The sequence below is a fragment of the Vibrio navarrensis genome, from assembly GCF_015767675.1.
GTDB lineage: Bacteria > Pseudomonadota > Gammaproteobacteria > Enterobacterales > Vibrionaceae > Vibrio.
Map to the genome: position 1 here is coordinate 2592179 of NZ_CP065217.1, position 57671 is coordinate 2649849.

The 57671-nt window shown below is 47.6% G+C and carries 53 protein-coding genes and 1 pseudogene (2 of these 54 running past the window's edge); 15 read left to right on the forward strand and 39 right to left on the reverse strand.

Translation table 11 applies throughout. The features are described 5' to 3' along the window. The 16 genes from dnaE to rpsB all read right to left on the reverse strand — a co-directional run. Window positions 1-1649, reverse strand: the beginning of a protein-coding gene (gene dnaE / locus I3X05_RS12360; protein ID WP_337970750.1) for a DNA polymerase III subunit alpha. It extends 1831 nt beyond the left edge of the window; the window shows 1649 of its 3480 coding nt (coding positions 1-1649); its start codon is at window positions 1647-1649; the stop codon falls past the left edge of the window. A 75-nt stretch (window positions 1650-1724) separates the two neighbouring features. Then, entirely contained in the window at window positions 1725-2363 is a 639-nt protein-coding gene (gene rnhB, locus I3X05_RS12365) for a ribonuclease HII (RefSeq protein ID WP_193157832.1), read from the reverse strand. Between the two features lie 2 nt (window positions 2364-2365). Then, the gene (lpxB, locus tag I3X05_RS12370; RefSeq protein WP_193167497.1) at window positions 2366-3514 is read right to left on the reverse strand and encodes a lipid-A-disaccharide synthase; all 1149 of its coding nucleotides are present in this window, start codon (window positions 3512-3514) and stop codon (window positions 2366-2368) included. Window positions 3515-3607: 93 nt separating this feature from the next. Next, window positions 3608-4396, reverse strand: a complete 789-nt coding sequence (lpxA, locus tag I3X05_RS12375) for an acyl-ACP--UDP-N-acetylglucosamine O-acyltransferase (RefSeq protein WP_045570221.1) — start codon at window positions 4394-4396, stop codon at window positions 3608-3610. Between the two features lies 1 nt (window position 4397). Continuing rightward, the gene (fabZ, locus tag I3X05_RS12380; protein ID WP_082069656.1) at window positions 4398-4850 is read right to left on the reverse strand and encodes a 3-hydroxyacyl-ACP dehydratase FabZ; all 453 of its coding nucleotides are present in this window, start codon (window positions 4848-4850) and stop codon (window positions 4398-4400) included. A gap of 93 nt (window positions 4851-4943) precedes the next feature. Continuing rightward, window positions 4944-5978, reverse strand: coding sequence for a UDP-3-O-(3-hydroxymyristoyl)glucosamine N-acyltransferase (gene lpxD / locus I3X05_RS12385; protein ID WP_045570223.1), 1035 nt, complete (start codon window positions 5976-5978; stop codon window positions 4944-4946). An 8-nt stretch (window positions 5979-5986) separates the two neighbouring features. Continuing rightward, window positions 5987-6496, reverse strand: coding sequence for an OmpH family outer membrane protein (locus tag I3X05_RS12390; protein WP_045570224.1), 510 nt, complete (start codon window positions 6494-6496; stop codon window positions 5987-5989). A 15-nt stretch (window positions 6497-6511) separates the two neighbouring features. Beyond that, entirely contained in the window at window positions 6512-8926 is a 2415-nt protein-coding gene (bamA, locus tag I3X05_RS12395) for an outer membrane protein assembly factor BamA (protein WP_193167496.1), read from the reverse strand. A gap of 45 nt (window positions 8927-8971) precedes the next feature. Next, window positions 8972-10330, reverse strand: coding sequence for a sigma E protease regulator RseP (gene rseP / locus I3X05_RS12400; RefSeq protein WP_337970751.1), 1359 nt, complete (start codon window positions 10328-10330; stop codon window positions 8972-8974). Next, a complete protein-coding gene (gene ispC, locus I3X05_RS12405) occupies window positions 10327-11535 on the reverse strand; it encodes a 1-deoxy-D-xylulose-5-phosphate reductoisomerase (protein WP_045570227.1) in 1209 nt (402 codons plus the stop codon). The genes rseP and ispC overlap by 4 nt, the downstream gene beginning before the upstream one ends. A gap of 55 nt (window positions 11536-11590) precedes the next feature. Further along, window positions 11591-12433, reverse strand: coding sequence for a phosphatidate cytidylyltransferase (locus I3X05_RS12410; protein WP_045570228.1), 843 nt, complete (start codon window positions 12431-12433; stop codon window positions 11591-11593). A 12-nt stretch (window positions 12434-12445) separates the two neighbouring features. Further along, window positions 12446-13201 (reverse strand): isoprenyl transferase, encoded by a 756-nt coding sequence (locus tag I3X05_RS12415; RefSeq protein ID WP_045570229.1) that lies wholly within the window; start codon window positions 13199-13201, stop codon window positions 12446-12448. A 96-nt stretch (window positions 13202-13297) separates the two neighbouring features. Beyond that, window positions 13298-13855, reverse strand: coding sequence for a ribosome recycling factor (gene frr / locus I3X05_RS12420; protein WP_039430291.1), 558 nt, complete (start codon window positions 13853-13855; stop codon window positions 13298-13300). Between the two features lie 101 nt (window positions 13856-13956). Next, the gene (gene pyrH / locus I3X05_RS12425; protein WP_039430292.1) at window positions 13957-14679 is read right to left on the reverse strand and encodes a UMP kinase; all 723 of its coding nucleotides are present in this window, start codon (window positions 14677-14679) and stop codon (window positions 13957-13959) included. A gap of 212 nt (window positions 14680-14891) precedes the next feature. Beyond that, a complete protein-coding gene (gene tsf / locus I3X05_RS12430) occupies window positions 14892-15734 on the reverse strand; it encodes a translation elongation factor Ts (protein ID WP_039433451.1) in 843 nt (280 codons plus the stop codon). Window positions 15735-15864: 130 nt separating this feature from the next. Then, window positions 15865-16593: a 30S ribosomal protein S2 gene (rpsB, locus tag I3X05_RS12435; protein ID WP_045570230.1), complete on the reverse strand. Its 729-nt coding sequence runs from the start codon at window positions 16591-16593 to the stop codon at window positions 15865-15867. 374 nt (window positions 16594-16967) lie between these two features. Here rpsB and map point away from each other — a divergent pair, with 374 nt between their 5' ends. The 3 genes from map to I3X05_RS12450 all read left to right on the forward strand — a co-directional run bounded on the left by map (window position 16968) and on the right by I3X05_RS12450 (window position 21112). Then, the gene (gene map, locus I3X05_RS12440; RefSeq protein ID WP_039430297.1) at window positions 16968-17846 is read left to right on the forward strand and encodes a type I methionyl aminopeptidase; all 879 of its coding nucleotides are present in this window, start codon (window positions 16968-16970) and stop codon (window positions 17844-17846) included. Between the two features lie 92 nt (window positions 17847-17938). Then, window positions 17939-20560, forward strand: coding sequence for a bifunctional uridylyltransferase/uridylyl-removing protein GlnD (gene glnD, locus I3X05_RS12445; RefSeq protein ID WP_337970752.1), 2622 nt, complete (start codon window positions 17939-17941; stop codon window positions 20558-20560). 168 nt (window positions 20561-20728) lie between these two features. Then, window positions 20729-21112: a DUF3461 family protein gene (locus tag I3X05_RS12450; RefSeq protein ID WP_337970753.1), complete on the forward strand. Its 384-nt coding sequence runs from the start codon at window positions 20729-20731 to the stop codon at window positions 21110-21112. 50 nt (window positions 21113-21162) lie between these two features. Here the strand turns inward: I3X05_RS12450 and truC are convergent, their stop codons facing one another. Beyond that, window positions 21163-21891 (reverse strand): tRNA pseudouridine(65) synthase TruC, encoded by a 729-nt coding sequence (truC, locus tag I3X05_RS12455; RefSeq protein WP_337970754.1) that lies wholly within the window; start codon window positions 21889-21891, stop codon window positions 21163-21165. Beyond that, the gene (locus tag I3X05_RS12460; protein WP_045570234.1) at window positions 21891-22205 is read right to left on the reverse strand and encodes a YqcC family protein; all 315 of its coding nucleotides are present in this window, start codon (window positions 22203-22205) and stop codon (window positions 21891-21893) included. Before I3X05_RS12460 ends, truC begins: the two co-directional genes overlap by 1 nt. A 78-nt stretch (window positions 22206-22283) precedes the next feature. On the opposite strand from I3X05_RS12460, the gene I3X05_RS12465 reads away from it, so the two are divergent. Next, window positions 22284-23321: a DUF3549 family protein gene (locus I3X05_RS12465; RefSeq protein WP_045570235.1), complete on the forward strand. Its 1038-nt coding sequence runs from the start codon at window positions 22284-22286 to the stop codon at window positions 23319-23321. 6 nt (window positions 23322-23327) lie between these two features. Further along, window positions 23328-23627, forward strand: coding sequence for a DUF3301 domain-containing protein (locus tag I3X05_RS12470; protein WP_045570236.1), 300 nt, complete (start codon window positions 23328-23330; stop codon window positions 23625-23627). Here the strand turns inward: I3X05_RS12470 and I3X05_RS12475 are convergent. Further along, the gene (locus tag I3X05_RS12475; RefSeq protein WP_045570237.1) at window positions 23587-24090 is read right to left on the reverse strand and encodes a GNAT family N-acetyltransferase; all 504 of its coding nucleotides are present in this window, start codon (window positions 24088-24090) and stop codon (window positions 23587-23589) included. The genes I3X05_RS12470 and I3X05_RS12475 overlap by 41 nt on opposite strands. An 836-nt stretch (window positions 24091-24926) precedes the next feature. Here I3X05_RS12475 and I3X05_RS12480 point away from each other — a divergent pair. Together I3X05_RS12480 and I3X05_RS12485 are read left to right on the forward strand one after the other, a co-directional pair. Further along, a complete protein-coding gene (locus I3X05_RS12480; protein WP_045570238.1) occupies window positions 24927-25229 on the forward strand; it encodes a hypothetical protein in 303 nt (100 codons plus the stop codon). Then, window positions 25226-25669 carry a YaiI/YqxD family protein gene (locus I3X05_RS12485; protein WP_045570239.1) on the forward strand — a complete coding sequence of 148 codons (444 nt, stop codon included), beginning with the start codon at window positions 25226-25228 and terminating at the stop codon, window positions 25667-25669. The genes I3X05_RS12480 and I3X05_RS12485 overlap by 4 nt, the downstream gene beginning before the upstream one ends. A gap of 75 nt (window positions 25670-25744) precedes the next feature. On the opposite strand, the gene I3X05_RS12490 is transcribed toward I3X05_RS12485, so the two are convergent. The 3 genes from I3X05_RS12490 to I3X05_RS12500 form a co-directional block, all read right to left on the reverse strand. Further along, entirely contained in the window at window positions 25745-27331 is a 1587-nt protein-coding gene (locus I3X05_RS12490; RefSeq protein WP_045570240.1) for an AbgT family transporter, read from the reverse strand. 252 nt (window positions 27332-27583) lie between these two features. Next, a complete protein-coding gene (gene ykgO, locus I3X05_RS12495; protein WP_039430308.1) occupies window positions 27584-27709 on the reverse strand; it encodes a type B 50S ribosomal protein L36 in 126 nt (41 codons plus the stop codon). 1 nt (window position 27710) lies between these two features. Continuing rightward, a complete protein-coding gene (locus tag I3X05_RS12500) occupies window positions 27711-27974 on the reverse strand; it encodes a type B 50S ribosomal protein L31 (RefSeq protein WP_039439800.1) in 264 nt (87 codons plus the stop codon). 124 nt (window positions 27975-28098) lie between these two features. Here I3X05_RS12500 and tsaA point away from each other — a divergent pair, with 124 nt between their 5' ends. From tsaA to I3X05_RS12515, 3 genes are all read left to right on the forward strand, one after another. Continuing rightward, a complete protein-coding gene (gene tsaA, locus I3X05_RS12505; protein WP_045570241.1) occupies window positions 28099-28794 on the forward strand; it encodes a tRNA (N6-threonylcarbamoyladenosine(37)-N6)-methyltransferase TrmO in 696 nt (231 codons plus the stop codon). A gap of 89 nt (window positions 28795-28883) precedes the next feature. Then, the gene (locus tag I3X05_RS12510; RefSeq protein ID WP_045570242.1) at window positions 28884-30599 is read left to right on the forward strand and encodes a proline--tRNA ligase; all 1716 of its coding nucleotides are present in this window, start codon (window positions 28884-28886) and stop codon (window positions 30597-30599) included. 234 nt (window positions 30600-30833) lie between these two features. After that, entirely contained in the window at window positions 30834-31040 is a 207-nt protein-coding gene (locus tag I3X05_RS12515; RefSeq protein ID WP_045570243.1) for a YaeP family protein, read from the forward strand. A gap of 73 nt (window positions 31041-31113) precedes the next feature. Here I3X05_RS12515 and I3X05_RS12520 read toward each other — a convergent pair whose 3' ends face one another. The 3 genes from I3X05_RS12520 to I3X05_RS12530 are packed head-to-tail and all read right to left on the reverse strand — an operon-like array spanning window position 31114 to window position 38578. Further along, a complete protein-coding gene (locus I3X05_RS12520) occupies window positions 31114-31584 on the reverse strand; it encodes a hypothetical protein (protein ID WP_193157829.1) in 471 nt (156 codons plus the stop codon). Window positions 31585-31643: 59 nt separating this feature from the next. Continuing rightward, a complete protein-coding gene (locus tag I3X05_RS12525; RefSeq protein WP_193157828.1) occupies window positions 31644-33002 on the reverse strand; it encodes a DUF1552 domain-containing protein in 1359 nt (452 codons plus the stop codon). Further along, window positions 33002-38578 carry an Ig-like domain-containing protein gene (locus tag I3X05_RS12530; protein WP_337970755.1) on the reverse strand — a complete coding sequence of 1859 codons (5577 nt, stop codon included), beginning with the start codon at window positions 38576-38578 and terminating at the stop codon, window positions 33002-33004. Before I3X05_RS12530 ends, I3X05_RS12525 begins: the two co-directional genes overlap by 1 nt. A 558-nt stretch (window positions 38579-39136) precedes the next feature. Here I3X05_RS12530 and I3X05_RS12535 point away from each other — a divergent pair. The 3 genes from I3X05_RS12535 (at window position 39137) to I3X05_RS12545 (ending at window position 41776) form a co-directional block, all read left to right on the forward strand. Continuing rightward, window positions 39137-41038: an immunoglobulin-like domain-containing protein gene (locus I3X05_RS12535; protein ID WP_045570247.1), complete on the forward strand. Its 1902-nt coding sequence runs from the start codon at window positions 39137-39139 to the stop codon at window positions 41036-41038. A gap of 313 nt (window positions 41039-41351) precedes the next feature. Continuing rightward, window positions 41352-41570, forward strand: a complete 219-nt coding sequence (locus I3X05_RS12540) for a hypothetical protein (RefSeq protein WP_193157825.1) — start codon at window positions 41352-41354, stop codon at window positions 41568-41570. Then, complete coding sequence (locus I3X05_RS12545; RefSeq protein WP_193167486.1) at window positions 41546-41776, forward strand: hypothetical protein; 231 nt, start codon at window positions 41546-41548, stop codon at window positions 41774-41776. The genes I3X05_RS12540 and I3X05_RS12545 overlap by 25 nt, the downstream gene beginning before the upstream one ends. A 169-nt stretch (window positions 41777-41945) precedes the next feature. Here the strand turns inward: I3X05_RS12545 and I3X05_RS12550 are convergent, their stop codons facing one another. The 3 genes from I3X05_RS12550 to I3X05_RS12560 form a co-directional block, all read right to left on the reverse strand. Then, on the reverse strand, window positions 41946-43073 hold the full coding sequence (locus I3X05_RS12550) for an ISAs1 family transposase (protein ID WP_337970756.1): 1128 nt from the start codon (window positions 43071-43073) through the stop codon (window positions 41946-41948). Between the two features lie 132 nt (window positions 43074-43205). Continuing rightward, window positions 43206-43742 carry a Dabb family protein gene (locus I3X05_RS12555; protein WP_193158289.1) on the reverse strand — a complete coding sequence of 179 codons (537 nt, stop codon included), beginning with the start codon at window positions 43740-43742 and terminating at the stop codon, window positions 43206-43208. 306 nt (window positions 43743-44048) lie between these two features. Then, window positions 44049-44186: a carbohydrate-binding protein gene (locus tag I3X05_RS12560; protein ID WP_319024136.1), complete on the reverse strand. Its 138-nt coding sequence runs from the start codon at window positions 44184-44186 to the stop codon at window positions 44049-44051. A 124-nt stretch (window positions 44187-44310) separates the two neighbouring features. On the opposite strand from I3X05_RS12560, the gene I3X05_RS12565 reads away from it, so the two are divergent. Next, window positions 44311-45438, forward strand: a complete 1128-nt coding sequence (locus tag I3X05_RS12565; RefSeq protein ID WP_337970757.1) for an ISAs1 family transposase — start codon at window positions 44311-44313, stop codon at window positions 45436-45438. Window positions 45439-45718: 280 nt separating this feature from the next. On the opposite strand, the gene I3X05_RS12570 is transcribed toward I3X05_RS12565, so the two are convergent. From I3X05_RS12570 to I3X05_RS12585, 4 genes are all read right to left on the reverse strand, one after another. Beyond that, complete coding sequence (locus I3X05_RS12570) at window positions 45719-46849, reverse strand: RHS repeat-associated core domain-containing protein (RefSeq protein ID WP_193158120.1); 1131 nt, start codon at window positions 46847-46849, stop codon at window positions 45719-45721. After that, the gene (locus I3X05_RS12575; RefSeq protein ID WP_337970758.1) at window positions 46839-50531 is read right to left on the reverse strand and encodes an RHS repeat domain-containing protein; all 3693 of its coding nucleotides are present in this window, start codon (window positions 50529-50531) and stop codon (window positions 46839-46841) included. Before I3X05_RS12575 ends, I3X05_RS12570 begins: the two co-directional genes overlap by 11 nt. Before the next feature lie 70 nt (window positions 50532-50601). Beyond that, window positions 50602-51717 carry a hypothetical protein gene (locus tag I3X05_RS12580; protein ID WP_045570253.1) on the reverse strand — a complete coding sequence of 372 codons (1116 nt, stop codon included), beginning with the start codon at window positions 51715-51717 and terminating at the stop codon, window positions 50602-50604. A gap of 369 nt (window positions 51718-52086) precedes the next feature. Further along, on the reverse strand, window positions 52087-52500 hold the full coding sequence (locus tag I3X05_RS12585) for an FHA domain-containing protein (RefSeq protein WP_337971193.1): 414 nt from the start codon (window positions 52498-52500) through the stop codon (window positions 52087-52089). A gap of 552 nt (window positions 52501-53052) precedes the next feature. On the opposite strand from I3X05_RS12585, the pseudogene I3X05_RS23800 reads away from it, so the two are divergent. Beyond that, window positions 53053-53196 (forward strand): annotated as a pseudogene (locus I3X05_RS23800) (DUF4277 domain-containing protein); the annotation flags it as partial. 10 nt (window positions 53197-53206) lie between these two features. Here the strand turns inward: I3X05_RS23800 and I3X05_RS23805 are convergent. The 7 genes from I3X05_RS23805 to I3X05_RS12610 form a co-directional block, all read right to left on the reverse strand. After that, window positions 53207-53875, reverse strand: a complete 669-nt coding sequence (locus tag I3X05_RS23805; protein ID WP_082069658.1) for an IS4 family transposase — start codon at window positions 53873-53875, stop codon at window positions 53207-53209. A 15-nt stretch (window positions 53876-53890) separates the two neighbouring features. After that, the gene (locus tag I3X05_RS23810) at window positions 53891-54151 is read right to left on the reverse strand and encodes a hypothetical protein (RefSeq protein WP_082069659.1); all 261 of its coding nucleotides are present in this window, start codon (window positions 54149-54151) and stop codon (window positions 53891-53893) included. A gap of 30 nt (window positions 54152-54181) precedes the next feature. Continuing rightward, window positions 54182-54421, reverse strand: a complete 240-nt coding sequence (locus I3X05_RS23815) for a hypothetical protein (RefSeq protein ID WP_193158118.1) — start codon at window positions 54419-54421, stop codon at window positions 54182-54184. Between the two features lie 188 nt (window positions 54422-54609). Further along, the gene (locus I3X05_RS12595; protein WP_193158117.1) at window positions 54610-55371 is read right to left on the reverse strand and encodes an IS5 family transposase; all 762 of its coding nucleotides are present in this window, start codon (window positions 55369-55371) and stop codon (window positions 54610-54612) included. A gap of 127 nt (window positions 55372-55498) precedes the next feature. Continuing rightward, window positions 55499-56467 (reverse strand): LysR family transcriptional regulator, encoded by a 969-nt coding sequence (locus tag I3X05_RS12600; RefSeq protein ID WP_045570256.1) that lies wholly within the window; start codon window positions 56465-56467, stop codon window positions 55499-55501. A 390-nt stretch (window positions 56468-56857) separates the two neighbouring features. Further along, on the reverse strand, window positions 56858-57430 hold the full coding sequence (locus tag I3X05_RS12605) for an ankyrin repeat domain-containing protein (protein WP_193158116.1): 573 nt from the start codon (window positions 57428-57430) through the stop codon (window positions 56858-56860). Between the two features lie 118 nt (window positions 57431-57548). After that, window positions 57549-57671 carry the end of a catalase gene (locus I3X05_RS12610; protein WP_193158121.1) on the reverse strand. It continues 1407 nt past the right edge of the window, so 123 of the gene's 1530 nt are visible here — the last part of the coding sequence; its start codon lies beyond the right edge, outside the window — the gene reads right to left on this strand; its stop codon occupies window positions 57549-57551.

Here is a 57671-nt window from a genome sequence, read left to right on the forward strand (position 1 = left end):
CCCGCTGTTTCAACGTCGTTCTTATCAAACTGCGTGACGGGGAAATGCCCTTCCGCATCTGCATAAATTGGCGCAAAGTCGGTAATTGTGGTCGGTGAAATAACCACACCACCGGCGTGTTTACCGGCGTTACGCGTACAACCTTCCAAAATGCGACACATGTCGATGAGTTCTTTCACTTCCTCATCGGCTTCATACAGTTCAGGCAGCGCAGGTTCGGCTTTAAACGCTTTTTCTAGCGTCATGCCCGGATCGGGCGGCACCAGTTTTGAAATACGGTCAACGAAACCAAATGGATGACCAAGAACACGACCAACGTCACGGATAACCGCTTTTGCCGCCATAGTACCGAAGGTGATGATTTGTGACACCGCATCACGGCCATACATTTCAGCAACATGATCAATGACTTGGTCCCGCTTATCCATACAAAAGTCGACGTCGAAATCGGGCATGGATACGCGCTCTGGGTTGAGGAAACGTTCAAACAGCAGATCGTATTCAAGCGGGTCCAGATCGGTGATTTTCAGCGCATACGCGACCAGCGAACCGGCACCCGAGCCTCGTCCTGGCCCTACGGGAATCGCATTGTCTTTTGACCATTGGATGAACTCCATTACGATCAAGAAGTAGCCGGGAAAGCCCATTTGGTTGATCACGTCTAGCTCGATTTGCAGACGTTCGTCGTACTCAGGTCGGCGCTGGGCACGCACTTCGGGATCGGGGAAAAGGAACGCTAAACGCTCTTCTAATCCTTCGCGGGATTTCATCACTAAGTAGTCGGTTTCCGCCATGCCATCGGTTGGGAAAGCCGGGAGAAAATATTCACCGAGGCGAACGGTCACGTTGCAGCGTTTCGCGATTTCGACGCTGTTCTCCAACGCTTCTGGAATATCAGCAAACAGCTCGCACATCTCTTGTTCGCTGCGCAAGTATTGCTGCGGACTATAATTTTTCGGACGACGCGGATCCTCTAACGTGTAGCCGTCGTGAATGGCCACACGAATTTCGTGCGCATCAAACAGATCTTCGCTGATAAACACCACTTCGTTGGTCGCTACCACGGGCAGATCGGTTTGCTCTGCCAATTCAACCGCAAAATGCAGATACGTTTCTTCGTCGCTACGCCCAGTACGAACAAGTTCTAGATAAAAGCGATCTGGAAAATGCTGCTGATAAAACGCCACGCAACTATCAACTAAGGCACTGTTGCCTTTCAGCAGCGCTTTACCAATTTCGCCATTACGCGCACCAGAGAGCACAATCAATCCAGTTGAGAGCTCCGCTAGCCAAGCTTTGTCAATCACGGGTTGGTGCTGCACATGACCGCGCAAATAGGCCTTTGAGATCAATAAGGTAAGATTGTTGTAGCCTATGTTATCGGCGGCTAACACGGTGAGACTGGTCAACTCTTCGCCAAATTCTTCGGACTGCATTTTGAAATCTGCGCCGACGATCGGTTTGACGCCATTACCATGTGCGGATCCATAGAATTTCACCAAACCGCAGAGGTTGGTAAAGTCGGTGAGCGCCATGGCTGGCATGCCAAATTCCGCAACTTTCTTTACCAAAGGCGAGACTTTGTTAATACCGTCCACCATCGAAAAATCACTGTGAATGCGAAGATGGATAAATTTGGGATCTGACATCAATCGATACCGTTTGTGCTAATTTTCGGGTTAATTCTACTATCGGAGCGCGAGTTTACCACCCACCAACTCTCTTCACTGCTTCTTTTCGAGCGCTTTTCTCACTGGGGAAAAACTTTTTCGATGCTGCGCAATCACACCGTGCTGCTCGATGGCCGCAAAATGGGCAGCCGTTGGATAGCCCTTGTGCTGGGCGAAACCAAATTCAGGATGCAGCTTGTCGAGCGCTTCCATCTCTTGGTCGCGCACCACTTTAGCGATGATCGATGCAGCACTGATTTCAGCAACACGCAAATCGCCTTTGACGACGGCCTGACTATCCATAGAAAGGGAAGGACAACGGTTGCCGTCAATCAGCACCAAATCGGGCGTCACGGCTAAACCGGCAACCGCACGCTGCATCGCCACCATGGTGGCTTGCAAGATGTTGAGCTGGTCAATTTCTTCTGGCGTACAGCGGCCAACCGCCCAAGCGAGTGCTTTCTCCTTGATCTCAGGAAACAAGGCTAAGCGTTTTTTTTCACTCAGTTTTTTTGAATCGTTGAGCCCTGCAATCGGATTGTTCGGGTCTAAAATGACCGCCGCGGTGACGACATCTCCCACTAATGGACCGCGGCCCACTTCGTCCACCCCCGCCACATACTGATAGCCTGCTGGGTATTCGAACGGTGGAAATTCTACTTTTGCCTTGGTGGCTTTCGCTTTAACCGCCATGTTTAATCTCTATTCTCAATCAGGTTCAACACCGCGTTGGCGGCTTGCTGATCCGCGTCTTTGCGAATCCAATGGTGCATTTCGGTAAACTTGTTCAGCATCGATTGATTGTTGCCTTCAAGTAAGCGCGAGACTTCCGCAAAGAGATTTTGCGGCGTACAGTCATCTTGCAAATATTCTTTGACTAGCGATTCACCAGCTAAAATATTCGGCAGTGAGACATACTTCGTTTTAAGCAGACGTTTGGCTAAAAAGGCCGTCAATGCATTCACGCGGTAACCCACCACCATTGGCCGTTTGAGTAACATGCATTCGAGTGCAACGGTCCCCGAAGCCAACAGCACGGCATCCGCGGCGGTGATGACGTTGCGCGCGGTATCATCGACTAGCTTGAACTCCAGTTCCGGCGCATATTGCTGCCATGCTTGCTCAAACTGCTGGCGGCGTTTTTGGTTGACGAGCGCTACCACAAAACCGAGTTCAGGATATTGTTGATGCAGCAATTTACAGGTTTCGATAAAGGTCGGCGCCAACATTTTCAGCTCGCTGCCACGGCTGCCGGGAAGTACCGCCAACCATTTTTTCTCTTGCTCAAGACCAAGCAGTGCTCTGGCAGGCACTGGCTCAGACTCAAGGGGGATCGCATCCGCCAGCGTGTGGCCGATAAACTCACAAGGCACATCGAATTTGTCGTAAAACGCTTTTTCAAATGGTAGAAAAGCCAGCACCAGATGAGTGGCGGCGGCAATTTTGGAGATGCGTTTTTGCCGCCATGCCCAGACGGATGGGCTGACATAGTGCACGGTTTTGATGCCTGCATTCTTGAGATCAAGCTCTAGGCGCAGATTAAAATCAGGCGCGTCAATGCCAACAAACACATCCGGTGGATTTTGCGTGAAGTGGCGAACCAGTTCAGCTTTCACTTTGAGCAGACGTGGCAATCGACCCAGTACCTCGACCAACCCCATGACCGCCAGCTCTTCCATGTCGAACAGCGACTGACAGCCTTGCGCGATCATTTTTGGTCCACCGATGCCGACAAACTCGGCATTCGGGTAGCGCGCTTTCACTGCTTGAATAAAGCCTTCACCCAAGGTATCTCCGGACAGTTCGCCCGCAACGATACCAATTCGAAGTGGCTTGTTTAGCATGTTTGCTCACCTTCTTTTTATCGAACGCTAAAAACGCAAAAAGACCGCCATCTCAGACGGCGATCTTTTAATCATTATTGCAACAAGGCGTAATTAGCGAATAATGCCACGCTGCGACTTTTCCAAGAAATCAAGGAACAGAGCCACCGCTGGAAATTCCTCTACATCTTTGGCAATCTCTTCTTTGGCCGCTTCGAGCGTTAAACCACTGCGGTAAAGCGCTTTGTATGCACGACGAATCGCCAAGATCTCTTTCTTCTCGAAACCACGGCGCTTTAACCCTTCAACGTTAATGCCAAAAGGTGCACAGTGGTTGCCCTGCGCCATCACATAAGGCGGTACATCCTGTACGACGATAGAGCCACCGCCCAGCATACAGTGATCGCCAATATGGCAGAACTGGTGAATCGCTGACATACCGCCGATGATGGCTTGGTTGCCGATGTTCACGTGACCTGCCAGCGTCGCGTTGTTGGCGAAGATACAACGGTCGCCAATCACACAATCGTGCGCCACGTGGGCGTTAATCATAAACAGGTTGTCACTGCCGACAATGGTAATGCCTTTGTCCTGAACCGTTCCACGATGCATGGTCACACTTTCACGGATGGTGTTGCGATCGCCGATAATCAGTTGGGTGTCTTCACCAGCGTATTTCAGATCTTGGCAAGCTTCACCAATAGAAGCAAACTGGAAAATACGGTTGTCTTTACCAATCTTGGTTGGGCCTTTCACTACCACATGAGAAAGTAGTTCCGTGCCCTCACCAATTTCCACTTTACTGTCTACGTAGCAAAATGGACCAATTTTAACATTCGCGCCAATAACAGCGCCTGCTTCAATCACTGCGGTTGGGTGGATTTGTGCCGTTGCATCAATCATATTAAAACTCTCTACGCGCACACTTCAGTTCTGCGGAACAAACCACGTCTCCGTCGACTTTTGCAACACCCGTAAAGGCAGCAATGCCACGGCGCTCTTTTAAGAACTCCACTTCAATGATGAGTTGATCACCTGGAAGAACGGGTTTGCGGAACTTGGCGCCATCGACGCTGGCAAAGTAGTACAACTCATTTTCAGACGGAGCACCAAATGATTTAAAGGCCAGCAGGCCAGTTGCCTGAGCCATGGCCTCCAGAATCAACACGCCTGGAAAAACCGGAAGTTGAGGAAAATGACCTGTAAACTGAGGTTCGTTTACCGAAACGTTCTTGATAGCGTGAAGATATTTTTCTTCCTGGAAGTCGATAACACGGTCAATCATCAAGAATGGGTAGCGATGAGGTAAAAGCGCCTGAATTTCAGTGATATTCATCGTTCTCTTTTCAGTAGTCAAAGTCTTATTCCTATATCAATACTGTATATATAGCGCGCCATTATAGAAGAAAAAGACTCGCAGTTCGCGAGTCTTTACAGAGAAATCACTTAATTATTCTGCTTTCTCTTGCTCGCCAAGGCGCTTTTCAACCACTTTCAAACGCTTGTTCATCTCATCAATGCGATGAACACGAGCGGCGGTTTTTCGCCACTCTTTGTTGGTTTGAAGCGGGATGCCAGACGAGTACATGCCTTTTTCATCAATACTGCGCATCACCATGCCCATGCCAGTAATTGTGACACCATCGGCGATGGAAATATGTCCATTGATAACGGAAGCGCCACCAATAGCGCAGTACTTACCAATCTGAGTACTGCCAGCGACGACTGTACCACCCGGCATGACGGTACCATATCCGATGTGCACGTTGTGCGCGATTTGCAACTGGTTATCTAAGATGACGTTATCTTCAATCACCGTATCGTCGAGCGCGCCACGATCTATGGTAGTACAAGCGCCGATCTCTACCCGGTTACCAATGCGAACGGTGCCAAGCTGAGGAATTTTGATCCACTCACCCTTATCATTGGCATAGCCAAAACCATCCGATCCAATCACCGACCCCGATTGAATCAGGCAGTCTGTACCGATTTGCACTTGATGATAAATAGTGACATTAGCCCAAAGCTTAGTATTGTTGCCTAACTTGGCGTTTTTGCCAATAAAACAGCCAGCACCAATAATGACGTTGTCGCCAAGTTCAACGCCGCTTTCGATCACAGCGTTGGCCCCCACGGCAACGTTTTGCCCGAGTTTAGCATCAGCCGCTATCACCGCTGATGGCGCGATACCCTCCGCGGGTTTTGGTGTGGTATCTAATGCTTGTGCCACTTTAGCAAAAGCGACATAAGGATCATTCACCACCAGCGCATTGCCACTGCAATGCATAAGTTGATCGGCTTTAACCATGACCAGCGTGGCACGGCAGTCAGCTAAGTGTTTGGCGTATTTCGGATTCGACAGAAAGGTCACATCCCCTTCTTGCGCCTTATCCATTGGAGTTACCTGCGATACGGTTGCCGTTGCATCGCCGTGTAACTCTCCCCCGGTTATTGTTGCTAATTCAGCTAATGTCAGTGTCTTCATAACGATTATTATTTGATTGCTTTAATCACTTTCTCTGAGATGTTGTACTCAGGGTTACCATATTGAAGCGCTGTGGTATCAATCACTAAATCATAGCCTTCTTTTTCAGACACGGCTTTCACCGCATCCTGAATCACTTTAAATAGCTTCTGCTTCTCTTCCGCTTCACGGCGAGCGCTTGCTTGCTCTAAAGCCTGCGCTTTAATTTTATATTTGCTGTCGAGCTGGCCAATTTCAATGCGCAGTTTTTCCACTTCGTCTTGGCCAAGCAGTTCACCGTCACGTTTCAATTTTTCAATTTTAATTTTTGCTTCCGCTTGGATCGCTTGTAGCTCTGCCGCTTTATCTTTGAACTCTTCCTGCAATTTCTGTAGCACCACTTCACGCTGCGGCAAAGCTTGGAATACCTGAGCGGTATTGATGTAAGCGATCTTTTGCGCTGCTTCTGCCGCATTGGCAAACATAGAAGAACTCAGAAGTAGAAGGCTAACTCCAGCCGCTTTGATCATGTTTTTCAAAATTATATCCTCTGTTTAGAAGGTTCTGCCGATTGTGAAAGTGAAGAATTCTTCGTCGTCACCTTCGTAAATTTTAACAGGTTTAGCCAAGGAGAAGACCAGTGGTCCCATCGGTGACATCCACTGCAACGCGACACCATAAGATGAACGGTACTGAGTCGGATCTGAGTAGTCGTAGTAATACTGGTTACCGTAATCCGCACCTGAACTGCGGTAATCAAACTCGGTATCCCATACGCTCGCCATATCAAAGAACAGACTAGTACGAACTTGGCTGCGTGCTTCGTCCGAGGCAAATGGCGTGGGTACAATCAACTCGACACTTGCCAGTGCAATGGCGTTGCCGCCGACCGAATCATTAGTCGCGGTATCAGAGCCGTTGTTTGAACCGCTGTAATCACGATAAACCGCCTTCGGACCGGCTGAGTTGGAACCAAAACCCCGCAACGTGGTAAAACCGCCGGCGTAGTAGTTCTCATAAAACGGGAACAGGTTGTCGTTGCCATTGGTTGTCCCATAGCCGTTACCATAACCTAAACGTCCGCGCAGCAGCAGGCTGAACTCGTGTTTTTTGGTCAATGGAATGTACTGTCTCACGTCGTACTGCATCTTAAAGTACTGCACGTCAGAGCCCGGAACGGTCATTTTGTAAAACGCGCGCTGATGGTTCCCCGCCGTTGGGAAGTAGGTACGGTTGAGGTTATTGCGCGTCCACGACAGTGTAATGTCAAAATCGTTGGTATTGAGTGCCCCACTTGAATCTATGTTCGACTCTTGCGCTTGCAGGAACTGCTCCACTTGCAAGTAAGGCGACAAGTTACCGATCTTGTTGTGGGTATAGCCCACACCAAGTTCGAAGCGGTTGAGTTCATCAAACGGGAAGCCCCAAGTTAAGTTGGCCCCGTAACTTTGGTTGGTGTAGTCAACGATACCCGCTTCAGACGCTTCAAATTCGTTGTAAAAAACTTTCCCCCCTAAGCTGACACCATCTAGGTTCCAGTAAGGGTCGCGATAATCCAAGCTGATGTTCTTCTGGTACTTGTTGGTCATCGCGCTGATGCCAACGCGGTTGCCGGAACCAAGGAAGTTGTCTTGCTGTAGACCAACTTGGAAACTGACGCCGGATTCCGTACCAAAGCCCACACCAAAGTTGACGCTTCCTGAGTTGGCCTCTTTGACGTTGTAAACCAAATCCACCTGATCGTCACTGCCAGGAACACGCACAGTTTGCACGTCCACGGTTTCAAAGAAACCAAGACGATTCAATCGGCTCTTACCCGTTTCAATCGCTTTGGAGTTGAGCCAACTGCCTTCCATCTGGCGCATCTCACGACGCAGCACTTCGTCACGTGTGGAGTTGTTACCCGTAAAACGAATGTCACGCACATAGATTCGATTACCCGCTTCAACATGGATGACCAGAGAGACTTGCTTGTTTTCGTCGTCAAACTCAGGGATGGTGCTGACTTTCGGGTAGGCGTAGCCCGCTTCACCCAACACACGTTTGATGTTTTCTTCCAACGTAGTGACCATAGAACCGTTGTAGGTTTCACCCGATTCAAATGGCACTAGCGCTTTGAACTCCTCTTCTTTACCAATCAGTTCACCACGAAAGTTCACCTCTTTCACTGAGTAAGGCTCACCCTCTTTAAGGCCCAACGTGATGTACACGCCTTTTTTATCGGGAGAGATAGAAACTTGGGTGGAATCGATGGCAAACTTGAGATAACCGCGATCCAAGTAATAAGTTCTCAGCGCTTCAATATCGCCTGCAAGCACCTGCTTTTGGTACTTCTCGTCAGCGAGGAAATTCCACCAAGGCACATCCACGTTCAAGTTAAAACGCGACAACAGGGTTTCATCAGAAAACACTTCGTTGCCGATAAAATTGATCTGCTGAATTTTGGCAGACACGCCTTCACTGAAGACAAACTTCAGGTCTGCGCGATTTCGAGGCAGGGGCGTGACGACCGCTTTAACCGAAGCGTTGTATTTACCGACGCTGTAGTAAAAATCTTCCAGCCCTTTTTCAATGTTACTTAACGTGGTGCGGTCAAGCGCTTCACCAGCACGAATGCCAGACGCATCAAGGTTTTGCTTAAGTTGCTCTTCTTTGATCGCTTTGTTGCCAGAAAAAGAGATGCTGGCAATGGTTGGGCGTTCTTTCACTTGCACAACCAGTACATTGCCATCACGCAGCACTTTCACATCTTCAAAGTTGCCGGAAGCGTAAAGCGCACGGATGATGCCGGCGACATCTTGCTGTTCTAGCGTGTCACCCACACGGACTGGCATTTTCAGTAGTGCCGCACCCAGTGCAACACGTTGTAAACCTTCAATTTTAATGTCTTGTACAACAAAGTTTTGGGCGCCGTTCGCGGATACGCTGGTGGCCAATAATGTTGCGAACAGAATTTGCTTGATCGCCATAATTGTTCTAATTGTTCCTTGCTACTGCTCTTTGTCTCTGAACCATCACAGACGCGTAAAATCGTTAAATAAGGCTAACGCCATGAGCGAAAAAATCACCGCCGCACCGATACGGTATCCTATTTCCTGCACTTTTTCAGGAACAGGGCGACGGATGATGGCTTCAATGGCGAAAAACAGCAGGTGCCCACCGTCCAACATCGGCAGAGGCACCAAGTTAATAATGCCCAAGTTGACACTGATCAGCGCCAAAAATCCGAGGAAATAGACCAAACCGTAATCGGCGGTCGCCCCAGCGCCTTTAGCGATGGAAATCGGCCCGCTCAGATTATTCAGCCCCACATCACCCGTGATCAGCTTTTTCAACATACTGACCGTCAAGTCAAGCACCTGGCCCGTTTTCTCTACGGCTTTGCCGAAAGACTCGAATACACCAAATTGCAAATCGAAGCGATAACTTTCTGGCCATTGTGCGACTTCAGGAGCAATCCCTGCAAAGCCGATCGATTCACCACTTTTGCTCTCTCGGCTATCCGGCGTCATGGTGAGACGTTGCGTGCCGCCATTGCGCTCCACGTCAACCTCAATGGCTTGGCCTGGATTACTACGCACCCAGTTCACCACTTGTTCCCAAGATGTGATCGCTTGACCATTTATCGCAATAAACTTATCACCAATTTGTAGCCCAGCTCGCTCACCCGCACTCCCCTGAGATACATTCGCCAGACGGGTCATTATCTCTGGGGTGTAAGGTTTAAAGCCAAGAGATTGCATCGCCGATTCGTTCTCTGGATCAAATTCCCAGTTTCGGATATCGACAACAAGGGTACGCTCAAAGCCAACTTCGTCGGCTGGCGATACCGTCAATGTCATACTGGAATCGCCAATATGAGAAATTAACTGCATGTTAACTGATTCCCAATCGGGTGTTTTGATACCGGAAACCGCTTTAAGTTCCATGCCTGACTCAATTCCTGCCTGAGCGACAATAGAACTGGCGGTTACCTGACCAACCACCGGCTTAACCGCAGGTACGCCAATCAAAAAAACCAGCCAATAGGCAAAAATAGCGAACAGAAAATTAAAGATTGGACCAGCAGAGACAATCGCCGTGCGTTTCCACAACGGCTTGCGATCAAAGGCAAACTGTTTCTCTGCATCCTCAATCTCATCAACTCGGCCATCAAGCATTTTGACATAACCACCAAGCGGAATAATAGCAATGCTATACTCGGTGCCATCTTGACCGGTTTTACTCCAAATTGACTTGCCAAAGCCAATGGAGAACTTCTCCACCTTCACGCCACAGCGACGTGCCACCCAAAAATGGCCAAATTCATGCACTGCCACCAAAATGCCCAGGGCAACAATAAAAGAGGCTAAATTCCATACAATATCCGTCATCGTATACACTCTCTAATGGCTTCAACGGCAAAGGTTCTGGCTATTTTATCCAGCTCAAGCAAGCTTTCCAAGTTATCCACATGATGCGCCGAACTCTGTTGGCAAATGCGGTTGAGTACTCGCTCGTTAATACGAGCAATGTCTGTAAACTTAAGCTGATGTTCTAAGAAGGCTTGCACGGTGACTTCGTTGGCGGCATTGAGCGCCGTGGTCGCCTGCTGGCCGAGATAGCACGCATCCATCGCCAATTCAAGACAAGGATAACGGGCAAAGTCGGGCTGAATGAACGTTAGCTCACCGACTTGACTAAAATCCAATGGTTTAACGTTAGTTGGAATACGCTCAGGATAGGATAGCGTCAACGCGATTGGGGTCACCATATCAGGTTCTCCCATCTGCGCCAGTACCGAACCATCGATGTACTGCACCATGGAGTGAATCACTGATTGGGGGTGAATGATCACTTTAAGCTGCTCTTTGCTGGCATTAAACAGCCACTTGGCCTCAATGTATTCCAACCCTTTGTTCATCATGGTGGCGGAATCGACCGAGATTTTTCGCCCCATAGACCAATTAGGGTGAGCAATCGCCTGCTCTGGGGTCACGTTTTCTAAGGCGGCTACATCGGTATAACGAAATGGACCACCGGAACCCGTGAGTAGAATGTGGCGAATGCCGTGCATAGCGAGATCGCAGCGGCCCAAATTAGTTTGTACTGCCTGTGGCAAACACTGAAAAATCGCATTGTGTTCACTGTCGACTGGTAGCAATTGTGCGCCCGATTTGGCGACTTCATCGATAAAGAGTTGCCCGGACATCACCAGCGCTTCTTTGTTCGCCAGCAGAATGCGCTTACCCGCTTGAACGGCAGCCATCGTTGGCAACAAACCGGCAGCTCCGACAATCGCAGCCATCACGCAGTCGACTTCATCAAGCGATGCCACGTAACACATCGCTTCTTCCCCAACTAAAACCCGGGTCTGCGGCGACGAACTGACCAGTAAGCGCTGTAAACGCTGCGCCGCTTCCGCCGAAGCCATTACTGCATACTGCGGTTGCCATTTTTCGCAAAGCTGCTGCATTTTTTCCACATTGGAACCCGCAGCTAGAGCGACCACAGTAAAGTGTTCTGGGTTTTGTTCCACCACTTTTAGTGTGCTGGCTCCAATTGAGCCTGTTGCACCAAGAATCGTTAGCTTTTGCATAACTGTTGACCGAATAAAGAAGCAAAGGGGAAATGCCTCATCTCCCCCTTAAAAATCAGAACAAGAGATAAAGAAGGGCGAAGATAGGAAACGCTGCCGTTAAGCTGTCAATGCGATCCAAAATTCCACCATGACCTGGGATCATATTGCTGCTGTCTTTGATTCCAGACTCACGCTTAAACATACTTTCCACTAAATCACCCAATACGGAAATCACCACTGTGGCAAAGGTAATTAAAATCATGTGCATCGGGCTGGCAAAGTGGATGTCAAACAGTTTGGAAAATACCCAGCCGACCACGATCGCGGTCACAATGCCACCAATTAAACCCTCAATCGTTTTGTTGGGGCTCACATTGGGCGCCATTTTACGCTTACCCATACTTTTACCAGCAAAGTAGGCACCACTATCTGCTGCCCAGACCAACAAGCAGACGAACATCACTAGCTTCGCACCATGGTACGGAGAAGTATCTATCTCACTCGCGCGCAAAATAATCACACTCCATAAAAAGGGGATCAGAGTGAGAAAGCCAAATAAATGGCGCAGTGGCTTACTGCCTTGCCAAGTTTGTGTCGACTTGGGGTAAGTAATCGCAAGCACACTGGCATAGAGCCACCATGTTGTGCCCGCACTCAGTATCAGCAGATGCGGCCAACCAATATGGTTAAGACTGACCGATTCGGGAGAGATGAGAAAAAAACTTGCCACGGTGGCAATGACTGCTGGGATCATCGCTTTCACACGAGAGCCAGTATCGACAAATTGTGTCCACTCCCAAAAACCAGCGAGTAGCACTAAGGTTAGCGCGACGATAAATAACGGCAGAGATAACTGAAAAATCCCTAAAATGACCAAAGGTGCAAGAATGAGTGCGGTTATTATTCTTTGTTTCAAACTGAATGATCCTTATTGTGTACTCATCAGGGCTTTGATTTGTTCTCCCGTGCAACCGAAACGTCGCTCACGATTAACAAACCAAGTGATCGCCTCCACGAGGCTATCTTCACCGAAGTCCGGCCAATAGACCGGCGTAAAGTACATTTCTGCGTAGGCCATTTGCCAAAGCATAAAGTTGCTGATGCGGCATTCACCGCTCGTGCGAATCAGAAGATCGACATCCGGTAAATCAGCCATCGTCAGATGCTGAGCAATTTTATCCTCATCAATATCGCTGGCTCCTAGCTTTCCTTGCTCGACCTGTTGCGCGAGTTTTTGCACCGCCTGAACGATATCCCACTTACCGCCATAATTCGCGGCAACATTAATCATCATCCCAGTGTTGCTTGCGGTGAGTGTCTCCGCCTCGGCAATTTTCTTTTGTAGTCGTTCACTAAAACGACTGGTATCGCCGATGATGCGTAAACGTAGGTTATTCTTATGTAACTTCTTTACTTCACTGGAGAGCACAGTGATAAAAAGCTCCATCAGTAAGCCGACTTCGTCTTCGGGACGACGCCAGTTCTCACTACTGAAAGCAAAAAGTGTAATAGCTTGAATATTGAGCTTAGAGGCCGCCGCGATGGTTTTGCGTACAGCACTGACGCCTTTTTTATGACCAAAAACGCGTGGTTGACCTTTGGACTTGGCCCAGCGACCATTACCGTCCATGATGATGGCAATATGCTTTGGAAGAGATTCCACGAAGAGTTGAGAATTTTGCATAGAGAATTAGTCGAGTTCCATCAGTTGGACAGGGTAACACAAAAAAACGCTGTGCTGCGAGCACAGCGTTTTCCAACAGTGATGTAAACGGAAGTATTAAACTTCCATTAACTCTTTTTCTTTGGCAGCAAGAACATCATCGATCTTCTTCACTGCGGCATCGGTCAGCTTTTGAATCTCGTCTTGTGCTTTACGCTCTTCATCTTCAGAGATTTCTTTATCTTTTAGTAGCGCTTTAAGATCGCCGTTCGCATCGCGACGAATATTACGTACCGCAACACGACCACCTTCCGCTTCACCGCGAACGATCTTAACCAAGTCACGACGGCGCTCTTCCGTTAGCGGTGGCAGTGGAACACGGATGATGGTGCCGGCTGACATTGGGTTTAGACCCAGATCAGACATCATGATCGCTTTTTCGACTTTCTGCGTCAGTTCTCTATCAAAAACCGTGATCGCCAGAGTACGAGCATCTTCAGCAACTACGTTAGCCACTTGGTTAAGTGGTGTCGGAGCACCGTAATAATCGACAGAGATGCCAGAAAGTAGGCTTGGATGCGCACGACCCGTACGAACTTTAGACAGAGTATTTTTCAGCGCTTCAACACTTTTTTCCATGCGCTCTTGCGCGTCTTTTTTGATTTCGTTAATCACGGTTTCACCTTAAAAAAATGTCATCTTTCCTGAAGAAAGCTTACAAGGGTTCAGTAAAGCGAAACGCCATCCGACACACGAATGACGCCAACTCAGGTTTACTAGCTAATCAGCGTACCTTCTGCTTCACCCATCACCACGCGACGTAGAGCGCCTGGCTTATTCATATTAAATACACGGATAGGCATTTTGTGATCGCGAGCCAGAGTAAATGCGGCTAAATCCATCACTTTTAGTTCTTTATCAAGAACATCAGCGTAAGCCAGTTTATCATACAGCTCTGCGTCTGGATTGGCTACCGGGTCTGCACTGAAGACGCCATCCACTTTCGTCGCTTTAAGCACCACATCAGCTTCAATTTCGATACCACGCAAACATGCTGCAGAATCGGTAGTAAAGAATGGGTTGCCCGTACCGGCAGAGAAAATCACCACGCGACCTTGACGCAGTTCGCGAATCGCGTCTGCCCAATTATAGTCATCACACACTCCTTTGAGTGGGATGGCAGACATCACGCGAGCGTTTACATAGGCGCGGTGCAGTGCATCACGCATCGCTAGACCATTCATTACCGTTGCCAGCATGCCCATGTGGTCGCCCACAACACGGTTCATGCCTGCTTCAGCAAGGCCAGCACCACGGAACAGGTTGCCGCCACCGATCACCACGCCGACTTGCACACCCAGTTCAACCAGTTCTTTGACTTCCTGCGCCATACGATCCAAAACTGCAGGATCAATACCGAAACCTTCAGAGCCTTGCAGAGCTTCACCACTCAGTTTTAACAGAATACGTTGATACGCTGGTTTTGGGTTCGTAGTCATGGAGTTTACCTTCCAAAAGAGAGTTGTCGATTAACAGTCATGGGTTGAGATTGAGTGTCTAGACACCAATTTCATTCTTCGCTTGACCACTCACTGTTACTTTACATCGTCAGTGAGCAATCCCAATTCATGACGGCTAATAAATGGGCCGTTTATTCGTAAAAAGACCGCAGCCATGGCCACGGTCTAATCTTTGCACAAATCTCTAAGGATTAACCTTTCTGAGCCAGTGCTACTTCTTCAGCGAAGCTTAGGCCTTCAGCTTTTTCGATGCCTTCACCCACTTCTAGACGAACGAAAGTAGAAACTGATGCGCCGCGCTCTTTTAGGATCTCAGCAACCGTTTTCTTAGGTTCCATAACGAAAGGCTGACCAGTTAGTGAAACTTCGCCAGTGAATTTCTTCATGCGACCTTCAACCATCTTCTCAGCGATTTCTTTAGGCTTGCCTTCGTTCATCGCGATTTCAACTTGAACTTCACGCTCTTTCGCTACTACGTCAGCTGGTACGTCTTCTGGATTTACGTACTCAGGACGAGATGCTGCTACGTGCATTGCGATGTGTTTCAGAGTTTCTGCGTCGCCTTCACCAGCAACAACAACACCGATTTTCTCGCCGTGACGGTAAGAAGCAATTGCAGTACCTTGAACGTACTGAACGCGACGGATGTTGATGTTTTCACCGATCTTAGCAACTAGAGCAACACGCTCTTCTTCGAATTTAGCTTGTAGCTCTTCGATAGACGCTTTAGATGCCAGCGCTTCAACTGCAACTTTGTCTGCGAATGCAGTGAAGTTACCATCTTTAGCAACGAAGTCAGTTTGACAGTTAACTTCAAGAAGTACTGCAACACCGTTTTCGTCTTTGATGAAAATTGCGCCTTCAGCTGCAACGTTGCCCGCTTTTTTAGCCGCTTTTGCAGCGCCAGATTTGCGCATGTTTTCAATCGCTAGTTCGATGTCGCCGTCAGTCTCAACAAGCGCCTTCTTACATTCCATCATACCTGCGCCAGTACGTTCGCGCAGTTCTTTTACTAGAGCAGCAGTAACAGCCATTCTCTATTCCTCAGTTAATTCTGGATACGGTAAAAATCAGGGGCCTACTTTTCGGCCCCCGATGCTAACTATAACTTAGCCTGTGCTACAAACAGGTTGCAAACAGGCCAAGTGTGACACAGAGCCGCTATTATTCAGCTTCTACAAAACCGTCTTTTTCAGCTACTGCTACAACGTCTTTGTTACGGCCTTCAGTAAGAGAAGTTGCCGCTGCGTTTAGGTATAGTTGAACTGCACGGATTGCGTCGTCGTTGCCTGGGATGATGTAGTCAACGCCGTCTGGGCTAGAGTTAGTATCTACTACTGCGTATACTGGAATACCCAGGTTGTTCGCTTCTTTGATTGCGATGTGCTCGTGATCAGCGTCGATTACGAATAGAGCGTCTGGTAGACCGCCCATGTCTTTGATACCACCAAGAGATTTCTCAAGCTTCTCCATTTCGCGAGTACGCATTAGAGCTTCTTTCTTAGTTAGTTTGTCGAAAGTACCGTCAGTTGATTGAACTTCTAGCTCTTTCAGACGCTTGATTGACTGACGTACAGTTTTGTAGTTAGTCAGCATACCACCCAACCAACGGTTGTTTACGTAGTACTGGTTGCTAGCGATAGCAGCTTCTTTAACAGCTTCAGATGCAGCGCGTTTAGTACCTACGAAAAGAACTTTACCTTTTTTCTCGCCAACTTTTACTAGCTCAGCTAGTGCTTCGTTGAACATAGGTACGGTTTTTTCTAGGTTGATGATGTGAACGCGGTTACGTGCGCCGAAAATGAATGGCTTCATTTTTGGGTTCCAGTAACGAGTTTGGTGACCGAAGTGAACACCAGCTTTCAGCATATCGCGCATTGATACAGTTGCCATTATATAATCCTCTATGGGGTTAGGCCTCCACATCCCCCATGCATCCGACCCTAACTTGGAGGGCACCCCGGAACATGTGTCGGAATGTGTGTGATTTAACAAAAAAAGTTTAGTGGAAAAACCCCGCTTCGCCGAACGCAAATCGCAGATTCGAAGAGAACGGACTTCATTTCCGGCGCGCTTTATACCATATTTTGCCTATCTATGGCAAAAAAAAATTGGCTAGCCCCGAGAGTCGAACTCCATACTGCAAATCCTGTTGCGCTTTATCAACGCCCCATGCGCCAGTTCAACAAATACACATTCTCATTTGTTCCTGATAGAATACGCCATCGGCACATAACCGTGCTTGCGAATTTAAGTAGAGAAAGCCAATGTCAATTAAAATCAAAACCGCACAACAGATTGAGCGCATGCGACTTGCAGGTGCGCTGGCCGCTGAAATTTTGGAAATGATCGAACCTCATATTAAAGAAGGCGTGACCACCGACGAACTCAATCAGATTTGCCACGACTATGCGACAGAAAAAGGCGCGTATTCAGCCCCTTTGAACTATCACGGTTTTCCTAAATCCATTTGTACCTCCATCAATCACATCGTTTGTCACGGTATTCCAGCCAGCAAAGATGAGATTGGTAGTAACGGTCAACTAAAACCTGCTGTGCTGAAAAACGGGGACATCCTCAACGTCGACATTACCGTCATCGTTCCTGACGATGAAAAGGCGGATCTCTCTGTTCGACCACAAGGTTTCCACGGTGATACATCGAAAATGTTCCTAGTCGGTGAGGTTTCACCAGCCAACAAACGTCTATGTATGGTTGCTCAAGAAGCGCTGTACGTGGGAATGCGTCAAGTGAAACCTGGCGCAACGGTCGGTGATATCGGCACAGCGATTGAGAAGTACATTAAAGACAACAACAAGAACAATCCACGTAACAAGTTCTCTATTGTCAAAGATTTCTGTGGTCACGGCATTGGCGATGAGTTCCACGAAGAGCCTCAAGTTGTGCACTATCGCAACAGTGACCGCCGCGTACTCAAAGAAGGGATGTGTTTCACTATTGAACCGATGATTAACGCAGGAAAGTTTGGTTGTACTGTCGATGCACAAGACGACTGGACAGTCTACACTGGCGATGGCAAAAATTCGGCGCAGTGGGAACACACCATTGTGGTGACCAAAGAAGGCTGTGAAGTGCTCACTTTACGTAGCGAAGAAACCATTCCACGTTTGATGAAAAACGTCTGATCTCTCAATATCCCCGCCTCGCGGGGATATTTTTTATCGTCCGCAACTCTGTTACAGTCTCCTGCAGATTATGATTGCACGGACAGCACAGTATGCCTTTTAACTCTCCTTTAGCCTTCAGTGACGAACAACTGGTGGTGCCGGATTTAAAAAACCAGCTCGAGCAGTTTGCCGAAGCGCAAAAGCACGCCTTTCTCAACCACCATCCGGTCACCGATCTGGTCCTCGCCAGAGCAGAATACATGGATCTACTGCTGACTCGCTTGTGGCGCTACTACGGTTTTGCCAATATTCACAACATCGCTTTGGTGGCCGTTGGCGGATATGGACGAGGCGAACTCCATCCCTTATCGGATATCGATATTCTGGTGCTGTCCCAACATAAGCTTCCTCGCGAACTTGAAAGCAAAGTGAGCGAGTTCATCACCCTGCTGTGGGACTTGCGCTTGGAAGTGGGCCATGCAGTGCGCACGGTTGTAGAGTGTGCCAATGTTGGCCGAGAAGACCTCACCGTGGCCACCAACCTACAAGAAGCACGCCTCGTTTGTGGGTGTGAGAATACCTTTCAAGCGTTGAAAAAAGTCGTCCTGTCGGACTCTTTCTGGCCGAGCGAAACCTTTTACCAAGCGAAAATCCAAGAACAGCGTGAGCGGCATGCCCGCTACCACGACACCACCTATAATCTCGAACCAGACATCAAATCTACCCCTGGCGGACTGCGTGATATTCATACCCTCAGTTGGGTCGCGCGCCGCCATTTTGGTGCGACCTCTTTGCTTGAGATGAGCCGCTATGGTTTCCTCACCGATGCGGAATATCGTGAACTGGTGGAATGTCAGGACTTTCTCTGGCGTGTGCGCTTTGCGCTGCACATTGAACTGAGACGTTACGACAACCGTCTGACATTTGCGCATCAGGCGCAAGTGGCCGAGCATTTAGGTTTTCACGGCGAAGGCAATCGCGGTGTAGAAATGATGATGAAAGAGTTCTACCGCACGCTGCGTCGTGTCGCTGAACTCAATAAAATGCTGCTCAAACTGTTTGATCAAGCGATCATCAACGGTGGCGAGACAGAACCTGCCATCATTATTGATGAAGATTTTCAGCGCCGCGGACGCTTGATTGAAGCGCGCAAACCGGCGTTGTTCCAAGCCCGTCCAGAAACCATTCTCGACATGTTTTTGCACATCGCCAACGACTCCACCATTGATAGCGTCAGCCCTCCGACGTTGCGCCAACTGCGCACCGCCAGACGCCGCCTGAACAAGTTTCTCCACACCTTACCCGAAGCTAGAGAGAAGTTCATGGAACTGGTGCGCCACCCCAACGCGCTGCACCGTGCCTTTAGTTTGATGCACAAACTCGGCGTGCTTGCCGCTTATTTACCGCAGTGGAGCCAGATCGTCGGGCAGATGCAGTTTGACCTGTTCCACGTTTACACCGTGGATGAGCACAGTATTCGCCTGCTTAACCACATCAATACCTTCGGCTACGCCAAAAATCACGAAAAGCATCCGATCTGCTGTGAAATATACCCAAGACTACAGAAAAAAGAGCTACTGATTCTCGCAGCGATTTTCCACGACATCGGTAAAGGGCGCGGCGGCGATCACTCTGAAATTGGTGAAACCGAATCCTACGAGTTCTGTATTGAACACGGCTTGTCCAAACCAGAGGCCAAGCTAGTCGCTTGGTTAGTACGTAATCACCTACTGATGTCCGTCACCGCACAGCGTCGTGACATTTATGATCCAGACGTGATCACCGAATTCGCCAAACAAGTGCGTGATGAAGAACGCTTGGAATATCTGGTGTGTCTGACAGTCGCGGATATCTGCGCCACCAATCCTGAGCTGTGGAACAGTTGGAAGCGTACTCTGCTTGCCGAACTGTTTTACTCCACCCAAAGAGCTTTGCGTCGTGGATTAGAAAATCCAGTCGATGTACGCGAGCGTATTCGTCACAATCAGCAACTCGCTTCAGCCTTGCTGCGCAAAGAAGGCTTCAGTGCGCGTGAAATCGAAGTGCTGTGGCAACGTTTCAAAGCGGACTACTTTTTGCGCCACACCCATCAGCAGATCGCTTGGCATTGCGAGCATATTTTACGTATGGAAGACCCCGAGCAACCCTTGGTGCTGATGAGTAAAAAAGCCACCCGCGGCGGCACGGAAGTGTTTGTGTATACCAAAGACCAACATGCCCTGTTTGCCACTGTGGTGGCCGAGCTGGATAGACGCAACTTTAACGTGCATGACGCGCAAATCATGAGCAGCAAAGATGGCTATGTACTTGATACCTTTATGGTACTGGATCAAAACGGCGAAGCGGTGGACGAAAACCGTCACAAAGCTGTGGTCAAACATCTCACTCATGTACTGACTGACGGACGGCCGACTAAGATCAAAACCCGCCGCATACCGCACAAGTTGCAACATTTTAAAGTCAAAACCAAAGTCGATTTTCTACCGACCAAGAGTAAAAAACGCACCTTAATGGAGTTGGTGGCACTCGATACCCCCGGGTTACTGGCTGTGGTTGGCGCAACCTTTGCCGACATGGGCTTTAATCTGCACGGGGCGAAAATCACCACCATTGGCGAGCGAGCGGAAGATTTATTTATCCTTACCGGCGATTTGGGTAGTCGACTCAACGAAGAGCAGGAGCAACTACTGCGCGAGAAACTGGTGCAAAATATTGCCGAGCTCGCACCTTAAACAGTTGCAACCATACGCTTCCCGTCGCATAAACAGCGGGAAGCGTTCATCCTCAAGCGAGCGCGATCTTGTCCACAAGTTAAACAATTTGGTGAGATATCAGCTATCTACTCTATGCACTGGCTGCTACATTGAAGCTTGTCAGTCATACATCAACAGAGGTCGCCTATGTATCCACACCTCACCGGATTAGGTATTCACGATCCAAATCAAATTGAACGTTATTCACTGCGTCAAGAAGCTCACAAAGACGTACTCAAGATCTATTTTCACAAGCAAAAAGGGGAACTGTTCGCCAAGAGCGTTAAGTTTAAATACCCGCGCCAGATAAAAAATGTGCTAGTGGATAGCGGGAGTCACCAATATAAAGAGGTGACGGAGATCAACCGTAATTTGACGCTGGTGATCGACGAATTAAATCGCATCACCAAACCGCCGAAGCAGAGCGAAACCGACATTAAGCAGAAAATCCTAACCGACCTCAAACACTTAGAAAAAGTCGTATCAAGCAAGATTGCCGAAATCGAAGCCGACTTAGAGAAGTTAAAGTAACCCGCCATTGGCAAGGGTTGGCTGTTCAACCCTTGTTTGCCTTGCTGAGCCTAGCTAAGCGTGGCTAAATCCCATTCAAATCGAGCAAATAGCTGCTTCCACACCGCGTCAACGCCCGCGCGAATCACCACCATTTGCTGAGTAAACGGATGGACAAAACGCAGCTCTGAAGCGTGCAATAACAACCTTGGCGCTGCAAATTCCTCGCGAAACAGCTTGTTGTGCTTGCCATCACCGTGGGTAGTGTCACCGACGATCGGATGACGCAAGTGCGCCATATGGCGTCTCAGTTGATGCTTGCGCCCTGTCTTCGGTTTTAACGCCATCAAGCAATAACGCGTAGTGGGGAATTTTCCGGTCGAATAAGGCACCTCAACACGGCACAGCGGCTGATAGTGTGTAATCGCTTCCTGCGCTTCTTTTTCTTGAGAGGCAAACTTATCGGCAATTTTGTCCAGCTCGACTTTGAGTGGGTAATCGAGCTCGCCCCCTTCCTCAATCCAACCGCGCACAATCGCATGGTAAGTTTTCTCCATTGCTTGTCCGGCAAACATCGGCATCACCTGCGAGGCTACTTCAGAGGATAAAGCAAACATCAATACCCCCGATGTTGGGCGATCAAGACGATGCAACGGAAACACATGCTGACCCAGTTGATCACGCAGTGTCTGCATGACAAATTGCGTCTCATGCTTATCCAGCCAACTACGATGCACCAACATACCTGCGGGTTTGTTAACCGCCACAAAGTGCTCGTCCTGATAAATTATCTCCAACATTAACAGCTTACCTCATCAATTTTTCTCAGTACGTCAATCACTCGATTGTGCTCTGGCTGCGCTTGCCACACCTGTTCAAAATAAGGGGTGATAGCAAAACCCGTTGGCGTCGCGCTTTGTGCATCGAGCAGCGCCTGCATTCGCGGGATAAAAATCCACTGTAACCATTGCTCTGGGGCCAAAGTATCCAGAGAAAAAGGTTCAACACTTTGCAACGCCTTGGCGGGCGGCATGCGTTCTTGCCACAGTGCGACGGTTTTCAGCTCCGCTTGCAACTCAACCAATAAAGAGAGCAAAAGTGTGCGACTGGTCATTAATCTTTCCATCCTCACCTTGAATTAGCCGCGAATGATACCATCTAATGGGGAAAGAAAGTTAGGACATCAGTGTTAATGGATACCATTCATACCCTTACTCAGTTGCTGCAAAACAGCCACTGCGAGTACACCGTCTTTGATTTAGGACGCCGAATCAAAACCATCACCAATCACGATTTCGCTCACATTGAGCAAGGCGCGGCGGCCTACCCTTATCCGCTGCAGAGAAAAGCGCATTTAGCCATTGCCTACTGGAACGAACAAAAACAACCGTGGGTGTGGTTTTTAAAGTTTGAACTCGATGAGCGCGGCTTGCTCAAACAAGCAGACATCGGCAACTTCATCAAATATATCATTGAGGCGATGGGTACTCGCTTATCGCAAGAAATGTCAGAAGAGCAGCAGCAAAAACTGGCGAATAACCCCTACACCTTCAAGCCAGCAGACGACAAAATGGCGGTATTTCATAGCCAACTTCGCGCTCAGCTCGACCTCCCAGCCAGCCAATACTATGAACACGCACAGGCTTATTTCGCCGGTTCATTGGGCTGGGATAATTGGCAAACTGTGGGTTTGCAAGGGATAACCGATCTCTGCGCCCGGCTGGATCGTGAGCAAAATGGCGTACTGGTGCGAAAAGCGCTCGCTCATCTGCCCAGTCAGCCACTGTACGCCTTGTTAGGTGCTTTGGAACACACTGAGCTACCCGACAAGCTGGCGGCCCGTTTAATTGACCTGACCCAATCGGCCCTTTCGCAGCCCAACCCAGATCTTTTTCTGATTTCCGCTTACGCCCGCGCCCTCGCAGGAGCGAGACCCTCAGAGATAAAACCGCTGTTGGAGACCATTTTATCCAGTGCCCGATTAAGCCACCAAGAAGTGTTAATTGGCATTGCTGGTCGCGCTTGGCACTGGCTCAGCGATAGCCAAACGGCGGAGCGCTTTTTGACCCGTTTGGCGCAAACAGGAAATCAGCTTCTGTTCAACCAGCTATTTGCTGATCTGGTGATGTTGCCAGAACTTCGCATGGTGCTATTGCCACTATTGCATTCAAGTCCAAGTGAAGAACTCTCCTCTGCACTACGCAAGCTGCAACAGGCAACGAAAGGATAACGTTAAATGATGGGTGATCTTTTGGCCATTCTCGGCTTAGCGCTCTTTTGCTTTCTGTTTTGGCAACAACGGCAACAGTCGGAGCTAGCCAAATCAGCGATTGTGCGCAAGTGTGAACAACTGGATTTGCAGCTCATCAGTGTGGCTTTTGGCGCGCATAAACTGAAAACGCCAGACGGTGTCTGGCGTTGGCATACAGTCTATCACTTTGAATTTTCATCGCTTGGTGATGATTGTTATCAAGGTCACCTCATCATGAGCGGTTTTAGGCCGCTGAACTTTTTCCTGCCACCACATCGGATGTAAACAGCATCTGCCATGCTTCTTCTCGCTGGCCGCTTTGTGGCTGGCGATAGAAACCGAGTTTACTCAGCAGCGCGATTGCCGCCTTGTTGCTCGGTTTAACCCAAGCAGTGACTTGTTCAAGTTGCAAATCGTATACCGCTTTGGGCAGAAACGCTTTCAAAGTTTCCGTCGCAATCCCTTGGCCCCAATAGGCTTTGTCAAATAGAAACCCAAGTGTCGGCTGAGAATCAAGATCAGCGATATACACATGTCCCATGTATTCGCGATTGTAGTTATCCAAGACCGCCATGGCATGAATGTTGGGATCATTGAGCACTTTATCAAACAGCAGTTTCGCATTCGCGACCGTATAGGGCCCGCCTAACTCAGCGCGATTCTTCGCACAGCAATTGAGCATGACAAACTCGAGCTTTAATGAATCATTGTAAGGAAGAAGCAGCGTTCTTCTGGTTACTATGGTCACATCGTATCCTTGATAGCCTTGACATCGGCACACTAAGCGGCCGTGAGTGTCAAAAGAGAGAAGCCGAAATTAAACCAACTTGCACAATAGGTTATTGATCCAGATTGTTTTTTAGACGTTGTTTGTGAATTTTTTATAAGAGGCCAAACCATTGGTTCGGCTTAAAGGGCTGGGGATAAGAAAAGCCCCGATACAGAGTATCGGGGCTATAGTCTTACTCGCAGCAGTCCGGCTACTAATAATGCTCCCTGCATCATCCATAATAGTGGCTGAATCCTTCAGCTATTCCTTACGTCGCCGTCCTAGCGGTGTCCTGTGTCTTCCCGACTGCTAACATTCCTCGTTAGCGCACATCACTTGTTCCCTGAGCGGTGTCCCTTGCTTCATCCTGAAGCGGTCCTTACCTCAATCCTTAGAGGGGTCCATTGTCATTCCTTGCTCACTAACATCCTATTAGTGATTGCGTCCGTACAATGTCCTGCGCTCCTTGCTTGATTCCTCTTCCTGAGCAACCAAATCGTCATCCTGACGATAACCAAGTCCTTGGCGTTTCCTGTTCCGTGTCAGCATCCTTCCGACAAGGCCTAATTTACCTTTTTTCCTTATCGGAGCAATCGTTTAACTAAGAAAAAACACCATGATATCCATTACATTTCATTTACAACCTTTTATTATCAGTAAGTTACCATAGAACATTCATGAAATGACGTACGCTGAATTCGCTTTTTCTTACAAAGCGTGTGAGATATCTCTTACAAGCAATTACCGAAATTGCCATTCGCCAAACGCTAAACCTCAACGTATGATGAGGGATATATCGTTATTAGAGACCGATTATGTTAACTCAAGACGTTACCGAACAGTTGCAAGCCGTGCTGGAGCAGTTGCAACAACAAGGCAAAGAGCCTACCGTCGCCCTAGTGCGAGCGCGCATGAACACGTTAGTGCCGATGCCTGCCCTAATCGCCGCAATCAAAAGTTGGAAGAGTGCCCAGCGCGTACCCAAAGTGGAAGTGGCAGCGTCTCAAACAGAAACCGACCAAGCCGAACGTATTGCCCAATTGGAAAAAAACGTGGCCGAACTGGCCGCGCGTCTTACTTCTCTAGAGGCACAACTCAACACGGGGACAAGCGCATGAAACTTTGGGTTGATGCGGACGCCTGTCCGAAAGTGATTCGTGAGACCATCGTCCGCGCCGCAGAGCGCACCGGCGTTGAGTGCACCTTTATCGCCAATCATGTGGTGCCTGTACCCAAAAGGCAAAATATCCACTCCATTCAAGTTCCAGCTGGATTTGATATTGCTGACAATGAGATAGTCAAACGCACCGAAGCGGGTGATTTGGTGATTACGTCAGACATTCCACTGGCTGATGAGGTGATCAGTAAAGGCGCGCTGGCATTAAGCTCCAGAGGTGAGCTCTACACCAACGACACCATCAAGGCGCGGCTTAATATCCGCGATTTTATGGACACCATGCGCTCAAGCGGTATCCAAACGGGTGGACCAGCGGCACTGTCGCAAACCGAACGACGCGAGTTTGCCAATCATCTCGACAGAATTTTGGCCAAGCGCTGAATCAATGCGAAGCGCTGCTTCAATGAGAATAAAAAAAGCCTGCGAAATTGCAGGCTTTTTCTTTCGTTCAGCGCGTTAAGGCGTGTAGTACGTCGCTGCGCCCGGACCAACAGGCAGGCCAAAGACGAACACCCACACGTAGAAGAGCAAGCTCCAACCAACAATGAACACTAAGGAGTACGGCAGCATTACCGCAATCAAGGTACCGATGCCAAGGTTCTTCATATAGCGGGTGGCAACGGCAAGGATCAAGCCAAAGTAGCTCATCATTGGCGTGATGATGTTCGTGGTCGAGTCACCGATACGGTAAGCGGCCTGAATCACTTCTGGCGCATAACCCACCAGCATCAGCATAGGTACGAAAATGGGTGCAGTCACGGCCCATTGCGCAGAGGCTGAGCCAATCATCAGGTTGATAAAACCACACATCAAGATGAAGGCAAAAAACAGCATTGGACCGGTTAAGCCAATCTCTTGCAGGAATTCTGCGCCCGCAACGGCAAACACTTGACCAAAGTTAGTCCATTTAAAGAAGGCAACAAACTGCGCGGCAAAGAATACCAGCACGATGTACATGCCCATCGACGACATCGATTTCGACATCGCATTGATCACATCACGGTCGCTTTTCATCGTGCCGACGACTTTACCGTAGACAAATCCCGGTACGGCGAAGAAGACGAAAATGAACGCGACGATGCTTTTCAAAAATGGGGAGCCAGCAATCGTGCCCGCATCAGAGCGCAGAATGCCGTCGGCAGGAACCACGGTCCACGCCAAAAGTGCCGAGACCACCAGCGTTGCCAGACCTGCAAGCTTAAGGGCTTTTTTCTCCAGCGCCGTCAATGAGCCCATTTTGTCTTGGCTAAGATCTTCTGAGGCCTCTTCATCGTTGTATTTGCCCAGTTTTGGCTCGACGATTTTCTCTGTCACGAACGCGCCCAAACCCGCAATCACAAACGTCGAGACAAACATGAAGTACCAGTTGACTTCCGGACCAACGGTGTAACTCGGATCAATCATTTGTGCAGCGGTTTCGGTAATGCCCGACAGCAGTGGATCCACGGTACCAATCAACAGGTTTGCCGAGTAACCACCCGACACACCGGCAAATGCCGCAGCGAGGCCCGCCAATGGATGACGACCAAGAGAATGGAATAACATTGCTGCCAGTGGGATTAAGACCACGTAGCCAAGCTCAGAAGCGGTGTTGGAGATGATGCCCGCGAATACCACCGTGACCGTCACCATCCGCTTTGAGGCACCCATGACCAGACCACGCATTGCCGCAGACAATAAACCCGAATATTCGGCAATCGCCACACCCAGCATCGCCACCAGAACCGTCCCTAGTGGCGCAAAGCCAACAAAGTTTTTCACCAGATTGGTGACGATCAGTTCAAGACCATCCGCATTGAGCAGGCTGACCACGTGGATCATGCCATCGGCGGCGCGACCTTTCGCACCTTCTGGGCGAGGGTCGACAACAGAAACCTCGAAATAGCCGGCAATGCCAGATGAAATTAAGATCGCCAAACAGAAAAGGGCAAATAGAGTGATGGGATGGGGTAGCAAGTTCCCCAAATATTCCACCGAATCAAGAAAACGCGTAAACAGCGACTTCTTTGGTGAAGAGTGATTTATTGAAGCAGATGAACTCATCTGTTCCCTCCTTGTAGTTTTTCCTGAGCAAATGTGACAGAAATGTCAAAATCTGGCGCAGGGTACTTGAGCAAGGAGGGAAATAAAAATTACAAATGTTACAATTTATTGCAAAATAGCCGTATTTATAACCAGATTGTGACCCAAAAATGGTCGCATCATCTATAAAACAAATATTTACCAGAATTATAATCAAGAGAAAATCATTACTGCGTGCGATATCTGTTTACAACTAACCATTTGATACTTAGCCTACTTTTGCACCGCTTTAAAACGAGGATTGGATTTGCAAATCACATACAAGCGCCCTCTGCGTTTGACGATTTGGCAATCAGGGTGGCGGCTTTTGGCACTTTTCAGCGACGATAATACTTTCATGTTACTGCTCCGTTTCTTTGTTAAATTGGCCAAAACGACGGTTGAAATTCGCCACTCGACCCTCTTTTTGCACCACACGCTGCTTGCCGGTGTAAAACGGATGTGATTCCGATGACACCTCAATGGTGAAATAGGGGTACGTCTGGCCATCTTCCCACTCAATGGTGCGATCGGTTTGCAATGTTGACCCGATCAAGAAATATTTATCGACGCTGGTGTCATGAAACACCACTTGGCGGTATTGAGGATGGATTCCCGGTTTCATTTAATTTCCTTCGCAATTAAGTGTTACAATATAACATAACAAATGATAGTTATTATCAAAAAGAGTTGCAAGTAAAAAAGTGTGGTAGCTTTGCTCCATTCTCTATTCAGCCGCCACAAACGCTATGTACACCATCGAACCCATCGGTATTATCCAAAGCCCATATAAAGAAAAATTTGCCGTCCCTCGTCAGCCAAGGTTGGTGCCTGCAGCCAGTGCCAGAGTCAAACTGAGTGGCACGGCCAATAGCCCAGAAGCGGTCAGAGGAATAGAGCAGTTCTCACACCTTTGGCTGCTGTTTCTGTTTGATCAAAACCTTGAAGCTGGCTGGAAGCCGACTGTGCGTCCACCGCGTTTAGGGGGCAATGAACGGGTTGGCGTGTTTGCTTCGCGTTCAACGTTTCGCCCCAATGGCATCGGCATGTCAGCCGTCGAGCTTAAAGGCGTGAGCAAACAGGGCGAGCAGATCTATCTTGAGTTGGGGAGTGTCGATCTGGTTGATGGTACGCCAATTGTCGATATCAAACCCTACATCCCCTACTCCGATTCCATTCCCGAGGCACTGGGTGGGTACGCAGAACAAGCGCCCGAACAGGCTTTGGTGCAATTTAGCGCCCAGGCAGAACAGACGCTGCAAAAGAGAGCCACTGGCGCACACGAGCGTGACGTTATCGCTCAGGTTTTAGCGCAAGATCCGCGCCCGGCTTATAAGAAAAATCGCGCCGATGAGAAGCAATACGCGGTAAATTTGTTCGATTTGAACGTGAAATTTATCGTAACCGACAAGTTAGTGACGGTTACCTCTATCGAAGGCTTTTGACATTGAGCAATGGCTGATATCATAGTCAGCTTAATTTTACTCCCTCTTTGGTGAGGGGCTTTTAAACATGATGAAACGGATACCATAGAATGCGTACCAGTAAATATCTTCTTTCTACTCTGAAGGAGACTCCAAACGACGCAGAAGTAGTGAGCCACCAGCTCATGCTACGTGCAGGTATGATCCGTAAGCTGGCTTCAGGTCTATATACTTGGCTGCCTACCGGTCTGCGTGTGCTGCGTAAAGTCGAAAACATCGTTCGTCAAGAGATCGACAATGCAGGTGCAATCGAAACCTTGATGCCCGTTGTGCAGCCGTTTGAACTATGGGAAGAGACAGGCCGCTCTGAAAAAATGGGCCCGGAACTGCTTCGCTTTACTGATCGCCATGTTCGTCCGTTTGTTCTAAGCCCGACCGCAGAAGAAGTGATTACCGCGTTGGTTCGCAACGAAGTGAGCTCGTACAAGCAGCTTCCTCTCAATCTGTACCAGATCCAGACCAAATTCCGCGATGAGCGTCGTCCACGTTTTGGTGTGATGCGTGCACGTGAATTTTGCATGATGGATGCGTACAGCTTCGATATCGACAAAGCTGGCTTAGAAAAATCTTACCAAGCGATGCACGATGCTTACTGTAAAGCATTCGACCGCATGGGCCTTGAGTACCGTCCAGTACTCGCAGACTCAGGTGCGATCGGTGGTAACGGCTCTCAAGAGTTCCACGTACTGGCTGAAAGTGGTGAAGACCTCATCGCCTTCTCGACTGAATCCGATTACGCCGCCAACATCGAGAAAGCAGAAGCCGTCGCTCCTGCGGTTGAGCGTGCAGCGCCAACTCAAGAGATGACGCTAGTAGATACGCCAAACGCCAAAACCATCGCTGAACTGGTTGAACAGCACGGTATCGCAATCGAGAAAACCGTTAAGACGCTATTCGTTAAAGCGTCGGACGCAATTGAAGCGCCTATCGTTGCACTGATCATCCGTGGTGACCACGAACTCAACGAAATCAAAGCAGAAAACCTTGCTGAAGTTGCAACGCCTTTAGAGATGGCAACGGAAGAAGAGATGCGTGAACTGATTGGTGCCGGTGCAGGTTCTCTTGGCCCTGTCGGCCTTAAGTTACCATTTATCGTTGACCGCTCGGTTGCTGTCATGAGCGATTTCGGCGCGGGCGCAAACATCGATGGCAAACACTACTTCGGTATTAACTGGGGTCGTGATGTAGAGCTTGGCCAAGTTGCTGACCTCCGTAACGTCGTCGAAGGCGATCCAAGCCCATGTGGAAAAGGCACATTGATGCTCAAACGTGGTATCGAAGTGGGTCACATTTTCCAACTCGGCAATGTCTACTCTGAAGCGATGAACTGTGGCGTGCTCGATTCCAACGGTAAAAACGTCATCCTAGAGATGGGTTGTTACGGTATCGGTGTTTCTCGCGTTGTTGCAGCGGCTATCGAACAAAACAACGACAAATACGGCATCATTTGGCCAGACGCACTCGCGCCTTTCCAAGTCGCTATTGTACCAATGAACATGCACAAATCTGAGCGCGTTCAAGAAGCGGCTGAAAAGCTTTACGCTGAACTGACCGCTATGGGTATCGAAGTGCTGTTCGATGACCGTAAAGAGCGCCCAGGTGTGATGTTCTCTGATATGGAACTGATCGGTATCCCTCACACTATCGTGATTGGCGATCGCAGCATGGACGAAGGTCACTTCGAATATAAAAACCGTCGTTCTGGTGAAAAAACACCAGTAGCGATGGCCGATATCGTTGAGCATATCAAAGCGCAACTGAAATAAGCTTGCTGACGAAGAGTTGAGAAAAGGGGATTGGCCAAGCCACTCCCCTTTTTATTTGCCCGTTTGACGTCACCGCGAAACTGACGACATTTTAGCCTCACCCCCCTCGATTGTTCAATCTTTGCCCGCCCCCACATAAACGTTGCGCCAAGACAATTCTCTACTTTGAGTTTCAAAAGCGCTGTGTGTATAGTCGAGAGCAGTTATCATTTATTCAACATTGAGGAGAGAACCATGCAAGTATACGGTTGTTGTGAAATGGTTCGCGAGCTTTACGCGCAAATTGGCAGTGGCGATCAAGCCTACATTCCCCAAGCCATTGCTTGTGCGGTGAAAACGTTAAATGACATCGCGGCCGATGAAACCCTACCGAAAGAGACACGAGAGAAAGCGGCTTTTGCTGCCGCCAATTTACTGATCTCGGATTTTGAGGACAGCTAATCTCCCGCCTTTTTGCACACATTTGTTCGCTTGATGAGAGCCCTTTTCGCAAGCGAACAAACCTCTGGATGAGCTATCTCACGGTAATATTGACAACACTATCGCTGCGCGGATGGGTCACACCCGAGACCAAAATATTGTTACTCCATAGCAGTTGGTTGTTTTGATTCGCGGCAACGCGCACATAATATCTGCCGTTTTTCTTTAGCAAGCCAGGGTCGTATTGCAACTGGTAGCTAGCTAAAAATCCCTCTTCATAACTCGCTTTGACTAAAGTGGAAGCGATCACTTTCGCTTCACCGCCATGGTTCAACTCTTCCAAGGTCACCACCGCAGGCACTTCAACAAAGGGCACTTCGCGGTTGGCGGGTTTAATTACACCTTGTAGTGTCACGATTTTATGCTGCATTTCAACCTGCGAATCCGCAGCCAATAGCGTAGATTCGGATGGTGCTTGTGAGCCACTTTGAACGGCATCATTCTCACAGCCGAGCAGCAAGAGTGCCAGCAAGCTCGGCAACCATAAATAGGATTTACGTTTCATTGTATCTTCTCTGATATTGCAGGGTGCAAGGCACCCTGCTTCGGTTTGCTCGGCCGACATTAACTGACGTTGTGGAAAATATTCGGCACCACGTTGGTATTACCGCTATAAGGCACACGCGTGCCCATCGCTTCTGCAATCGTCGCCCAGATTCGTTGCTGGTCAACCTGACCACCCGCCGCCCAGTGGCTTCTGTCGGCATGCTGCTGAATGTTGTAATAACGTCCAGAGCCTGTGCCATGGTTGAGCAGCCCAGATGCGCCACCCACTAAGAGCATTGGCTGGTTATACTGATGCTCAGGCGCGCCATCAGACATTTCCGAAGTCACCACCACTAAGGTGTGTGCCAGCAAAGAATCAGAAGGCACATCTGGGTCTGAGTGACGAGCAAGCTCATCCAAAAACAGTTTTGCCTGACGCGCATACCACTTGCGGCTGGCTTTCCACTCTTGCTGACTCTTGTAGCGATGCGCTAAGTCATGCGGGTTGGCATTGAGACTAGCGTCTTTGATCACCACTTGGTCGGCCGAACGCCCTACTTGAATGGTTGCCACTCGTGATATACCGCAGCTCAAGGCGGTAGCCACCACTTGATGGTGGCTCGATTGCACCTGATTGCGAAAATCTGCCGACATGATCGGATTCTCGTCCGGTTTCACCGGACTACATTCCGCACTGATCGGCACTGTAGCATCCATATCGCTTACCACTTGCTCCATTGAATCTAAATGGGTGTCTAGCTTTTGACGTTCGCGCCCAGACAGCGAAGAGCGCAAATTCTGGATATCGTCGTTGATCGGGTCGAACAAGTGCGTACCGTTGTTATTCACTGGCGTACTGGCTTTAGCACCGCTGTAATCGGTGCCAAAAATATTTTCGAACAGCAGACGCGGGTTGCCTTGCGGGGTGCGCTTATTCTTGCCATCCCATGAGACATACCAGTTGACGCTGTCAGTGGCGTGGGGACCAGCAAAAATCGCTCGCTGCGAAGGGTCAGTACCCGGCATCACTTGACCAAGCAAGACATCAATCGAACTGTGGCTTTTGTTTCTATCACGAAGCACTTCTGCCCAGCCGCCATGGCCAGCATTGCCCCCACCAAGAATAATCCCTTGCAGGTAAAGCGACTGCGCTTTGTACGCTTCCAGCTCTTTGCTCACTTCGTTTAAGCTAAAATCGCCCGTGTCGATCGCCCCTGCGGTCTGGGTACTCGGAAACCACAGCCCCTTGTTGTGTTGCCCGGTAAAACTGTCCGTGCCCAAGCCATCAGGAATGACGAAAAAGACCACTTTCGTTTTTGCCTGCCCCGTCGTGCCTGCATGGGCGATACGGCTTAAACCCGGTAGAGAAAGTGGAGCAAGCACACTTGCCCCTGCGGCCGCTTGTAGAAAACGTCGACGGCTTTTTAGAAAAGACATTAGTTACTCTCCTTTTTAAATTTAAACATTTGCGAGGTCGCGAGGACTTCAAGCATTTCACGTACAGAGCCCGTTTTTTCTAGTTGGGCAGTCATCTCTTGTACCCCGGCTAGCGAGTCTTCATCCACTTTTTGTCCCATCGCATAGCGGAAATAGCTGTCTGCCAAGCATTGCAGCACGGTGGCGTTGGTTGGGAAGTGGGCGGAAATATCCCGCGCGTTGTTAAACTCCAACCACACTTGCGAACCTGTGTTGTCGACCAGTGGACCTGAGGCATCAATCGCCAGTGTCACGCTCGGGTCGTTGTACGCTTGTTCTTGCACTCGCCATTGCCCAGTCTGGCTGTAGTTTTCCAGCGATGCTCCAGTGTCATTCATGAACTGGTGACATTGCCAACATTGACCATCGGACGCTTGCTCGCCGTTGATCGTGTCCCAACGCTCACGGGTAGTGATTGGCGTATCAGGCAGTTCAATCGAATCCGGATCCACATTCACTGGTACCCCAATGGTACGACACAGCAGATTCTGGCGAATCATCAGGCCACGTTTGACCAGCGAGGTTGCGGCATAATCTGAGTTCACCACTTGGGTTAAACCTTGATGCAACAAACCGCCGCGCTGACCGTTATCAACCGTCACTTTCTGGAACTCATCGCCTGTCACACCGGCAATACCGTAGTGCTGGGCCAGCGTGCCATTGACAAAAGTAAAGTTCGGATTGAACAATTCTTCAACTGTACCTTGTCCCTCAGTTAGGAAGTGGCGAATAAACTCCACCTGTTCTTGCACCATAGCTTCGACTACTTCGCTGGAAAGGCCCGGTTTTTCTGGCAACTCTTGCACTTGCGTATGCACATAATAGCCTATGAAATCGGTAAAGCGTTCAATCCCACGAGCGCTCTGCAGCATGTCGGCGACTTCATTGACGATCTGTTCATCAGTCGCCAGCTCACCACGCTGCGCTTTAGCCAGAAGCGAGGCACTTGGTGTGGTACCCAGGAAGCTGTATGAGAGCGCCGCCGCAACCTCATACTGAGAGAGCTCATACACGCCCGCTTGGTCCGTCACCTTACCCAGCTCAGAGCGGTAGAGATAATTGGGCGACAGCAGCATTGAGGCCACCAAGTCACGCACACCGTACTGATTCAAGAAGCCAGTAAATCGGCTCAGTTCATCAGCATTCAGTGGGCGACGGTAAATCTTAAGCCCCATATCGGCGACAAATTGACCTTTATCCACGTTGTCGCCATAGCCAATATTCTCGAGATTCAACGCTTGAGAAATCTCAACAGCCATGGAGTGATACAGCTTCATGTCATCTGCCAGAACCACACCTTGCTCCGACTGGCCGGCAAACTTAAACTCACGCTCGTACTTGTCTTTCGGCAACTTGTTTTTGTCGACCGTCAGGCCAAACAAATCTTTGATACTGTTGGCGTACTCGTAGCTGGTCAGCAATCTGATTTGGCGTTCCCCAAATGCTTCCTCTACGTTCAGATACTTATCCCACACTTCATCAAACAGATAGTCAGCAATAGATTTTGCACAAGTGACATCGCAATGCTCAGCAACCTTCATGTTTAAAATCTGCTCAACTAAGAGATCGTAACCACTGTCATTCCACTTGTTTGCAATAGCCGGATCATCAAAGTAATCAGATGAATGGCACGCGAAACATTGCCCCATCAAATCGCCGCCATTCTCGAAACCGATATACACCACGTTTAAAGTATGCTCTAGGCTTGATTCATTGACTTCCACGATTTGCATTGCAGGTTGCGGGTAGTGATTGTCCAGATACGGGAACCGGACCTCGTATTTTCCGTAACCCAATGTCTCTTCGACTTGGCTTCCCCAAGCTACTTCACGCTCAAATGTTTGTTTACTGGCTACGTCTTCGATGGTCAGCACTAAGCTATCTTCACTTTCCCCAGTAGGTTTAGCGGGAGCGACAAACTTCACCACACCTTGCAGATCCTTTGGTTTTTCAACGTACTTGAGTGTAATGCTTTCACTCGGATGTTGATCTGAGATGTTGATGTCAAAGAGACGCTGCTCTGGAATGTAGTCGCCCACGTCATTTAAACGCACTTTATACTCGCCATTCTCTAGACCATCGATGTTCATCTCTGGTGCCCCCCAAGCGACATGGAATTTACTCTCATGGCCATTAGGGTGGATCAAGGCGCCGCTGACCAACTGGTCGCTGACACTTTCATCTGGTGCAGGTGTGCTGGTCAAGGTCACTTGCTTGAGGTTGGCACCGCTTGGGTCATACGACACGCGATAGAGTACATTGGCTTTGTCATCGGAAACCAGCAACGAGCCATCTTGCAGCTCTAAAAACTCCGCCGGACGACCAATACAAGCGTCAGTTAAACAGGCATAAGACTCCACTGCCGCGCGATCACGCATCCAGCCCGTCACCAGAGGACGTTCATGAATCACTTTATCGCCGTTTTCAATCGTCAACATGCGCAGTTCCAGCCCCGGATGCTCAACCTTACTGTTACCATGGGTAACGTAGAGTAGATTTTGTACCTTGTCTGATGGCGAATACGCTGGCCAAAACTTCACCCCAAGTGGCGCGCTGTAGGTAAAGATCTCGAACTCTGCACCAGCAAAATCCGTCGGTTTGACTGCGTCGTAGTCAACTTGCGGCAAAATCGCTTTTGGCGGAATGATTGGGCGACTGCCTAACAACATCTCTTGCCAATTAGCCATTTCCTTATCGGTTAAACCGCGCGTATCCTTACCAAAGAAGATTGGCGCGCCGAAGTTCTGCTGGCCTGGGTTTGAAATACGGTTGATCTCATCCGGGTTATCGAACTGCTGGCGGTTGTTGTCACTAAACCAGATCTCGCCTGTCTGCGGATGCCAGTCAAATCCGACTGAGTTACGAATACCGTTAGCCAGAATATCGTAGTCGCCCGTTGCCAGATCCAGCGCCAAAATGGTGCCATACAACTCCTCTTCCGGCGTAGTACAAATGTTACAAGGCAGGCCGATGGCGGTGTACAGTTTGTCATCGCTCGGGTCCAGTGGATTAAACTTAATCGGGTGCTTTTGGTGCTGCATGCGAGTCCACCATTGCTCATGGGGGATCGGCGTTTTAGTTCCGTCTGCTGGGTAGGTAAAGATCTTCTCTGCTACCGGACGCGACTTGAAGTTTTCATTAATGTTTTCAATCTTGTACAGCGCACCCACTGTGCTGTAGTACAAAGTGCCATCGCGGTAAGCAACGCCATGTGGTTCTTCGCCTTCAGCAACAATATACGTTCCAATTGGCTGTTTAGTTTGCGGATCTAGTTGAATCGCATAAACAGAACCCGCTAATGGTTCGCTATCTAGCATAATGGCCGATGAACCAACGAAAATCATGTTGTCGCCTAATGCTAGAGCACGTGGTTGATAAATTCCTTCTAGGAATGTATCTACTTGCACGCCACCTAACGGGAACAGTGCCTCAGTTGCAATCGGCGCACGATATAAGGCATTCACCTCTTTTTGTTGATTCTCTTGTTGTTTGCTAAAATCAACCACCCAAGGTGAGAAACGTGCTACGTAGCCGCTGAAGCCATCAAGATTCAGTTGATATTGGCACGCTTCCAGTTCATCGACGTGCACGGTTTCGCCCCAAGTGCCTTGAAACAGCTTGGTTGAACCATCCGTTGGACAATATAGCGAGCCCGTCAGGGTCTGATTCGCCAGCTCCGCAGGTGGGTTGAGCAGATCCTTATGGTCGAAGTTCGGGAACTGAATCGTCAAACGATTGCCAACAAAGGCTTTTTCAACCTGTAACGAGACTGTTTCTGAACGGGTCTGCGCGCCCTGATCATCGGTAGCCACTGCAAACACGCTATACTCCCCTTCTTCTAGACCGGAGTGGCCTAACGCGAAAGGAGCCTGAGTTACCGCGCCTTGCAATACACTTTCAAGGTAGTACTCCACCTGAGTCACCGAACCATCTTCGTCGCTTACCTCCGCGGTAAACGCAAATTCGTTACCAGCAATAACTTCAGGCAGTGTCAAACGGATGGTCGGCGGCAGATTCGGCTGCACATCACACGCGTTTTCCAGTTTCCAGGCATCTTTCCAATAATCGTTGCCATACCAGTCGACTCCAGGGGCATACGCCTCTTGGCCACACCAGCCAAACTGCTGACACACGTAGGTCGCACCATTGTTGCTCACTCTATCGCCCGCTTTGTACTGCACACCGTTTTGGTATAGGGGAGCATCACAATCAGCCGCGCCGCCAGATTCACCTTGCGACAAACTGTTAGCGGTAATGTTGATCACAGACGAGCGAGTAGTGTGCCCAGCTTGATCGAGCGCTTCAGCAACAACTTGTGTGGTTCCTTGCTGTGCCAGAATATTGACCTGGTAAGGCGCGCTCGCTTGGGTAGTCAGGAGTTGACCATTGGTGTAAAAACGCACCGCTTTCAAATCGCCATCTTGATCAGACGCTTGCGCTTGAAACAGCACCGATTCCCCTTGCAAAGTAGTCACATCCTTATTCGGCGAGACAATCGCCACCACTGGTGGATGCGTTTCTACCGCAGGTTCAACCACTTTAAGCTGCTGTGGCTGTGCTTCGGCGCGATTACCTTTGGCATCCACGGCAACCACATGAAAGGAATAGAGCCCCTCATTGGCCGGAGTAAACTGGAAGTTAAACGGTGCCTGCGTCTTACTGGCGAGCTTTTGCCCATCGACATAAAACTCAACCATAGATAAGTCACCATCGCTGTCTGTCGCAGTGGCAGTAACATGCAAAGTGTCACCTAAAGTCAACTCGCTTGCGCCAGTTGGTTGAGTGATGTTCACTTGCGGCGCATTGCCCTTGTCGGCTTGAACCGTGACAGTACGACTGACACTCTTAGTCACATTACCCTTTTTATCATACGCTTGTGCGTAGACTGCGTGATTCCCCACCGCCAAGTCGAGCGCATTAAAGGCATACGGCGCAGTTTTGTCGTCAGAGACCACGCGCCCCGCGATATAGAATTTTACTCCGGCCAAATCGCCATCTTGGTCTGCGGCGGAGGCGGCCATCGATAGAGGCTGCCCTTGCACAATCGCGAGGCTTGTACTTGGCTTGGTCAGTGTCACCGTCGGTGGATGACTTGGCTCTTCTACGCTGCCGCCTTCACCGGCAAAAGTGAACGAGTTTTCCACCATGGCTTCCTCTAAAACACCGCCATAACCAAACGTCATGGTGATGCTCTTGCCAGGTTGTAGCAGCAACGTCGAGCCGTTATAGGCATTAAAAACGAGGGTGTTTTTGTACTGACTGCCCTCTTTTACCGCCGATTTCAGGCGTAAGTCGGCGCCTTGAACTCCCCAAGGCGCACTGTAAAGGCCGATCGGCGTGCTGAAGCTAAGTTCTTGGTTATGCAGTTCAATGGCTTTACTCCCGTTGTTTTTCAGTGAAATTTGGTAACTGTTCCAGGTTTGGGAAACATTGTTCGGTGATATTAGGTCTGCAATCATATTATTCGGCAGCATTTGCGCCGAGTAAGCATTGGTTGCTAAAAAAACAGAACCTAAAAACATTGTTGTTCTGTACATACTTTCTCTGTTATTTAAAAAATAAATTATTAATATTCAATGCTCGATCAAATATAAAAATACGATGTGCTAGTGAATAGCTATTGGTTCTTAATAAAAAATCCAAATAAGCGTTCCTCTCTAGAAATTAGATTAATCACAAGTAAAGAAGGCAATTCTTTAGCAGAATAAATCTGTCGATTAAAACTCCTCTCATCGCTTCTTACACCTTGTCGGTAGGACTATAACGTCACTATAATGAATGAATACGAGGGAAGTAACAAAACGCAATCCGGGGGATTATCCCCCACCAGCGCTCACCAAGCCTCGCCAATACTGGTTTAAAGCTTAATAATCAAAGACATCGAGCAACCAAAACCATACAATCAAAGAATACATTGGCCCTAAACAGGGTGTTGCGGGGAAAACCCCCGCATATCGTTTTTTAGATTAAACCAATAACCGATATAGTTTGCGTCCATTATTCATCACGCAGGTAGGAAATCATTTTCCCTATCGCGTATATATCGGCATCCCTTATCAAGTTTGGGATTAAAACTGTAATAAATAAGAGTACGTATGAACTTAAATAAACTATCAGCAATTATTGGATTGGGTCTCGCCTCTTTCTCAACCTTTTCTTCTGCTAATGAAATGGTCAACCCTGAAAATAACGTGGTTGTCGGTTATTGGCATAACTGGTGTGATGGCGGCGGCTATCAAGGGGGCAATGCGCCTTGCGTTAGCCTTGAAGAGGTCAATCCTATGTACAACGTCGTCAATGTCTCCTTTATGAAGGTATACAACACCGCTGATGGCCGCATTCCCACATTCCACCTCGACCCCGCGACTGGGTTGACGGAACAGACGTTTATCCAGCAGATAGAAGATCTGAATAAACAAGGCCGGTCAGTGCTGTTAGCACTTGGCGGTGCCGATGCGCATGTTGAACTGCGCACTGGTGATGAGCACGCCTTTGCCAACGAGATCATTCGCTTGACCGATCACTATGGCTTTGACGGCTTAGACATTGACCTTGAGCAGTCGGCCGTCACCGCGGCTGACAACCAAACCGTGATTCCAGCGGCACTGCGCATTGTCAAAGATCACTACCGCGCGCAAGGCAAAAATTTTCTTATCACCATGGCACCGGAGTTTCCCTACCTGACTCAAGGTGGAAAATACGTACCGTATATCGATAATCTGGAAGGGTATTACGATTGGATCAACCCACAGTTTTACAACCAAGGTGGTGATGGCATTTGGGTCGATGGTGTTGGTTGGATCGCACAAAATAACGATGCACTGAAACAGGAGTTCATTTATTACATTTCCGATTCGTTGTCGAACGGCACGCGCGGTTTCCATAAGATTCCACACAACAAACTGGTGTTTGGTATTCCTTCGAGCATTGATGCCGCTGCCACAGGTTATGTGAAAGAGCCGCAAGATCTGTACCGTGCTTTTGAGCAGCTTGCTTCTCAAGGTCAACCGTTACGTGGTGTGATGACTTGGTCGGTCAACTGGGATATGGGCACCAATGCCGCAGGCCAAGCTTATAATGAACAATTCATTAAGGATTACGGTTCATTCGTTCATGGTCAAACACCGCCTGTAGCCAGCGGCGAGCCCGTGTTAAGTGGCGTCAATGATACGAGAGTTTTGCACAACTCCCACTTCAACCCAATGGCTGGTGTCAGTGCAACCGACCAAGAAGATGGCGATTTGACCAACCACATCCACGTTGAAGGGCACGTAGACACTCGCGCGGTCGGCAGCTATGCGCTGACCTACCATGTTGCTGACAGCGATGGCAACAACATCTCAGAGGTACGTTCAGTTGAGGTCTACAGTGCTAAGCCCGTACTCCAAGGGGTTAATAATAGCAAGATCACGCTCGATAGCCCCTTCGATGTAATGGCCGGAGTAAGCGCCTATGATGAAGAAGACGGCAATTTAACCGATAGCATCGAAGTCACGGGGTATGTCGATAGCGGCGTGGCGGGTGAGTACCAATTAACCTACCGAGTCACCGATAGCGCGCACCAAACCACCACGGCCAAACGCGATATTACGGTCCTTGCTGGCGATACAGACGAAACCTGTGAAAGCAATTGGAATGCTGCGACCACTTACGTCGAAGGCGATCGCGTGAGCCATGATGGCCAAACCTGGAGAGCGGGTTGGTGGACTCGCGGCGAAGAACCGGGCACCACTGGCGAGTATGGCGTGTGGCGCACCGCGTCCGATGCGGGCGACTGTGGTGGTTCAAGCGGCGGTGTAGATAACGGAGACAGTGGCGACAACGGCAGCAGCGAACCCGGCGAGGTGATTGAGTGGATTCCTGGACAAACGCAAGTCAATAACGGTGATACCGTCATCTACGGCGGCGAATGCTTTGTGGCGAAAAACAACCCAGGTGTGTGGGAGACGCCATCAACCAGCGCCACCTGGTTCTGGGATCAAGTTCCTTGTCCCTAAGCGTTTGGGCTCAATCAACATTGCAATAAAATAATCAATTGAAAAAGATAAAACCACCGCTTCGATGCGGTGGTTTTTTTATTAGAGGGCATGGTGGAAGTTCATGGCTTACTATTACTCAGCTACTCACTATTACTCAGCTACTCAGCGAGTTCTGCGTCGTTAACAGCTGTTGCCTTGACACCGCAAGGTACGTTTTCTCCACTAGTAGAACAAGTCACTTCATCAGCCGGACAGTGTTCCATCTCACCCATTTCTATAAAATATACGCTTTCACCTTTGTGTTGACTATGAGGAGTTTTGGCATGCAGATATGAATGCATTCGAATGGAAAATCAATTGGCTAAAATCGGGCGCGTACTCACTGGTTACTGATGGCCAAGGCTCACCAGAGCACGCTATCGTGAAAGAGGCACCAAGCTATGCACAAAGTTCAATCCAGCCGAAGAAGCTACTCATTGCACCAACCATTAATGTCGGCTTTGAAGTAGGGCAACCGGCTCGCTTGTGCTACAACATGAATCACTGGTAGAGATTCTCAACCACGTGGCCAAAGGAGGCAAAACAGGCATGATCATGTGGGATCTGTTTAAAGATGCACGCTTTGATCAAGACAACTGGCAAACGAGTTGGGCAACCCCTCAAGAGGTTCTCAAGCGCTCTTGCGAAATCATGGAGCTAAGTGGAGATGGGTATGATTGCGATACGCAGATTTTAACACCGCCGCTGCAACACTAATCAATTATTAGCTATCTATCTGCTGTACGAAAAGTACTCTACGAAAAATGTCTTAGGTCAAAGTGCCTAAGACATTTTTATTTCAGACATTCAATTTCACGCCCATCCTTTTCAGCTTGGCTCTGCTTCAACTAAAAAGGGGTTCAAACCAGGGCGTCCGCATGAATGGTTAGAATTTAGTCATTGACTTAAATCCAGCAACTAAGACTTGCTCCAAGAAGCCGGGGTTCATCATGCAACGTTTCTGCTTCATTGGCACACTAATTTTGCTTGGCTCAGCTCTTAGCATGTTAAGTGCCATGTGTCTTAAACCTGCCAAATTTTCAGCCGCGTTTTGTCGGTAAATCTGACAAGCGTCTTCTCGCATGCTCACATCTAAAATCCAGTGCATTGACTCTATGCCCCAGTGGGCTCGAATGGCATTTCCTGCCTGCTCCGCGGTCAGGTCTGCTGAACTTATGTAGTAGCGGTACTCCAACTTTGGCGCTTTACCTTTGGCTACTCGGTAATTTTCAACCATGACAATACTGGTGAGTCCGCTCCACGTTGAGAAGTCACCCTCTAACTCACTAGCCTTGAGTACATGGCAAGTACGTGCTTCAACGCGGCCTTTTTGTTTCTCGATTTGATAGGTGGTTTTGTCAATTGGGGCATGGCGGTGTGGGGCGAAGGCTGTCTGTATGGCTGCCGACAACTTGCCTTGATTCCCCTTTACTGCCAACAAGTAATCACCGCCCTTGCTAGTGATCGCCTTGGCAATCTTGGTCTGGCAGGCCATCGCATCAATCGTCACGATAGCTCCTCGCAAGTCGAGCATCTTAATAAGCTCTGGAATCGCGGTAATTTCATTGCTTTTATTGTTGGTTTTGAGTTGACCCAGTACCATTTGGTTAGCACTTGCATAGGCGCTCACCATATGGATGGTGCTTTGCCTGTCGTCTCTATCGTAGGAGCCGCGCAAAGTCTTGCCATCAATGGCAACCACCTCACCAAACGTCATGGTATGTACCGCATTCATCCAACCCAGGAAGCAGTCGCGAAACTCGGCAGGATCAATATTTGCAATCAAACGAGCAAAGGTATCGTCGACAGGCACACCGTTTTCAAACAGCCCCTGTTTAAGAAACCACTCATGGTGGCCAAGAACATATTCACGAATGTCCGTCCAGCCTTGACCTCCGGCTATCACGGCACAGATAGACCCAAACAAAATATCAAACAGAGGATAATCAACTTTTGCACTTTGCCGTTTGTCACGGATGATACTGAAATGCGCTTTGATGGTATTAATATTCATGGTCGCTCCCCAAAAGAAGAGCATAAGATCACAGACCGTGCTTCAGGTCAAATTTAACCTTGCGTTGTACAAGAAATGTTCATGATCTTGCCCTGGGGTTCAAACTAAAAAGGGTTTCAAACTAAAAGGAGCTTAGTCAACACTGGTTAGCTGGTAGTCAAACACCAACACACCAACATTGTCACTACCGTCCGGGTTTTTCTTTACTTTGAGAAAAGGCCCGACAAACTCCTTAAATGCCTGATGCATAGGGTCGTAGAATTTAGGGTCACTAATCGCAGGCTGACCAACGTAGTAATTCAAATCCCCTTGAGATAAAAAACTCACAATAAATGAGACATCGTACCCTTTTCCTACTCCTTCCCGACTAATATTACCATGTCCAACTTCGATGTTATGAATATATAGTTTTCCATAACGAGTACTATTACGCAACTCTAAAAATCGATGGATAATCTCTTCTCGCTGTGATTCGGTCACACTATCTTTTAGATCAAAAAAAACCACATGCCGAGTTAGCGCTGTTTTGTATTCAGGATCCGTTGTTTCCGCATACTTTTCTTTCTCAATCATTTGCGGATGGCTGGAAAATTCCGCATCATTATTGACATCTATTATATGAGCAGAAACACTAAACGGCAGAATTAGTGCCAGCAATAGATATTTCATATTCACCTCAATATATTTAAAAAATAACAAATAGCACCCGTAATTATTATATTAACTGAAATCAGTCAAGATAATACAGTAGAGGCAAAGTTTCGGATTATCCAGATAAGAATAAAATCAACTTGAACAATATCAATAAACACGCTCTGTTCCACTCGAGAATGAAACCGTTGGCACGATAAATGACTTGTCTTCAATGAAACAGCGCGCTCAATGAGAATATTGATTCTGTCTATGAAAAAATATTGTCCATATCCACCAGTCGACTGGCGGATATGGGCCTGACTTTAATATACCATCATGAACTTAGTGACATGCGGCTGGGCCGATATTTACCCATACCGAATCGCTACCAGGCTCATTACCTTGGGTCCACCATTTGGCTTGATAAACGAAACTGTTATGGCTAACCGTTTCGTTGGTATAAGTTTCGTTGGTATAAATAGTTGAGGCATCCCAAGCCGGATACTGCTCAGGGCAAGATCATGAACATTTCTTGTACAACGCAAGGTTAAATTTGACCTGAAGCACGGTCTGTGATCTTATGCTCTTCTTTTGGGGAGCGACCATGAATATTAATACCATCAAAGCGCATTTCAGTATCATCCGTGACAAACGGCAAAGTGCAAAAGTTGATTATCCTCTGTTTGATATTTTGTTTGGGTCTATCTGTGCCGTGATAGCCGGAGGTCAAGGCTGGACTGACATTCGTGAATATGTTCTTGGCCACCATGAGTGGTTTCTTAAACAGGGGCTGTTTGAAAACGGTGTGCCTGTCGACGATACCTTTGCTCGTTTGATTGCAAATATTGATCCTGCCGAGTTTCGCGACTGCTTCCTGGGTTGGATGAATGCGGTACATACCATGACGTTTGGTGAGGTGGTTGCCATCGATGGCAAGACTTTGCGCGGCTCCTACGATAGAGACGACAGGCAAAGCACCATCCATATGGTGAGCGCCTATGCAAGTGCTAACCAAATGGTACTGGGTCAACTCAAAACCAACAATAAAAGCAATGAAATTACCGCGATTCCAGAGCTTATTAAGATGCTCGACTTGCGAGGAGCTATCGTGACGATTGATGCGATGGCCTGCCAGACCAAGATTGCCAAGGCGATCACTAGCAAGGGCGGTGATTACTTGTTGGCAGTAAAGGGGAATCAAGGCAAGTTGTCGGCAGCCATACAGACAGCCTTCGCCCCACACCGCCGTGCCCCAATTGACAAAACCACCTATCAAATCGAGAAACAAAAAGGCCGCGTTGAAGCACGTACTTGCCATGTACTCAAGGCTAGTGAGTTAGAGGGTGACTTCTCAACGTGGAGCGGACTCACCAGTATTGTCATGGTTGAAAATTACCGAGTAGCCAAAGGTAAAGCGCCAAAGTTGGAGTACCGCTACTACATAAGTTCAGCAGACCTGACCGCGGAGCAGGCAGGAAATGCCATTCGAGCCCACTGGGGCATAGAGTCAATGCACTGGATTTTAGATGTGAGCATGCGAGAAGACGCTTGTCAGATTTACCGACAAAACGCGGCTGAAAATTTGGCAGGTTTAAGACACATGGCACTTAACATGCTAAGAGCTGAGCCAAGCAAAATTAGTGTGCCAATGAAGCAGAAACGTTGCATGATGAACCCCAGCTTCTTGGAGCAAGTCTTAGTCGCTGGATTTAAGTCAATGACTAAATTCTAACCATTCATGCGGACGCCCTGGGATACTGCTCTGCGTTGGCATCGGTCGTGCTGCATTCATTGCCGCCTTCCTCCCCACCGCCACTTTGCATGCTCATCACTAAAACCTCAACAACATCATAAACTTGTGCTTAACCAAGTATGTATCTGGATCAAGCGGGTCGCAATATTACTATGGAAGAGTGTACATAAACTCAATACCTGTAGACTCTCCTTTCAGATAAGTGCCGCTCACGTTAAGTGAACGGCAACGGCATAGCTTTTTTATATTGATCGTAACATTACGAGAGTGGCAACTGACGTATCATTCTTTGTACATCATTACCGTATTTGACGCGCTGGCGAGTTTCTTCCAGAGAATACAGCTGGGTTTTTCTCGCTTCAGGATTTGCACTTCTTCCTTCCGTCACCATACTCTCAGCTGATGACTTTCCGCTATCTAATCTTCCCGGGATAGTTTTGACTACTGACCAACCGAGACTGCCGATAGAACCAGCGGTCATGATGCCTTGGTAGATGGTGTAGCCACGAGCGCCTACTTTCACTTGGCCAAGCAGGATCTTAGTAAAACCACCGTGAATCGGAGGAGGCGTATAAGTCATGGTTTTGCCACCTTGTACCATCTTGGTTACAATAACCTGACCTTCTGAACTACCGATCCTCATTGCTGGGTTTGTTTTGCGTGCCCATTCAAGGTTGTGCTCACCGGATGGACGAATTTTGTTCCACAGTCGAGAACCAAGCCCCGGTTGAGTGACATCTTCTAAAGCCCCGCCAGCTCGTACCCAACGTAAGTTTTGTACCGATTTGAAAGCCGAATAGCCGCCACTGACCACGCCAATAATGTCAAAAGGAATGGTGGCGATATCCAGTTTACGTGAGATGTCTCCATCATCAATGATGCCCGACGCAAGCTGGAGCGCACCACTGGTCATGCCTGCGATGCCGCCGATGATACCAGCAGCAAGAACCAAGCTTGAGCCTCCGGTTGGCGCCGCAAGTGCAATCCCGACAATTCCCGCAATAATACCGAGCGCACCAAACAAGATCTTACTGATGTTCAAGTGGCCACTAGGGTCAATAAAGTTGATTGGGTCGTGGTGACAGTAAACGTAAGCGTTGTGCACGCCTTCGCTAAATGGCGCCAGACTGTCTGTGGCGTTAAAGCGCATCAACTTCGGCTGGTAGACACGATAACCTTGACCTAGGTGATAACCCTCAAGTACCGGATCCAACCATTCGCCGTTAAAGCCTAAGTGTGAAGGGGAGACCGTCATCGATTGTGCCATTGCAAGGCGCACAGAAGTTGGCAGTAATGAAATGCCGCCAGCCACTGCACTGGTTTGGCCGATTTTAATCAGAAACTCACGTCGATTAAGCGGAGTAATGAATACAGAATCTTTATTGCTCATTGGTATTTCCCACCTGTTCGCGTTGTCCATATGGAGAGTAGCGGTACATCGAGCCAGTTTGACCAGCTTTGTTGGAAGCGATGACAGAACCGTTTTGATCGGTTGCTAGCATAGAGACAACAGAACCTTGCTCTGACCATTTCGGCACGCCATCATCGTAGATGTAGTGAGTGACGCTGCCATTTTCTTCGATAGACGCGATGTCACTCCACAAGTACTCAAATTGACGACTTTCGGAGCCAGAATGTTGTCTGATTAGGCGATCATTGCTGTCGTATGAGTATTGCCATTCTGTATTGCCGGACAGCACGCTAGTGAGTTTGTCGAAGTGGTCGTAACGAAGCTCTCGACCTTCGGCATCCTGAATCATGTTTCCGTTCTGGTCATATTTCAGTACGGTTTGACTAGGAAGCTGAGGGTGCGTGTGAGTGATGCGTGTTAACTGAGTTGGATCATCCGCTTCGTAGTAGTAATTCGCGAAGTCTTGAGACTCGTTGGTTACGCAGTGTTGAGTCAACATATTGCCTAAGTCATCGTGGCTCCATTCAAGGAATACGATAGGTTTCCCCCATTCGCTGAGTGGGCCGTTGCCTAAGAAATCGACACGCCTTAATTGCGAGAGTGAATCATAGGTGTACGTCTCCGTTACCTTGCCCAACTCCGCGCATTCTTTTTCGCGAGAGCGAAGCAAACCAAGTTCGTTGTAGGCTTGAGACTGCTCAAAGATATAAACGTCGTTGAGTGCCACCGCGCGGTTTACTTCGCGGCTGTATTCATCCCATTCAATTTCGGTGGTTTGTGTGTGATTCCCGGATGTCAAACGCTCTAATGTGATGCGATCAAACTGATCGTATTCGTATTCGACAGTGGCGTTGTCCGTACTTAATTTGACCAGTCGGCCAAGCTCATCGTAACCAAACTGACGGCTATCACGCGCACCTTGAATTGATGCAATCACGCCGCCTTTTGAGTAAGTGTACTGGCGGATATTTCCGTCATGCAGCTCAAACTCAGGTAGGCCGGTCGAGGAATACGTGATCGTGCTACGACTGCCGTTGTTATCTTGGCTGCCAGTTGGTAAGCCAGAAACGGGATCGTATTGGTATGTCGTTAACTGATCGCCGGATTCTTTCTCGTTGAGAACACCCAATTGATCATCACGAGTAAAGCGTCTTGTTGGCGCAGACAAGCTGGTTTCAGTTGCTGGAATATTACTGCTGTCTACGTACGTCCACGCTAAAGAAGCTTGATTGCTAGCCCCTCGACGAAGCTCAAGAGGTCGTCCCAACCCGTCGACGTCGCGCTGACCAACGATCTGCGAACCGATCTCTAGTTTCGTGACTTGCGTTTGATCAGTATGTGCTGCGTAGGTGATTTGCTGAGCCACATTGTTAGCTTGAGTAATATGAATCGCGCGATCAAATTTGTCGTATTTATAGCTTTTCGATTGACTCGCAGGATCGGTTTCTTTTTTTAGGCGGCCCCAAGCGTCGTATTCATAATGCCAAACACGATCACCCTGTTGCTTCCTGTCTTCTAATCCCCAGTTGTTTAAATGGCTAACTGTTAACGCTAATCCCTCAATACCGTGTGTTTTTTGGCGGCTTGCGAGGTTGTTAAACGCAATGTGACGATTGCCATTCGGCAGCGTAGTGGCTTTAACCTGACCCCAATCGTCGTATTCATAACTTTCGGTTTGGGTGACAGAAATTGAGCGTGCATTTTTATCGGGAAGATCATCAAATGAGCTCTTGCTTTCTAAGCGGCCGAGCGCGTCGTACTCTTTTTTCCAAATGGTTGTGTTGCCTAGTTTCGCTTCTAACTCTCGGCCTTGGCCATCCCAACTCTGTTCGCATAGGTTGCCTTTACAGTCCGTCAACACCAAGGTTTGTCTAGCTTGGGTTGTGTCGACAAGGTATTGGTATGAGCGTGCCGCACTGCCATCAATACGTTCGGTTTTAGTACGACGTAGCGAGTCATATTCAAAGCTACAGCGAACACCATCTGCGTCCACGTGATGAGCGATTTCGCCGATATCAAAATAATGGCCGACAACGACGTTAGTTTTGGTGTTGTCGTGGCACACCAGTTCTTCATGTTCCTCGACCGTCTCATTGCTTAAGGTGTACTGATAGTTTGATGTCTTTGAAAAGGTACCTTCTGCATGCATGAGATCGTTCTTAATTGAAGCTAAACGGCCTAAAGAAAACGCCTCGCTTTTATCCTCGTGGTAGCTGTAATAGCTTTGGTAGCGGTCATGAGCATTTTCCAAGCGTAGCACGACATCCTTTTGGTTGTTGAAACCAGTGGTTTCACCGTACTCATAGGAGATCTTACGTTCTTCAGAGCCATTAGTTAGGGTGCGAGACTTCACAAAGTTCACCATGCCAGAAGGTGAAGCAGGACAGCCAGATTCACCTTTTGACGAGTAATATTCATAGTACTCTGTGATGTTGTTTTCATCTTTAAAAGACAACATGTTACCGTATTGATCGTATTCCCAATGACGAGTTTGCAGATGACTATCTTCACCCGATGACCAAGTCTGATCTTCTTTGTTGATTAAGGCATACTGAGCAGGCTGGTTGGCAAAACTCTCATTGTTACGCGCTGGATAGCCAAGCGTATTGAGGTGAACAAGTTTATTGTTTACCAAACGTGCTTCTTCAACCAGCAAGTGGAATTGGTTGTAGGTTTGAATGGTCTTAATCGTACCGCCTTCCACTTTTTGTACTCGGTATGTGTATTCGAACCCACGTTCAAGAAGGTTATCGATGCCTTCACCTAAACTACCGCCCGGAACGTTGTAACCCATAAAGTTGCGGCTATCGGAATTTACGCTGTCATATTCCGTCGTAATGATGGGAGAGTTTCGAGTCAGTACATGATGAGAAGTCACCGCTGGGAGATAAGTGTTGGTGTTGACTCTTATCCCATTTGCTTCATAAGCAAGTTGCTCAAGCATCCCACAAGGGTGGGTGACACTCTGAATCAGGTTATAAGCCCCAATCGTTTTGTAGCCAAAGTCATAGCTACCTGCATCTTCAGATAGGTTACATTGGACAAGGTTATTATTGTTTAAGATAAGGCTGAAATACGCTTCGTGTGCACTGCCAATGTTGGTGAAAATATTCACTCTGCCCGGATTCGCGTGGACGATAAGCAAGAGTGGTTGGCTCTCGGATGTGCGGTCATCCCAGACTTTGTTCAGACGTTTTTCTGAGCCAATGTTTAACCAAGAAAAATGCAAAGCATGGCCATCACTTTGAATGATTTTAATTAGGTTACCGTGATCATCTAAGATGTCTTTACGACCATTTCGATAAGCAATTGCATAACCGCTGGCATCGCCTTTTACGGAGAAATCGAGCAGCTTTTTGTAGCGGAGAGCAAGTTTGTAGTTTGCACCTAATTCAGCTCGGTAAAACTGCCCATTCGCAAGATGCAGTTGCTTATTTTTTAGATCGTATCTTGGAATGTTTAGCTTCCAACCTTTGCCGAAGCCTAGGTTATCTGTCGAGTAGGGAGAAAATTGCAGAGCGATCTCAAGGTTAGGGCCTTTTAGCCAGTTGCCGACTAAGGAACCTAGAAGAATTTGATAGGAGTAGCTTCTTGTTCTTTGGTCTACGCCCCCTGAACAAAAACTATCAAAGTTAAACGCATTTGAAGTCCAATTAGACATAGTGTCTCCTTTAAATAAAGCGAAAGTTAGCCCAACGAGTGTGGGCTAACGTTTTTCTAAGGCCGAGAAATTATTGGTTAACTAGGTTCCATTTGGTGTAGTCCCACTTCTGACCACCGCCGCTAAATTGGCTTTGAGGGTAAGTCAGTTTAAGACGCGCTTTGTTTCCGTACTGGTCATAAGCGGTGAAGCGGTACTCGTTTTGAGAGTCATTAATTGAAGTGTTGCCAGAGAAAAGCAGCTGACTTAGTGTCACAGAACGCAGCTTTTGGTTAACGCGCCACGTTGCTGTGCGACCTTGGCCAGCAGCGCTGTTCCATACGTATTCGTCTGAAACCGTGCGCTCTCGGCCTGGCTCAAAGATGTAGCCTTTTACTGAGCGGACTCCGTTTGGACAATTGCTGTAACAGCCAAGCCATTCGTCTCGTAAAAAGACCTTGTCGTTGTTCGACTCTTCCCAGTTATCCATGGCAACTTTGGTCATGGTGATGGAAGTGTCTGTTGGTGTGATGTAGAAGTTACGAACTTCTGCCTTTTCAAAGTAGAAGCCGTCACCGTCGTCTTTCCAAACTCTTTCACCTGTACCAATGTCGGCAAACTCAGAAGCGCTGTACTCTTTAGGTTGCACACCTTGGTAGAGAGCACTTTCATCGTATGGGTAAGCACAGCTGTCGTAAACGTTGCCATCCTCGAACTGGATTTGTGCACAAACTTGGCGGTATTGAGCCGTTTCGTTGCCATATACCCAAGCTGTCAGCTTGTTAGATGCCGTTGAAAGAACGCGTGAGTTAGGAAGGCTTTCAGCACTGCGATACACGCCGCTGATTTGGTGTGCGTAGTCATTCTCGTTGTATGTGTAGCCCCAACAATCTCGGCCATAGCTACAGTCTTTGTCTCTGCCTAGTTGGACATCATTGCTCTTTAGGTAAAACGAAATCGAATTCTTTACTTCGTCGTTGCTTACCGTCACCGGCTGACCGTATCGGTCAGCGAAAGCAACCGTGACATTCAGCTTTGATTGCATTTTCCCATTCGCATAAAAAGGCATCGGGGCACCAAGGCTTTCATTGTGATCAGCTGAGAGCATGATCGATAAAACCTCATAATCGCTATTGATTGCTGAAAATGTTGATGTTGAAAGCAAGGTTAACGGTAGCGTGAGTAAGTGCTTTTTTAAATGATTCATTATTATTTCCTTATGGATGGTGAATATATATTTTTATATCTAAAGAACTGAACTTTTATATTTAAATTGAGATTGTTTTTAATGCCTATCCTGGTTGCTAAACTCATAAACTCTTCTTTAAACTGTAATTCCTCCATTATGATGAATATTTCACTGTCACTTTATTCAAGTGAATTATAATACATTCACATAAGCTAATGGCTAATGTGGTTTTTTCTAACTCTTATCATATTCATAATTCGTGCTTAAGACATTGTATGATTGGAATTCAATGTCCGCCGAGTTTATAATGAGTGGCGACTTTTCTGTAATTACTCGCGGTAATTTCTGATAAAATCCAACACCTACCTTTCGCATTAACTATTGGCATCACTTATGTTCATACAGGAAACGTATTTCGGAGTTTGATATTTTCTGCGCAATATCTATCTGTTCACTTGCGTATGAATAATAAGTACTAGTTATATATGAACAATTAAAAACACCTAGAAAGTAAGAACAGGAGGGGGACGGCCGTTCATCGATGGCGGTTTCTTTCCAAATATCCTGCAGTGAAACTTCAATTTCGTAATCGCCAAAATTAATTGTGTCTTTATCTTTTAAAGCGATATCTATTCTATTTTCCACATGACTTACTGAGCTGTTAATAAATAAACCATTAATTGATAGATATCTTAATAAAAAGTCATTTCCAAAATTTGATATCTCACCATGCACGACTGAAATAATGCGTTCAGGATCGGGAAGAACCCAGTAACAAGAATCAGCACGACCAAATTTAATTGAGCAATGTTCCTCTGCAGAAGATAAAGTAAAAACTCTGTAGCTCTGGTGTGAACTTGTGAAAACTAGTAATGGAAAGCACTACGCCCATATCAACCTCTAGCCATTGTCTATTTTATACTTTTTTAATTTCCAAGCATCACGCGCAAAATACAGTGACTCTGTGGCATTATTGACATACAAATCAACAGTTCGGAAACCATTCTTAATATTTACAAATAATTAATTTTTAATTCAATTCAAAGTTTCCACATAAAACAAAATCTAGAACCCAGATCAAATTTTTAATATTTTGCATTTTGTTAATAGTTAATTTGCCGTTAATTGTATCGAACTTTAGTTCATCACACTTATATTTATTCGAAGTTTGTGGATATAGTAATGACCATTTTTAGCTAAGAGTCTAATCAACATAAATGATCCGTCATTCCGCAGCTAATTCCAGAATTCAAATAGTGTGATCTAGCGAACATTTGTTAATAAAAACGACGACACCATCTTGACCACGATCGACAGTTTTGATTTATTGCTGTTATTTGACGCTCTCAAAATATGTCTACTAAGCCTGTTATTAAACGCTTAGATCACCTTGGTCTCATTGCCGCCTTTTGTCACGAAATTGGCCTGCTACGGATGATAGATGCCGTTATCCCAAAATATTCTGACCACAATGTTTCTCATGGTGACGCGGTACTGAGGGATCCCCTCATAAATCACCCAGCGCATAACCATATTGGTGAAGTTGCCGTGTGAGCTCTGCCCCTGCATATAGTCGTTCTAACGTTGTGATTTCGTAGTTTGACCTTCGTAGAACTTCCATACCCAAGCGAACGGTTGATAATACATTCCTTGTTCGCACGGTATTCGCCTGGAAGTGCCTGTCCCAGCCTTGCTTTTGAGCATGCAAACCCGCTAGCCAAAACATGAGTTGTAACATGAGTGCGATCAGTAAAATAATGTCGAAGCGCTCTGGGCTGTTAGTTCGGCTTTGTCTTAGACCTAGCCCGTAAACTGGACTCTTTAAGTCACGGAAGGTTTCTTCAATTTGCATGCGTTTAGCATAAAGATTGACCAGTTGCTTTGGTGTCCGGGTTGATGGGGGGAAGGTCCGTCGCAAGCACCCAAGGCTCCTTGGTCGCGGCAGAGTATATTTTCGGTGATGGATGGTGGCAGTTAGTTCGTGTCGAGCGTTGGTTTTTTCTGCCTTTAGGTAACGACTTATAGAGTGCCATGTGGCAATGGATTGGATTGGATTGCTCTTAGTGAGTTTTTTGTCGCCTAAAGTTTTAGGTCTACTGGATGCCTGAGCATGCAACTCACTGATTGAAATCCAGTTTTCAGAGCCCAGTTCAGCAAACTGAACCTTGCCACGTATTCGACTTAACCAAAACTAACCATACTTTTCAACGGATTTGAACCAAGGCAACTTAAATCCAGCATCGCTGACGATGAGAGGTGTGACATTAGGCGGTAAAATGTTGGCCAAATCCGCTAGAAACTGGTCATGTGCTGATTTCGAGCATTGCTCAGATAAAGGAAACGCTTTTTCATAGAGAGTGATAGAGCGGCCATGCAGTACAATGGATGCCCGTAACGCCATCAATCGTTTGTGTTCACGAATATCAGACCAATCGACTAAGACCACGGGCATGGGATTCCCTGAACAAACAAAGCGGGCGTGTCATCGATAGACAGCAAGACGTTCTTTGTGTAGGTGTCGGTTGCCGAGTAATCGGTCCATGCGTTTAATGTTGTGCTTTGTTCTCGCTTGGTTGGGCAAGTTGCGGCCAAGTTCAGTGAGTGTCAGCGTCTTGCTATCGAGCAAAGCACGACAGGCTAACATTAAGCGATTGAGTCGCTTTAAGTGGAGTTCAGGGCAGAATTGGTAAAGAGAATCGTGTAGGATATTGAGTTCGCACATCTTGTTGTCTGGTTGTTGTTTTTTGGCGAAATCATTTGATCACATGACAAGGTGTGCATCCAGCTTAAATTAATGATTTTTTTTCTAAAAATCATTAGGGGATTCCTCAGCGCAGAATTAGCGTTTAACGAGTTCAAGAAACAATGCGACTTACTGGGGACAGTTGATCTTTGCTGTACATATTTCGCTCAACAATACATCGGCAGCCACATTATCGTAAACGCCAGTGATACCATACTGGCGTAATTTCTTGCTAACTTATCATATCTCGTTGATATCGCTCGGAAGTGCTTAATTCTCGCGAAAGCATTCTCTACCAAATGTCGATACTTATAGAGACACCAATCCATGCTTTCTTTGTCGATATCTTGTCCATAATTTCGCTTCGGTATAACGGTTTCACCACCTTTAGAGTCAACATAAGCCCTTAAAGCTTCACTGTCATAGCCTTTATCAGCGATAAATACGTTGACCTCCTTAAGGTTGTCAACAAGGCTCTCGGCACGAGCAATATCATTTCTCTGGCCTTCTGATAGCTCAAAATAGATTGGTAATCCGCCGCTATCCACAACCAAATGAATTTTCGTTGAGTTACCGCCGCGACTCTTTCCAATACACTCATTATCTGGTGTCGCTGCTCCTGTACTATGCTGATGAGCTTTGACTATTGAGCCGTCTGCAAACACCCAGTCATAATCGGAAAGTTTTGATAACTCTTTGAATAAGATATCTAACAGGCCTTTCTTCGACCACAGGTTAAAGCGACGATAAACCGTGTTCCAGTCCCCAAACTCTTTGGGAAGATCACGCCATGTAACTCCTGTCCGCATGCGGTAAAGAATCCCTTCAACGGTCATTCTATGTTCAGATTTATTATAAATGCGGCCAGTGTTTTTCATTACTTGAAGTAGCTTTTGCCACCGCTTATCAGTTAGCATTAGTCTCGGCATGGTATGGAGTTACAGTTTATTTTTGGCGAAACAAATTATAACGCCTTACCATGCTGCTCAAAAAGCCATCACGAAAGGTCAACACGCCCTAGGTTTAAAACCGACTTTATGTAACACATTACTCAAGTCACGAAACGGTTTTCAATTTCGGATCGGGTTCGCTCATAAAACCAACGAACTCTAAGTAGTTTTCGGCCACCTCCTTAAACATCTTCTGTCGCGGATTCGCTTTATGAAATGACAAATAGACAGGGATACAGATCTCACTGACAGATTTGACCAACTGTAACTCAATACCTCGCATCGCAAACTCGCGTTCTGCAACTCGATTTAATAACAACAACGAAGGAACAGACTTCGATAAGCAGCAAAGACTCTCGATGTCAGGCAGCAAGATTGGCGATAGCTTTCCAAGTTCAGCGCAAGCGGCGTTACAAAATAGGTCTTCGATAAAATGAGTCGCTTCCAACTCAGTCCCTGAACTCAAGGTCGCAAGATGATGAATATCAACACCAAGCTTCTGCCCAGCTTGAAAGTGTTCTTTATGCATGTAAAACGCGTAGCAATCGGTATAAATGTGGCGATTTTCAATCGATCGCGATGAAAATCGGTGGTAGGAAAGTACCACATCTAAATCCCCCACTTGCAGCTGTCGATGTATTTCTAGCTCATCAAGAGATTCGCAACTCACCATAACGGATATACGACTATCCAATATTTTTTCTGCATATTGAGACAGGATGTCACCGCATATGCCTGCTTTAACCTGCGGTGCAACGTGAAGTTTTAACGTTTGCCGACTTTGGTACTGTTGAAACTCATAGTTCAGTTTTACCAGTAACCCACTGACATCCACTTCTCGACGAAGGCGCTCACCTTCTTTGGTAAGAGAGAAAGTATTGCAATCTGAATATATCAGTTTCCTCTCTAAAATATTTTCAAGCTGATCGATTGAACGAGAAAGGCGAGTGAGAGGGATTCCCATCTTTTTTGCAGTCGCTCTTAAACCTCGACATCGACAAACCAAATCAAAATGTACGAGCAAAGTCGTGACAACAGAAATATGTTCTTGCGACATTTGATGCTTCTGATCCATAAAATCACCTATTTTCATTGCCCACTTATTGACCAATAAGATAAATAAAAATACAAACTTATCCCAACTCTAAACCAGAAACAGTATGTTCCAATTAATAGTAAATAGAAGATAAAATAAATAAACCAATAAAAATCAATTCAATACTTATTTATTTGTAATAAAATTAAGATATGAACAATTCTAGCTGTTAAGATAACTGAAGCGTGGATTAGGTTAATCAATACAAGCCAGAAAATGAAAAGCCCAGTCTAGTTTATTAATTTAACAATCAAATCATTAAAGGAAAATATGAAAATAGTTGCATCACAATTAGAATTTATAGAGACTTTAAAAACAAGAAATAAATATATCTTCGTGAAGAAAAATTACATTACATCTCTGTCGCTACTATGGAAACTTGTCTTTTAATAATATTTTGAATTCCGGCTTAGCAAACTGCTCAATAAATTCCTCTGTTCGTTGTTGTATATGTGGACTGTCACATTTTATTTTCAAAAGTGAGCGAGCGATATCAATCTCCCCTGAGACAATACTCGCCATCAAGGCTGTATTGCCGCGATAATCGACCAGACAAGGGTCAGCGTTGGCTTCCAGAAGCATGTCTACAATCGGTTTTTGCCCACGAAACGCAGCCACCATTATTGCGCTGTACCCTTGCCCATTTTGGAAATTAAGATTCACTTTGGCATCAATAAAAGTTTGCATCATTTCAACATCACCAGTGCGAGCGGCATGAAAAAATGCCAGCGCCAATTGTTCCTGAGACTGTTCCTGAGACAAGAGTTCACGACTAGATACATCGCCATAGCTTATAGCTGGTTTACTCGCCTCCGTTGATTCAGCGAACACGCCATGGCTAACCACACCCAGCGTAAACATCATTAACCAGATAAACAGCATAATATACCGTTTTAAGCTTAGAGAGGTTATGTCCCCTCGCCAAGATCTTTTTTGTTGCATAATCAGTTCCCTAACTAGTCCATTTTTAGAGTTGAATGGAGTGAAAATTAGCGATTGGAAAGCGGCAGGCAATGGCCCAAAACACGGATAACTAAACTTTCCAACCGCTAAAGCGAAATTAATGCATTCCCATCATATCTTGAGTGTAAGCTTTCGGATCCAGTCCAAGAGCCTCTCCAACTCTCTGCCCATACTCTTTGTCAGCAAGGTAGAAATAGTTAACCATGGTGTTTTTAACTTG

Coding starts and splice junctions, on each gene's coding strand:
- rnhB (WP_193157832.1), bottom strand. CDS start 2,363: ATGGCGGTTAAAGCGAAAGCCACCAAGGCAAAAGTAGAATTTCCACCG.
- lpxB (WP_193167497.1), bottom strand. CDS start 3,514: ATGCTAAACAAGCCACTTCGAATTGGTATCGTTGCGGGCGAACTGTCC.
- lpxA (WP_045570221.1), bottom strand. CDS start 4,396: ATGATTGATGCAACGGCACAAATCCACCCAACCGCAGTGATTGAAGCA.
- lpxD (WP_045570223.1), bottom strand. CDS start 5,978: ATGAAGACACTGACATTAGCTGAATTAGCAACAATAACCGGGGGAGAG.
- bamA (WP_193167496.1), bottom strand. CDS start 8,926: ATGGCGATCAAGCAAATTCTGTTCGCAACATTATTGGCCACCAGCGTA.
- rseP (WP_337970751.1), bottom strand. CDS start 10,330: ATGACGGATATTGTATGGAATTTAGCCTCTTTTATTGTTGCCCTGGGC.
- ispC (WP_045570227.1), bottom strand. CDS start 11,535: ATGCAAAAGCTAACGATTCTTGGTGCAACAGGCTCAATTGGAGCCAGC.
- I3X05_RS12415 (WP_045570229.1), bottom strand. CDS start 13,201: ATGCAAAATTCTCAACTCTTCGTGGAATCTCTTCCAAAGCATATTGCC.
- pyrH (WP_039430292.1), bottom strand. CDS start 14,679: ATGACTACGAACCCAAAACCAGCGTATCAACGTATTCTGTTAAAACTG.
- tsf (WP_039433451.1), bottom strand. CDS start 15,734: ATGGCTGTTACTGCTGCTCTAGTAAAAGAACTGCGCGAACGTACTGGC.
- rpsB (WP_045570230.1), bottom strand. CDS start 16,593: ATGGCAACTGTATCAATGCGCGATATGCTGAAAGCTGGTGTTCACTTC.
- map (WP_039430297.1), top strand. CDS start 16,968: ATGTCAATTAAAATCAAAACCGCACAACAGATTGAGCGCATGCGACTT.
- glnD (WP_337970752.1), top strand. CDS start 17,939: ATGCCTTTTAACTCTCCTTTAGCCTTCAGTGACGAACAACTGGTGGTG.
- I3X05_RS12450 (WP_337970753.1), top strand. CDS start 20,729: ATGTATCCACACCTCACCGGATTAGGTATTCACGATCCAAATCAAATT.
- truC (WP_337970754.1), bottom strand. CDS start 21,891: ATGTTGGAGATAATTTATCAGGACGAGCACTTTGTGGCGGTTAACAAA.
- I3X05_RS12460 (WP_045570234.1), bottom strand. CDS start 22,205: ATGACCAGTCGCACACTTTTGCTCTCTTTATTGGTTGAGTTGCAAGCG.
- I3X05_RS12465 (WP_045570235.1), top strand. CDS start 22,284: ATGGATACCATTCATACCCTTACTCAGTTGCTGCAAAACAGCCACTGC.
- I3X05_RS12470 (WP_045570236.1), top strand. CDS start 23,328: ATGATGGGTGATCTTTTGGCCATTCTCGGCTTAGCGCTCTTTTGCTTT.
- I3X05_RS12480 (WP_045570238.1), top strand. CDS start 24,927: ATGTTAACTCAAGACGTTACCGAACAGTTGCAAGCCGTGCTGGAGCAG.
- I3X05_RS12485 (WP_045570239.1), top strand. CDS start 25,226: ATGAAACTTTGGGTTGATGCGGACGCCTGTCCGAAAGTGATTCGTGAG.
- I3X05_RS12490 (WP_045570240.1), bottom strand. CDS start 27,331: ATGAGTTCATCTGCTTCAATAAATCACTCTTCACCAAAGAAGTCGCTG.
- ykgO (WP_039430308.1), bottom strand. CDS start 27,709: ATGAAAGTATTATCGTCGCTGAAAAGTGCCAAAAGCCGCCACCCTGAT.
- I3X05_RS12500 (WP_039439800.1), bottom strand. CDS start 27,974: ATGAAACCGGGAATCCATCCTCAATACCGCCAAGTGGTGTTTCATGAC.
- tsaA (WP_045570241.1), top strand. CDS start 28,099: ATGTACACCATCGAACCCATCGGTATTATCCAAAGCCCATATAAAGAA.
- I3X05_RS12510 (WP_045570242.1), top strand. CDS start 28,884: ATGCGTACCAGTAAATATCTTCTTTCTACTCTGAAGGAGACTCCAAAC.
- I3X05_RS12515 (WP_045570243.1), top strand. CDS start 30,834: ATGCAAGTATACGGTTGTTGTGAAATGGTTCGCGAGCTTTACGCGCAA.
- I3X05_RS12520 (WP_193157829.1), bottom strand. CDS start 31,584: ATGAAACGTAAATCCTATTTATGGTTGCCGAGCTTGCTGGCACTCTTG.
- I3X05_RS12525 (WP_193157828.1), bottom strand. CDS start 33,002: ATGTCTTTTCTAAAAAGCCGTCGACGTTTTCTACAAGCGGCCGCAGGG.
- I3X05_RS12530 (WP_337970755.1), bottom strand. CDS start 38,578: ATGTACAGAACAACAATGTTTTTAGGTTCTGTTTTTTTAGCAACCAAT.
- I3X05_RS12535 (WP_045570247.1), top strand. CDS start 39,137: ATGAACTTAAATAAACTATCAGCAATTATTGGATTGGGTCTCGCCTCT.
- I3X05_RS12540 (WP_193157825.1), top strand. CDS start 41,352: ATGAATGCATTCGAATGGAAAATCAATTGGCTAAAATCGGGCGCGTAC.
- I3X05_RS12550 (WP_337970756.1), bottom strand. CDS start 43,073: ATGAATATTAATACCATCAAAGCGCATTTCAGTATCATCCGTGACAAA.
- I3X05_RS12555 (WP_193158289.1), bottom strand. CDS start 43,742: ATGAAATATCTATTGCTGGCACTAATTCTGCCGTTTAGTGTTTCTGCT.
- I3X05_RS12565 (WP_337970757.1), top strand. CDS start 44,311: ATGAATATTAATACCATCAAAGCGCATTTCAGTATCATCCGTGACAAA.
- I3X05_RS12570 (WP_193158120.1), bottom strand. CDS start 46,849: ATGAGCAATAAAGATTCTGTATTCATTACTCCGCTTAATCGACGTGAG.
- I3X05_RS12575 (WP_337970758.1), bottom strand. CDS start 50,531: ATGTCTAATTGGACTTCAAATGCGTTTAACTTTGATAGTTTTTGTTCA.
- I3X05_RS12580 (WP_045570253.1), bottom strand. CDS start 51,717: ATGAATCATTTAAAAAAGCACTTACTCACGCTACCGTTAACCTTGCTT.
- I3X05_RS23810 (WP_082069659.1), bottom strand. CDS start 54,151: ATGCCCGTGGTCTTAGTCGATTGGTCTGATATTCGTGAACACAAACGA.
- I3X05_RS23815 (WP_193158118.1), bottom strand. CDS start 54,421: ATGTGCGAACTCAATATCCTACACGATTCTCTTTACCAATTCTGCCCT.
- I3X05_RS12595 (WP_193158117.1), bottom strand. CDS start 55,371: ATGCCGAGACTAATGCTAACTGATAAGCGGTGGCAAAAGCTACTTCAA.
- I3X05_RS12600 (WP_045570256.1), bottom strand. CDS start 56,467: ATGGATCAGAAGCATCAAATGTCGCAAGAACATATTTCTGTTGTCACG.
- I3X05_RS12605 (WP_193158116.1), bottom strand. CDS start 57,430: ATGCAACAAAAAAGATCTTGGCGAGGGGACATAACCTCTCTAAGCTTA.